48 protein-coding genes and 2 pseudogenes (1 of these 50 running past the window's edge) are annotated in these 57,671 nt (G+C 48.9%); 37 read left to right on the top strand and 13 right to left on the bottom strand.

Going from position 1 to position 57,671, the window contains the following annotated elements; translation table 11 throughout:
* Positions 1–79: 79 nt before the first annotated feature.
* The 11 genes and pseudogenes from AC0L4K_RS07395 to AC0L4K_RS07445 all read left to right on the top strand — a co-directional run bounded on the left by AC0L4K_RS07395 (position 80) and on the right by AC0L4K_RS07445 (position 14,985).
* Positions 80–742 carry a LysE family translocator gene (locus AC0L4K_RS07395; protein WP_473268800.1) on the top strand — a complete coding sequence of 221 codons (663 nt, stop codon included), beginning with the start codon at positions 80–82 and terminating at the stop codon, positions 740–742.
* Positions 743–744: 2 nt separating this feature from the next.
* Positions 745–1,797, top strand: coding sequence for an NAD(P)H-dependent flavin oxidoreductase (locus AC0L4K_RS07400; protein ID WP_473268801.1), 1,053 nt, complete (start codon positions 745–747; stop codon positions 1,795–1,797).
* 117 nt (positions 1,798–1,914) lie between these two features.
* Positions 1,915–2,397 carry an FKBP-type peptidyl-prolyl cis-trans isomerase gene (locus AC0L4K_RS07405; protein ID WP_417225552.1) on the top strand — a complete coding sequence of 161 codons (483 nt, stop codon included), beginning with the start codon at positions 1,915–1,917 and terminating at the stop codon, positions 2,395–2,397.
* A 277-nt stretch (positions 2,398–2,674) separates the two neighbouring features.
* Positions 2,675–3,594, top strand: a pseudogene (locus AC0L4K_RS07410) (AAA family ATPase).
* A 22-nt stretch (positions 3,595–3,616) separates the two neighbouring features.
* Positions 3,617–4,642: a DUF58 domain-containing protein gene (locus AC0L4K_RS07415; protein WP_473268803.1), complete on the top strand. Its 1,026-nt coding sequence runs from the start codon at positions 3,617–3,619 to the stop codon at positions 4,640–4,642.
* Positions 4,639–6,639 (top strand): transglutaminase TgpA family protein, encoded by a 2,001-nt coding sequence (locus tag AC0L4K_RS07420; RefSeq protein ID WP_473268804.1) that lies wholly within the window; start codon positions 4,639–4,641, stop codon positions 6,637–6,639. Before AC0L4K_RS07415 ends, AC0L4K_RS07420 begins: the two co-directional genes overlap by 4 nt.
* Positions 6,640–6,695: 56 nt before the next feature.
* On the top strand, positions 6,696–7,448 hold the full coding sequence (locus tag AC0L4K_RS07425) for a M48 family metallopeptidase (protein ID WP_473268805.1): 753 nt from the start codon (positions 6,696–6,698) through the stop codon (positions 7,446–7,448).
* 204 nt (positions 7,449–7,652) lie between these two features.
* Positions 7,653–9,443, top strand: a complete 1,791-nt coding sequence (locus AC0L4K_RS07430) for a methyl-accepting chemotaxis protein (protein ID WP_417225561.1) — start codon at positions 7,653–7,655, stop codon at positions 9,441–9,443.
* A 444-nt stretch (positions 9,444–9,887) separates the two neighbouring features.
* A complete protein-coding gene (locus AC0L4K_RS07435; RefSeq protein WP_473268806.1) occupies positions 9,888–11,003 on the top strand; it encodes a porin in 1,116 nt (371 codons plus the stop codon).
* A 239-nt stretch (positions 11,004–11,242) separates the two neighbouring features.
* Positions 11,243–12,391 (top strand): nitric oxide-sensing protein NosP, encoded by a 1,149-nt coding sequence (gene nosP / locus AC0L4K_RS07440; protein WP_417225565.1) that lies wholly within the window; start codon positions 11,243–11,245, stop codon positions 12,389–12,391.
* Positions 12,388–14,985 (top strand): hybrid sensor histidine kinase/response regulator, encoded by a 2,598-nt coding sequence (locus AC0L4K_RS07445; protein ID WP_417225566.1) that lies wholly within the window; start codon positions 12,388–12,390, stop codon positions 14,983–14,985. Before nosP ends, AC0L4K_RS07445 begins: the two co-directional genes overlap by 4 nt.
* 132 nt (positions 14,986–15,117) lie before the next feature.
* Here AC0L4K_RS07445 and AC0L4K_RS07450 read toward each other — a convergent pair whose 3' ends face one another.
* Positions 15,118–15,786, bottom strand: coding sequence for a response regulator (locus tag AC0L4K_RS07450; protein ID WP_417225568.1), 669 nt, complete (start codon positions 15,784–15,786; stop codon positions 15,118–15,120).
* 575 nt (positions 15,787–16,361) lie between these two features.
* Here AC0L4K_RS07450 and AC0L4K_RS07455 point away from each other — a divergent pair.
* Complete coding sequence (locus AC0L4K_RS07455; RefSeq protein WP_473268807.1) at positions 16,362–18,494, top strand: sensor domain-containing diguanylate cyclase; 2,133 nt, start codon at positions 16,362–16,364, stop codon at positions 18,492–18,494.
* On the opposite strand, the gene AC0L4K_RS07460 is transcribed toward AC0L4K_RS07455, so the two are convergent.
* The 4 genes from AC0L4K_RS07460 to AC0L4K_RS07475 are packed head-to-tail and all read right to left on the bottom strand — an operon-like array spanning position 18,454 to position 22,208.
* Positions 18,454–19,245, bottom strand: a complete 792-nt coding sequence (locus AC0L4K_RS07460; protein ID WP_417225572.1) for an ABC transporter permease — start codon at positions 19,243–19,245, stop codon at positions 18,454–18,456. The genes AC0L4K_RS07455 and AC0L4K_RS07460 overlap by 41 nt on opposite strands.
* On the bottom strand, positions 19,242–19,967 hold the full coding sequence (locus AC0L4K_RS07465) for an ABC transporter ATP-binding protein (protein ID WP_473268808.1): 726 nt from the start codon (positions 19,965–19,967) through the stop codon (positions 19,242–19,244). Before AC0L4K_RS07465 ends, AC0L4K_RS07460 begins: the two co-directional genes overlap by 4 nt.
* A gap of 12 nt (positions 19,968–19,979) precedes the next feature.
* The gene (locus AC0L4K_RS07470; protein ID WP_417225576.1) at positions 19,980–20,963 is read right to left on the bottom strand and encodes a YVTN family beta-propeller repeat protein; all 984 of its coding nucleotides are present in this window, start codon (positions 20,961–20,963) and stop codon (positions 19,980–19,982) included.
* A gap of 42 nt (positions 20,964–21,005) precedes the next feature.
* The gene (locus AC0L4K_RS07475; RefSeq protein WP_473268809.1) at positions 21,006–22,208 is read right to left on the bottom strand and encodes an ABC transporter substrate-binding protein; all 1,203 of its coding nucleotides are present in this window, start codon (positions 22,206–22,208) and stop codon (positions 21,006–21,008) included.
* Positions 22,209–22,368: 160 nt separating this feature from the next.
* Here AC0L4K_RS07475 and AC0L4K_RS07480 point away from each other — a divergent pair, with 160 nt between their 5' ends.
* The 5 genes from AC0L4K_RS07480 (at position 22,369) to AC0L4K_RS07500 (ending at position 26,963) form a co-directional block, all read left to right on the top strand.
* Positions 22,369–22,809: a cupredoxin domain-containing protein gene (locus AC0L4K_RS07480; RefSeq protein ID WP_473268810.1), complete on the top strand. Its 441-nt coding sequence runs from the start codon at positions 22,369–22,371 to the stop codon at positions 22,807–22,809.
* Positions 22,810–23,260: 451 nt separating this feature from the next.
* A complete protein-coding gene (gene pedF, locus AC0L4K_RS07485) occupies positions 23,261–23,704 on the top strand; it encodes a cytochrome c-550 PedF (RefSeq protein WP_417225582.1) in 444 nt (147 codons plus the stop codon).
* A gap of 12 nt (positions 23,705–23,716) precedes the next feature.
* On the top strand, positions 23,717–24,625 hold the full coding sequence (locus AC0L4K_RS07490; RefSeq protein ID WP_473268811.1) for a substrate-binding periplasmic protein: 909 nt from the start codon (positions 23,717–23,719) through the stop codon (positions 24,623–24,625).
* A 114-nt stretch (positions 24,626–24,739) separates the two neighbouring features.
* Positions 24,740–25,024 carry a hypothetical protein gene (locus AC0L4K_RS07495; protein WP_417225586.1) on the top strand — a complete coding sequence of 95 codons (285 nt, stop codon included), beginning with the start codon at positions 24,740–24,742 and terminating at the stop codon, positions 25,022–25,024.
* Positions 25,025–25,199: 175 nt separating this feature from the next.
* The gene (locus AC0L4K_RS07500; protein ID WP_417225588.1) at positions 25,200–26,963 is read left to right on the top strand and encodes a PQQ-dependent methanol/ethanol family dehydrogenase; all 1,764 of its coding nucleotides are present in this window, start codon (positions 25,200–25,202) and stop codon (positions 26,961–26,963) included.
* A gap of 131 nt (positions 26,964–27,094) precedes the next feature.
* On the opposite strand, the gene AC0L4K_RS07505 is transcribed toward AC0L4K_RS07500, so the two are convergent.
* On the bottom strand, positions 27,095–27,931 hold the full coding sequence (locus AC0L4K_RS07505) for a 23S rRNA (adenine(2030)-N(6))-methyltransferase RlmJ (protein WP_417225590.1): 837 nt from the start codon (positions 27,929–27,931) through the stop codon (positions 27,095–27,097).
* A gap of 358 nt (positions 27,932–28,289) precedes the next feature.
* On the opposite strand from AC0L4K_RS07505, the gene AC0L4K_RS07510 reads away from it, so the two are divergent.
* The gene (locus AC0L4K_RS07510; RefSeq protein ID WP_473268812.1) at positions 28,290–30,680 is read left to right on the top strand and encodes a sensor domain-containing diguanylate cyclase; all 2,391 of its coding nucleotides are present in this window, start codon (positions 28,290–28,292) and stop codon (positions 30,678–30,680) included.
* Here the strand turns inward: AC0L4K_RS07510 and AC0L4K_RS07515 are convergent.
* Positions 30,661–31,569, bottom strand: a complete 909-nt coding sequence (locus tag AC0L4K_RS07515; protein ID WP_473268813.1) for a LysR family transcriptional regulator ArgP — start codon at positions 31,567–31,569, stop codon at positions 30,661–30,663. The genes AC0L4K_RS07510 and AC0L4K_RS07515 overlap by 20 nt on opposite strands.
* Before the next feature lie 152 nt (positions 31,570–31,721).
* Here AC0L4K_RS07515 and AC0L4K_RS07520 point away from each other — a divergent pair, with 152 nt between their 5' ends.
* Positions 31,722–32,348, top strand: coding sequence for a LysE/ArgO family amino acid transporter (locus tag AC0L4K_RS07520; RefSeq protein ID WP_417225596.1), 627 nt, complete (start codon positions 31,722–31,724; stop codon positions 32,346–32,348).
* 4 nt (positions 32,349–32,352) lie between these two features.
* Here the strand turns inward: AC0L4K_RS07520 and AC0L4K_RS07525 are convergent, their stop codons facing one another.
* Positions 32,353–33,921, bottom strand: a complete 1,569-nt coding sequence (locus AC0L4K_RS07525; protein ID WP_473268815.1) for a methyl-accepting chemotaxis protein — start codon at positions 33,919–33,921, stop codon at positions 32,353–32,355.
* A 314-nt stretch (positions 33,922–34,235) separates the two neighbouring features.
* On the opposite strand from AC0L4K_RS07525, the gene exaC reads away from it, so the two are divergent.
* The 3 genes from exaC to arfB all read left to right on the top strand — a co-directional run bounded on the left by exaC (position 34,236) and on the right by arfB (position 38,735).
* Positions 34,236–35,756, top strand: a complete 1,521-nt coding sequence (exaC, locus tag AC0L4K_RS07530; protein ID WP_417225600.1) for an acetaldehyde dehydrogenase ExaC — start codon at positions 34,236–34,238, stop codon at positions 35,754–35,756.
* A gap of 304 nt (positions 35,757–36,060) precedes the next feature.
* Positions 36,061–38,163, top strand: a complete 2,103-nt coding sequence (locus tag AC0L4K_RS07535; protein WP_473268818.1) for a sensor domain-containing diguanylate cyclase — start codon at positions 36,061–36,063, stop codon at positions 38,161–38,163.
* Between the two features lie 158 nt (positions 38,164–38,321).
* Positions 38,322–38,735 carry an alternative ribosome rescue aminoacyl-tRNA hydrolase ArfB gene (gene arfB, locus AC0L4K_RS07540; protein ID WP_417225604.1) on the top strand — a complete coding sequence of 138 codons (414 nt, stop codon included), beginning with the start codon at positions 38,322–38,324 and terminating at the stop codon, positions 38,733–38,735.
* On the opposite strand, the gene AC0L4K_RS07545 is transcribed toward arfB, so the two are convergent.
* Together AC0L4K_RS07545 and AC0L4K_RS07550 are read right to left on the bottom strand one after the other, a co-directional pair.
* Entirely contained in the window at positions 38,704–39,444 is a 741-nt protein-coding gene (locus tag AC0L4K_RS07545; protein WP_417225606.1) for a winged helix-turn-helix domain-containing protein, read from the bottom strand. The two genes, arfB and AC0L4K_RS07545, sit on opposite strands and share 32 nt — an antisense overlap.
* Positions 39,445–39,649: 205 nt before the next feature.
* On the bottom strand, positions 39,650–40,546 hold the full coding sequence (locus AC0L4K_RS07550) for a helix-turn-helix domain-containing protein (RefSeq protein WP_417225608.1): 897 nt from the start codon (positions 40,544–40,546) through the stop codon (positions 39,650–39,652).
* 222 nt (positions 40,547–40,768) lie between these two features.
* Here AC0L4K_RS07550 and AC0L4K_RS07555 point away from each other — a divergent pair, with 222 nt between their 5' ends.
* From AC0L4K_RS07555 to AC0L4K_RS07605, 11 genes and pseudogenes are all read left to right on the top strand, one after another.
* Positions 40,769–41,647 carry a transporter gene (locus AC0L4K_RS07555; protein ID WP_473268822.1) on the top strand — a complete coding sequence of 293 codons (879 nt, stop codon included), beginning with the start codon at positions 40,769–40,771 and terminating at the stop codon, positions 41,645–41,647.
* Between the two features lie 15 nt (positions 41,648–41,662).
* Positions 41,663–43,768 carry a PQQ-dependent dehydrogenase, methanol/ethanol family gene (locus AC0L4K_RS07560; RefSeq protein ID WP_417225612.1) on the top strand — a complete coding sequence of 702 codons (2,106 nt, stop codon included), beginning with the start codon at positions 41,663–41,665 and terminating at the stop codon, positions 43,766–43,768.
* Positions 43,769–44,026: 258 nt separating this feature from the next.
* On the top strand, positions 44,027–44,098 hold the full coding sequence (gene pqqA, locus AC0L4K_RS07565; RefSeq protein ID WP_003243383.1) for a pyrroloquinoline quinone precursor peptide PqqA: 72 nt from the start codon (positions 44,027–44,029) through the stop codon (positions 44,096–44,098).
* An 80-nt stretch (positions 44,099–44,178) separates the two neighbouring features.
* Complete coding sequence (gene pqqB, locus AC0L4K_RS07570) at positions 44,179–45,114, top strand: pyrroloquinoline quinone biosynthesis protein PqqB (protein WP_417225614.1); 936 nt, start codon at positions 44,179–44,181, stop codon at positions 45,112–45,114.
* Between the two features lie 9 nt (positions 45,115–45,123).
* Positions 45,124–45,894: a pyrroloquinoline-quinone synthase PqqC gene (pqqC, locus tag AC0L4K_RS07575; protein WP_473268825.1), complete on the top strand. Its 771-nt coding sequence runs from the start codon at positions 45,124–45,126 to the stop codon at positions 45,892–45,894.
* The gene (gene pqqD / locus AC0L4K_RS07580; protein WP_417225618.1) at positions 45,891–46,172 is read left to right on the top strand and encodes a pyrroloquinoline quinone biosynthesis peptide chaperone PqqD; all 282 of its coding nucleotides are present in this window, start codon (positions 45,891–45,893) and stop codon (positions 46,170–46,172) included. The genes pqqC and pqqD overlap by 4 nt, the downstream gene beginning before the upstream one ends.
* Positions 46,141–47,309: pseudogene (gene pqqE, locus AC0L4K_RS07585) on the top strand (pyrroloquinoline quinone biosynthesis protein PqqE). Before pqqD ends, pqqE begins: the two are co-directional and overlap by 32 nt.
* A 43-nt stretch (positions 47,310–47,352) precedes the next feature.
* Positions 47,353–48,717: a TolB-like translocation protein gene (locus AC0L4K_RS07590; RefSeq protein WP_473268827.1), complete on the top strand. Its 1,365-nt coding sequence runs from the start codon at positions 47,353–47,355 to the stop codon at positions 48,715–48,717.
* A 31-nt stretch (positions 48,718–48,748) separates the two neighbouring features.
* Positions 48,749–49,492, top strand: a complete 744-nt coding sequence (locus AC0L4K_RS07595; RefSeq protein WP_473268829.1) for an alpha/beta hydrolase family protein — start codon at positions 48,749–48,751, stop codon at positions 49,490–49,492.
* A gap of 491 nt (positions 49,493–49,983) precedes the next feature.
* The gene (locus tag AC0L4K_RS07600; protein WP_473268831.1) at positions 49,984–50,799 is read left to right on the top strand and encodes a hypothetical protein; all 816 of its coding nucleotides are present in this window, start codon (positions 49,984–49,986) and stop codon (positions 50,797–50,799) included.
* A 76-nt stretch (positions 50,800–50,875) separates the two neighbouring features.
* Positions 50,876–51,837 (top strand): IS5 family transposase gene (locus AC0L4K_RS07605; RefSeq protein WP_473268833.1). Its coding sequence is split into 2 segments (ribosomal slippage): positions 50,876–51,424 and positions 51,427–51,837, totalling 960 coding nucleotides; the frame shifts between segments, so codons are not numbered across the junction.
* 309 nt (positions 51,838–52,146) lie between these two features.
* Here AC0L4K_RS07605 and AC0L4K_RS07610 read toward each other — a convergent pair.
* Both AC0L4K_RS07610 and AC0L4K_RS07615 read right to left on the bottom strand, forming a co-directional pair.
* Positions 52,147–52,599 carry a hypothetical protein gene (locus AC0L4K_RS07610; protein WP_473268834.1) on the bottom strand — a complete coding sequence of 151 codons (453 nt, stop codon included), beginning with the start codon at positions 52,597–52,599 and terminating at the stop codon, positions 52,147–52,149.
* A 30-nt stretch (positions 52,600–52,629) separates the two neighbouring features.
* Entirely contained in the window at positions 52,630–53,046 is a 417-nt protein-coding gene (locus tag AC0L4K_RS07615; protein WP_473268835.1) for a hypothetical protein, read from the bottom strand.
* A 539-nt stretch (positions 53,047–53,585) separates the two neighbouring features.
* Between AC0L4K_RS07615 and AC0L4K_RS07620 the strand changes: the two genes are divergently transcribed.
* From AC0L4K_RS07620 to AC0L4K_RS07635, 4 genes are all read left to right on the top strand, one after another.
* Positions 53,586–54,164, top strand: a complete 579-nt coding sequence (locus tag AC0L4K_RS07620; RefSeq protein ID WP_417227953.1) for a PhnA domain-containing protein — start codon at positions 53,586–53,588, stop codon at positions 54,162–54,164.
* Positions 54,165–54,705: 541 nt separating this feature from the next.
* Complete coding sequence (locus AC0L4K_RS07625; RefSeq protein WP_473268836.1) at positions 54,706–55,101, top strand: ACT domain-containing protein; 396 nt, start codon at positions 54,706–54,708, stop codon at positions 55,099–55,101.
* A gap of 125 nt (positions 55,102–55,226) precedes the next feature.
* On the top strand, positions 55,227–56,393 hold the full coding sequence (locus tag AC0L4K_RS07630) for a hypothetical protein (RefSeq protein ID WP_473268837.1): 1,167 nt from the start codon (positions 55,227–55,229) through the stop codon (positions 56,391–56,393).
* A gap of 160 nt (positions 56,394–56,553) precedes the next feature.
* Positions 56,554–57,405, top strand: coding sequence for an SDR family oxidoreductase (locus tag AC0L4K_RS07635; protein WP_473268838.1), 852 nt, complete (start codon positions 56,554–56,556; stop codon positions 57,403–57,405).
* Between the two features lie 65 nt (positions 57,406–57,470).
* Here AC0L4K_RS07635 and AC0L4K_RS07640 read toward each other — a convergent pair whose 3' ends face one another.
* A protein-coding gene (locus AC0L4K_RS07640; protein WP_473268839.1) for a sensor histidine kinase crosses the window boundary here: on the bottom strand, positions 57,471–57,671 show its end. Its footprint extends 489 nt past the window's final position; the window shows 201 of its 690 coding nt (coding positions 490–690); the start codon falls outside the window, past its right edge; the stop codon is at positions 57,471–57,473.

Genomic DNA, 57,671 nt, shown 5'->3' on the forward strand with positions numbered 1-57,671 from the left:
CGCGAACAGATAGGCTCGCGGGTTATCAATAATTTGCTATAGGTGACGCGCTAAATACTGCTAAGATGCGGCCCATTATATGATGGCGTTTGCGGAGATTAAACGGATGATGGATGGCCAGTTGTTTATCACATTTTTGATAGCGATCACGCTATTAACGGTGACCCCCGGTGTTGATACCATGGTGACGATTCGCAACAGTGCGCGGGGCGGTTGGCAAGATGGGTTTGCTACCAGTACGGGTATCTGTTTAGGCTTGTTTTTACATGCAACCGTGTCGGCGCTGGGTATTTCTGTGATCCTGCTGCAATCGGCGAATGCCTTTTATGTGTTGAAGCTCATTGGCGCTTGTTATCTCATTTGGTTAGGCCTCAGTAGTTTACGGGGCGTTTTTAAAGGGGTGAGTCTTTTCCGCTTGCCTGAGGGGGGCACAAGGCCTTTTGTCCTGTGGCGTTCTTTACGGGAAGGATTCTTATCCAATGCGTTGAATCCTAAAACGGCGCTGTTCTATATGGCATTCTTGCCACAATTCATTGATCCAGCGGGCTCTGCGGTATTGCAATCATTAATATTGGCGGGCATCCATTTTGTCATTGCTATGGTATGGCAATGTGGTTTGGCGCTGGCGGTGAATAGCGCGCGACAGTGGTTGCAAAATAAACGGGTTAGCCAAAGTTTCAATTCGGTCAGTGGTGCCGTGTTGATCTATCTAGGTGCACGCTTAGCATTAGCAGAGAGATAAACATGGGTATAGAGCAGCTTTTCGGTATTCAGTTACCTTTAATTCAGTCTCCGATGGCCGGTGCTCAGGATGCGGCATTGACCATTGCGGTCAGCAAGGCGGGTGGGTTGGGCTCTTTGCCCTGTGCGATGTTAACGCCAGCACAGTTAAGAGCCGAGATGGCGCGAATCCGCGCCGCTACGGATAAACCGATTAATCTGAATTTCTTCGTTCATCAGCCGCCAACGGTGGATGATGCCCAAGAGCAACAGTGGCGAGCAGCGCTGCGGCCTTATTATCAGACTTATGGTCTCGATCCAGAGGCGGTGCCGCCGGCCCCGGTGCGCAATCCCTTTAACGATGAAATGGCTGATATCGTTGAAGCGTTTCGCCCCGAGGTTGTGAGCTTTCATTTTGGTTTGCCTAGTGATGCGCTACTCGAGCGTGTGCGCCGTGCGGGTTGCAAAGTGCTATCGAGCGCCACCACCGTCGCCGAAGCCCTATGGTTAGAACAGCAGGGAGTCGATGGAATTATCGCTCAAGGGATTGAAGCCGGTGGTCACCGAGGTTTTTTTCTTGATCGAGATCTTAACCGGCAGATAGGTACCATGGCGCTTTTACCACAGATTCTGGCGGTCACCGATCTGCCCGTGATTGCGGCCGGCGGCATTGCCGATCGCGCCGGTATTCGCGGGGCGTTAGCAATGGGGGCTGCAGGCGTACAGTTAGGCACTGCTTTTCTGTTATGTGATGAGTCTCGGGTCAATGCTCTGCATCGACAGGCGTTAGCCGAACCCCATAAACCGACCGCATTGACCAATATTTTTTCCGGTGGTCCGGCGCGCGGCATTATGAACGAAGTAATGCAGGCGCTCGGGCCAATGGCGCCTCTAGCGCCAGCTTTTCCGTTGGCCGGGGCCGCTATAGCGCCGTTGAGGCAGGCGGCAGAAGCGCAACAATCGGCTGACTTTACGCCGTTATGGAGTGGCCAAAACCGGAGTGGCTGCCGCGCGGTTCCGGCGGCGACATTAATCCAACAGTTATTTAATGATCCTGATTCATTGCCGCCACGCTAACTAAAATTGATGGCTAGGGGTTGATATCTTCGGACTCACCCCCAGATTAAAAAAATACACTAATCCGGGCCTCTGTCAGCAGCGCTGTTCATGTCTACACCTATTGAGGTCTGAACGATGCAGATAGCCGACAAAAAGATTGTCCTAATTCACTATACCCTATCTAACCTAGATGATGAGGTCATGGATTCCTCTGTCGGCGCAGAGCCTTTGGCCTACCTGCACGGCACCGGCAATATCGTACCGGGTCTTGAAAAAGCACTGGTTGGCAAAAAAGCTGGCGATAATGTGAAAGTTGAAGTGTCTCCAGAAGAGGGTTACGGCGAACTGAACCCTGAATTGATTCAGGAAGTTGAGCGCGCCGCTTTTGATGGGGTTGATACCATTGAAGTGGGTATGCGTTTTATGGCGCAAACCTCTTGGGGTCAACAGCCTGTTGTTGTCACTGCGGTCACAGAGGAAAACGTCATTGTTGATGGCAACCACCCGTTAGCGGATCAGACGCTTAAGTTTGATGTTGATGTGGTTGAAGTACGTGATGCCACTGAAGAAGAGATGGAGCACGGTCACGCCCATGGCGCTGGCGGTCATCACCATTAATTGATTTTTGATTGAGTGGCTTTTCGGCCGGGCTAAATCGGGCCACACAGACACTCAATAATGATCACTTTAAAGGCGCTTAGCGCCTTTTTTATTGCCTGCGGCTTAGGCTGTTAGCGATGCATAACCGATCTAAATTAAGTAACCGTTATAAGCTTCATCTCAGAGGCTTATTTCTCAGTCTCTTTTTGCTAGTCTAGAAGCAGGAGTCGGTGGTTGAGCCGCTCTTGGATTCAATATTGTTATCAAATGCGTTAACCACGGCTAGGGAGTCCCGATGCGAGATCAGATAGAAGCGGCCATTAATGAAGTATCCCAGGTGCTCTATGGTAAACAGGAAGCGATCAAGCTTGCACTAACCTGTATCTTCAGCGAGGGTCATCTGCTAATAGAAGATCTGCCGGGGATGGGCAAAACTACCTTAGCCCACGGGTTGGCTAAGGTGCTGGGGTTAGATTATCAGCGCCTCCAGTTCACCAGTGATATGTTACCGGCAGATATTCTCGGGGTCAGTATTTTCGACCCGTCCAGTAATGGCTTTCAGTTTCATCCCGGCCCGGTGTTTACCCAGTTGTTGCTTGCCGATGAAGTGAATCGGACGACGCCGAAAACCCAGTCAGCCTTATTGGAAGCGATGGAGGAGGGACGGGTAAGTTTGGACGGCCAGACTCATCGACTACCCACGCCTTTCTTTGTGATTGCAACACAAAACCCGGTGACCCAGCAGGGCACCTTTCCGTTACCTGAATCACAGCTCGATCGGTTTTTGATGCGGATTGAGCTCGGTTATCCCGATAGTCGCGCAGAACGGGAACTGCTGAAGGGGGCGATCCACGACGGCGACTCGAAACCATGGCGACGGTTATCACTCCGCCGCAACTGCAAGCGATAACGGCGGCCTGTGCCGGGGTTAAGGTGTCTGACAGTATTATCGATTATCTACAACGGCTGGTGGCTTATAGCCGTCAAGCGCCTGAGTTTAGTTTTGGTATCTCCCCTCGGGGCGCACTGGCACTGTTACGGGCATGTCGAAGCTGGGCTTATATTCAGGGGCGTGATTATGTTATTCCTGAAGATTTACAGCAGTTGCTGGGGCTAGTCACAGGTCACCGTTTGCGCGCGGCTGAAGATCTGGGTGGATTAGGCGCCAACGGTTTGGTTCAACTGTTATTGAGTCGTGTTGATGTGGTGGCGTGAAGCGCTAGCCTGAGGGGCGACGATGGAATCGATAAAACAGCGTTTAGGCCGTGCGATGCTTAGCTGGAGCCTGCGTCGCAGTCCCCGGTTAAAACAACTGACACTGAGTCAACGGCGTATCTATATTGTGCCGTCACGCAGTGGCGGAGTGTTTTTACTACTGTTGTTAGTGATGTTGGTGCTAGGCATTAACTTTCAGAATAATTTGATGTTTGCGGTCACCTTTCTATTAGGCAGCTTGTTTATCGTGACCATTCTGCATACCTATGCCAACTTGTCGGGTTTGACCATTCAGTTTGTGCGCGGGGATCCCTGTTTTGTCGGCGAGCCAGCAGCTTTCGATTTACAGCTCAGTACGCACAGTGGACGACAGTACGAGAGCATCCAGTTGGCTTTAGCCGGTGCTGAGGGCGGTGCTGTCGATCTATTAGATGATCAGCCCGTGACTTTAACGTTGTATCAGACGCCGTCTCGGCGGGGGCGGTTTCAGCCGGATGCGCTGTTGATCGAAACCTTCTACCCATTGGGTTTGTTTCGGGCTTGGACCTGGGTGCAGGTGGATCTTACCGCGTTGGTATACCCCCGTCCGCTGGCCGGTGGTCAGTTAGCCGATCTGAGTAGGGTCGGCGAGGGCGATCAAACCTTAGCGCATCAGGGAGAGCGTCCCGGTGGTGAAGAGTTTGCTGGACTGGAAACTTATCAGCCCGGTATGTCGTTGAAACGAGTGGCATGGAAAAATTATGCTCGTGGTCAGGGGATGCATGCCAAGCAATACGTTGATTTCAGTGATAACCGGCGCTGGCTCAGTTGGCTGCTTTGGCCAGAGTTGAGCACAGAAGCCCGGCTATCACGGTTAACCTGGTGGGTACTGCAATTGCATCATCGTGGTGAAGAGTATGGTTTGATCCTACCGGAAGTACGGATAAATCCCGATCGGGGCGAGTCCCACCGTATACGGGTGTTAGAAGCGCTGGCCTGCTTTGGTTTGGATGAGCGGTTGGGGCAAGATCAGAGTGTTCAAGGCCGGGTAGAGGAGGGCGGACAATGAAACCGGTCTTTCAGCTTACCCGCAGCAGTATGCTGTGGTTGTTGGTCAGTATTCTGATGGTGATGGCACCCTTTGTTAGCGTTGTCCCCATTTGGTTGTTTTTATTGGCTATGTTGGCCGTCGGTTGGCGGTTGATGGTGCATAAGGGACGTTGGAACTTTCCCCACTGGAGCGTACGGTTGGTCTTGATGTTGCTGGTGTTGGCTGGTTTGCTGGCTGAGCTACGCTCTAGTTCGGTGATGGTGGTGACGGTGAGCTTGTTGATGGCCGCCTTCCTGCTTAAACTGACGGAAATGTATCACCGTCGCGATGCTTTAGTGATGCTCTATGTGGCATTACTGCTAATCGTTTGCAGCTTCCTTTTTTATCAGTCGATTCCGATGGCGTTGTATGGCGTATTATCGCTGATCGTGGTGACCGCCTGCCTTAATACGGTGTACCGTAGCCAGCAAAATAATGATATTTGGCGGCCGTTAAAGCGCTCAGCCGTGTTATACCTACAAGCATTGCCGATGATGGTTATTCTATTTTTAATCTTCCCTCGCATAGGGCCGCTTTGGCAGGTGGATATGAATTCGGGGCAAGCCTTTACCGGACTATCGGATGCCATGTCGCCGGGGGATGTTAGCCGGTTGACGCGATCCGCGGATATCGTCTTTCGTGCGAGTTTTTCCGGGCCATTACCGCCGGAACCTCAGCGTTATTGGCGTGGATTAACCTATGATCAGTTTGATGGTCGACGTTGGCGTCGGTCAGCCCGGTTAGAGGCACAAGCGAGTGCTACTGACACGAATGAACGTCTTACCTATCAGTCAACGGGCGCGCAACGCTATCGCTATCAGGTGGTGATGGAGGCGACAGGGCAGCGTTGGCGTTATGGCCTAGATACGCCGGTGACGTACCCGGCGAACCTGCGGCAAATTGATGATCTGACATTGCAGGCGGCGCAGCCATTAATGCAGCGTAGCCAATATGAGCTAGAATCACTGAGTGGTGCTACCCGGCAACCACTGTCGGCCATCGAATTAAATCATTATCGACAGCTACCGCCCCAGATAAATAACCAAACCCGACAACTGGCACAGCAGTGGGCGGCACAATACCCGACGGTTGAAGCATTTACAGGGCAAATGATGACTTTCTTCGCCAGCAATTTTCGTTACACACTGGAGCCACCTCTGTTGCAACAGCGTGATCCGGTCGATCAATTTCTGTTTCAGAGTCGGCAAGGTTTCTGTGGCCATTTCGCTAGCGCCGGGGTGGTGTTGTTGCGCGCGGCGGGTATTCCTGCCCGGGTGGTCGGCGGCTATTTAGGCGGCGAATTAAACCCTCAAGATGGTGCCTTAACAGTGCGCCAATACGAAGCGCATGCGTGGTTAGAATATTGGAATCAACAGGATGCCAGTTGGCACCGGCTTGATCCAACCTCGGTGGTCGCGCCCTTACGACTAGAGCAGTCGGCCGCGCAACTGTTTAGCAGTGATCCTGCGTTTCTGGCAGATGCTATGTTAATGCGCAATGGCTTTCTGAGTGGTGTGTTTTTAAAGCAGTTAAGGCAGCGTTATGAGGCGATCAACTATGACTGGCATCGCTGGGTACTTAATTTCCACGAGCGTCAGTCCGGCGTTTTACAGCGATTGTTAGGTGACCTTTCGGTGGCTAAACTGCTGTTGCTGATCCTGCTGCCCGGTGCTTTGGTGATGTTGTTTGTGGCCTTTAGTCTATTGCGGCGTCGACAGCAGAAAGATCCGTTATTGCAGGCGCTAGCTCGGTTGGATAGCCGTTTAATCCCGTTTGACCGACAGCGCCGTCAAGGGGAAACCGTGGGACACTTTTTTGCCCGGCTGAGGCGTGAGTTTCCGCCGTTGGCAGGCGAGTTTGATACCTTGGCCGATTATTATGAGCGGATTAGTTATGCCGGTGATGCTAACCCAGCGCTGCAGCAGCAATTCCAGCGTATAGTCGCTCGTTGTTGCCGTTTGCTGGTAAAAAACTGATGGTCAGAGCCAGTATGTTAAACGGAGGTAATCAATGGAGGTAATAAACTGTCACCATGTTAGTCGATAAGTTACCGGAGTATAGCCTACGGCGCAGTGCGCGCCGGCGTACTGTTGAGATTCAAGTTCGGCCCGACAGTGTGCGTGTGTTAGCGCCGACTCGAGTGTCACGTGCCCGTATCGATCGCTTAGTGGCAGAAAAAACCGACTGGATCAACGCCCGTCAGCAAGCACTGCGCCTGCGAGTGCCTGCTGCTGTCACCGTGCGGCCGCTCGATCAAGGTAGTGAGCTGCGGTGGTTGGGAGAGCGCTTGACGCTCGAGTTACTACCTAACCGGCCAGAAACACTGGTAACAGTGAGTGATGATCAGCTGCAGTTAGCGCTATCGGGGCGTATTCGCAAGGCTCGGGAAGAGGCGATAACCGAGCAGATAGAGCGCTGGTATCGGGCTCAAGCATTACAGTATTTTCACACGCGAGTGCTGTTTTGGTCTGAACATATGCGCCTTAAACCCTCAGCGGTGCGGGTGCGCAGCTATCGGCGTAAATGGGGTTGTTGTAATAGCCGAGGGGTGGTGAGCTTTAATTGGTTATTGGTGATGGCGCCGGTGCATATTATTGATTATGTGATTGTTCACGAATTGAGTCATCTGCAACATATGAATCATTCGGCGGCGTTTTGGTCGGTGGTGGCAAACTATTATCCGGATTACCGAGAGGCTAAAGCTTGGTTAGATCATCAAGGGGGGCATCTACATTGGCCTCCAAGTGGCGTTGTGGAGCAGTCGGCTGAGTCGCGCGGTGCTTAACGTAGGGATTTGCTATTGTTTAAGCATGTGTTTGGTCTGTTGGCAGGGTAGGGGTAAGCCATTAAGTGGTTGCCATCGTGGCAATAAATTTTTGTTAAATACATGAAATGGGTAGTCTTTTACTGTTCACGCTGTGTTATTTTATTTAAAACAGTGGCTAGCCAATGTGATTAATAACAATAAAGAATAAAGAAGTGGATGAGTATGGGGCTTTATGACGCAGTAGAACGAAAATTTTTTAATTCACTAACCCGCAAAATTGTCGGGAACTCAGTTTTCCTGTTAATTCCGTCATTACTCTTTATTGGCGTTAACTGGAGTGGCCTCAGCGGGCTTGAACAGATGGTTTCTCAGAGTACGAACGATCCTGAGTTAATCGCGCAGCTCGAACGCTTGCAGATGTTTAACTGGATTATTCTACTGTTTTCCCTATTGGCGACACTGTTTGCCGTGTTCTTTATGCGGCATCTGTTCTTGCTGCCTATCCATATGATGGTTGATGTTCTGAGTAACATCAAAGATAAAGATGGCGATATTTCAGCCACGTTACCGGATTTTACCCATGATGAAATTTCGGTGATGGCCAGCAGCTACAATGGCTTCGCCAGTAGTTTGAAGAAGATGATTGCTGAGTCCCGTAATCACAGTGTGAAGGTTGCCTTGAGTGCAACGCAGTTAACCAAAGTGTTGCAAGAAGTTCATGAGTCGACCAGCGCTCAGGAAGATCAAGCTCAGCAGGTGCTGCTGTCTAGTCAAGAGTCGACTGCCGCGATTCAAGAAGTCGCCGGTAATACCCTGAAAATATCGGAATACACGCGTAACAACCTCGATGAGATTAAGAGTTCTAGCCATGAGCTGGAACAGGTGCTCGGTCAGGTACGTATTATTTCTGAACTGGCCTCAGGCTTTCAAGATACTGTCGAAAAACTCAGTGTGAGTTCTGAGACCATCACTGAAATTTTATCGATGGTTAAAAGGTTCTCTGATCAAACCAACCTGTTGGCGCTAAACGCTTCAATCGAAGCGGCGAGAGCCGGTGAAGCAGGCCGAGGTTTTGCCGTAGTCGCCGATGAGGTGCGCAACCTGTCGCAACAAGTTCAGAACGCGACCTCTGAGATCGATCAGAATATCTCGGTGATGGCTGATTTGGTTGCCGATACACGCAGCAACTCGGCCAATATCCTTGAATATACCCGAAATACCGAAGGCTTTATTAGTGATACTAACGAGCAGTTTATTCGCCTGGTAAGTGACTTTGAGGGTGTGAATAGCCAGCTGACTACTATTAGCTCAACCCTCGATGAATTGACCTATACCAATCAAGAATCCCACTCACATGTGGAACGTATTGCGGGTATTAGTGGCGATATTCGCGATGAGATGGAGCGTTCGCGGCTGTTCTCCGCTGAATTAGAGTCTTCAACCGAGGAGACTCAAGAACTGTTATCGCGCTTTATTATCGGCTATGGCAGCTTTGAAAATATTATTCAAACAGGCCGTGAGTGGACGCGTCAGATTCAGGAAGCATTGGAGCAGATGTACAGTCAGGGTTATGACATCTTTGACCGCAACTATCAACGCACCAATGAGGGGATGCTGCCTGAGAAGTATGATACCAGCTATGCCGATGTTTTTGAGCAACGTCTGCGGCCTATGTATGACGGTTACTTGGTTGAACGGCCCGAGTTTATCTATGCACTAGCCGTGTGTTTAGATGGCTATGCCCCGGCGCACCACTTGAAAGTGTCCGATTCACTGACTGGAGATTTTGAAGTCGATAACGTTAAAAGCCGTCACCGTCGTTTCTTCAAAGGGAATCGTGCAGAGATTCGTCGAACCACTAATACCGCGCCGTTCCTGTTGCAAACTTTTGCGCGGGATACGGGTGAAGTGCTGAATGATTTGACCTTCCCCGTTTATGTGGATGGCCGTCACTGGGGTTGTTTTGCGGTGGGCTTCAACCCGGAATTATTGCTCGATTCTGAAACCCGTTGAGGTTATCGCGACGGGATTGAACAGTGTTATCCTATCGGCCCGCAGCCTACCAGCCTGCGGGCTTTTTTGTGTTGTATAAAAATGTTTACTGGGGCTATTTTAATACTCGTCTCGGTTATCTAGCGGCACTTTCCTCTCCTCTATAGCTTTTCCTTTTTATCCTTGCACTTGCACTGCTTAAGCATCAGAGACTTAAGCAGTATCGACTGATGAAACAAGCACTAAAGCAGCAACGACTTAAGCGGTGGCTGCTATCCCCGTAAGGATGAGCCACTTTCGCGTTATATCGCTATGTTATTTGGGTGTGCCTCGATAGAGAGGTTTAGTCGCGGCGTCTAATTGCTGATCGGATCGGCGCTAAAGTGCTCTATTGCCCGGTAAGTCAAACACGAATAATGACCTGACTTACACAACAAACCTATCGATGAAGAATCAGAGGGCATAATGAATAATAAAAAACTATGGCGCAGCATGCCGTTAGCCTTGGCAGTCGCATTCAGTAACAGTGCAATGGCCGGAATCAGTTTGTACGATCAGGATGGCACTACATTTTCTGTAGATGGCCACTTTAACGCGTTTTATACCTATCAGGATAGTGAAGATAAGGTGGCTAAAACCACCGCCAAGACCTCACGGGTGCGGATGGGTTTTCTACCCAACTATATTGGTTTTAATGTTGCCAAGCAGGTGGATGGTCTGACGGTTGGAGGTCGCTCTTCATTCTGGGTATCGATCAACGATAGTAACCAAGATGGCGATAACACGAAAACAGATTCTATGATCGATGTGCGGCAGTTCTATGCTACCGTCGATGGCGACTTTGGTCAGGTCTTGTTTGGTAAAGATTTTGGCCTCTATGCCCGCAGCAATATTTTTGGTGATGAGCTATTGATGGGCGTCGGGTTTGCCCCGAAAACCACCGCTAATACAACCTTCGGTAATATCACCACCGGTTACCCTTATGCGAACCCAACCGCTCAGATTACCTATCGGACGCCGGTGATGAACGGTTTCCAAGTAGCTGTTGGGGTGTTAGATCCGAATACCACCGGCGGTACCTCTGATGATACCAATTCGGCCCGTTTTGAAACGGAAGCGACCTACAATGCTGATTATGACGGCGTTACCGTAAAAGCTTGGCTGGGTGGTGCGATCGGTGATTCGGCTACCGCTGGGGTTGATGCCAACGGTATCTCCTATGGTGCTCGGGTCGGTGTCGCTGGTTTTGCCCTGAGTGCTTCTGGGTTTAATCAAGAGGGTATTAGCAGTGTCTTCGCCAGCAATACGCTGGTCAACAGTGCTGAATCTGACGGTTATCTGATCCAAGGTTCATATGCCTTTAATGCGAACCGGGTGGTGTTGTCTTATGGACAGACCGAAGATACCGCTGCCGGCAGCTCCGTGACGACTCAGAACAGTCTAACCGGTGCGGCGTTATTCCATAAAATTAATGATAATCTCAGCCTAGTGGCTGAATATACGGTACATAAAACCGATAACGGTACAATTGATACCACTCAAACCGATACCATGGCACTGGGTGCAACCCTGAGCTGGTAATCGCCTAACGGCACTGGCACCCTGACGGACAACCCCTTCCTCTGTTCGCTAGGGTGCCTTTTACTACTTTAGTGCCTATTTCTAAAAACGAATATGTTTTAAAAACAATGTGTTAGTTTTTTTGTCTCGTTTTCTATTATTATTCAGGTACTCAAGTACACTGTTTTCAATAGTGCTTCCCTTTTAGACTTAAAGATCTTTTTAAACTGTCGGGGGTGACGGGTGTGAGGAATGGATCATTGGAAAATATTTGCCAGCCAGAATTACGCACAGCCTTTTCGACGGCGCGAGACGAACAGCAAGCCGTTGATCAATTATATGAACAACTCATCTGGCCCGACCTTCACTTTGTGGTGTTCTTCTGTTCTGCCGAATATCAGCTAGATCGACTCGCGAGTATTTTGCAGCAGCGCTTCGATGGCATACTGGTGGCCGGCTGTACCACGGCAGGTGAGATTACCGCCAAGGGCTATGATCAGGGGAGTATCTCCGCCATTGGTTTCTCCCGTGATGTGTTTGCCGTCAGTGGCCAATTAATTGAAAATCTCGATCAGTTTAATTTCAATGATGCCCAGACCCTTGTCGAGCGACTTTCTGAAAAGTGCCTCGAACAACAGGTTGCCCCCATTAAAGATCACAGCTTTGCCCTGACCCTGTTCGATGGTTTGTCGACGCAAGAGGAGCGGGTGTTGGTTACACTCGACTCGGCCCTTGGCAGTATTCCTCATTTTGGCGGCTCTGCCGGCGATGATATCTGTCTAGCTAACACTCATGTGTATTTTGATGGTGCTTTTTATACCGACGCGGCGGTGATTATTTTAGTCAATACTCGCTGCGACTTTCAGGTTTTCAGTGGTCATCATATGGAAAGCCGTGACAGTAAGCTGGTGGTGACCGAGGCCGATAGTGAACAGCGGCGGGTATTGGAGCTGAATGCGGAGCCCGCAGCACTCGAATATGCCCGGGTGGTTGGAGTGCCACTCGAACAGCTCAACCATGAAGTGTTTGCCCTCAACCCGATCGCGGTACGGATTGGTAAAGAGTACTTTGTCCGTTCGATCCAGAGTGTTAATGCTGATCTCAGTTTGACTTTTTACTGTGCGGTTGAGAACGGTATTGTGTTAACGCTGATGGAGCCGGGGGAGCTGATGTCCCGGCTTGATCAACAGTTGACGCAGATAGAGTCCGCCTTTGGCGCGCATATAGTGACACTCGGGTGTGATTGCTTCTTACGCCGCTTAGAGGCGCAGATACGTGGCCAGAGTGAGCAGGTGTCTGACTTACTGCGCGATCATCGGGTGGTCGGCTTTAATACCTACGGCGAGCAGATCGACGGTATGCATGTAAATCAGAGCTTTACCGGTGTCGCGATCGGGAGAAAAGCATGAACCAAGTCGAGAGCGAATTGCAGTCAGAGTTGGCGCTACGGGTTGAGACGTTAGAGCGCGAGAACCGCAAATTACAGAAGATTAACCGGGTTTTAATCGAGCGGGTCGAGGTGAGTGCCACCACCCGAACCGATCCCTATGCTGCATTTGAACACTCGGTGGTGTTAGCCGAGCAGGTACGTGAGAGAACCGCTGCATTGAATGTTGCCCTTGGGGATATTAAGACCAGCAATATCGCTCTGAGTCAGGCTAAACAGCAAGCGGAAGTGGCGCATCAGCGGTTGATCGATGGTATTGAAAGTATCTCTGATGCCTTCGTGTTATTTGATAGTGAGCGTCGTATCGTCCTTTACAACAGTAAATTTGAATCGGTCTGGGCCGGTACCGGGGTTTCGATTGAAGAGGGGCTGGGGATTCAGGATATTCGTCGTTTGGCCGATCAACATGGTCTGATCGAAGAGGAGTTTCGTGGCGATGAAACCGATAACTCGGTATTTTATCGGCTCAAAAATGGCCGTTGGTTCCAAGTCAGTGAACGGCCCACGCTGGATGGCGGTCTGGTTATCTTGTATACCGATATTACCGAGCTTAAACATAATGAAACCGCCCGCCGTGAGAGGGCCTTGGCGGATAAATCGCGGGTGTTGCAAAATACCGTCGACAACCTTTCACAGGGGGTGGTGCTGATCAATGCCGATGGCTGTTTGGAGGTGTGGAATCAGCGTTTCTTAGAACTCTCCGGCTTGAGCGAAGCGGATCTGAATGCCTTGCCGCCTTTTGAAGACCTGATCGCCCGCTGTGAACTGGTGCTACTCACGCCGTTTAGCCACCAACATCGGTCAGGCGGAACCATCGAGTTGGAGCAGAGCTTAGCGAATGGTCAGGTGATCGAGATTCGCTCTCACCCGATTCAGGAGGGCGGTTTTGTTAATACCTATACCGATATTACCGAACGGCATCAGTACGCCGAGACGCTGCGTGAGAGCGAGCAGTGGATCCGTTTAATCACCGACCATGTGCCGGCGCTGATTGCTTATGTCGGGGGGGATTTACGCTTCCAATTTACCAATAAAGTCTATGAGGATTGGTATGGTTGGTCGCGGGAAGCGCTCACCGGTAAGACTATCGCTATGATTCATGGTAATGATCAATTTGTTAAGCTCAAACCTTATACTGATAGGGCTCTTTCCGGGGAAAGTGTGACCTTTGAAATAGAAGAGAAAGACCCCCAGGGTGGCCCCCGTTACATGCTCAAAGCCTATGTACCGAACCTCGATTCCGAGGGCCGTGCGGTGGGCTTTTTTGTGCTGATTCGAGATATTACGGAACGACGTAAAACCGCCTATGCGCTGCAGGAAGCCTATCAGACCATGGAGCAGCGGGTGATTGAGCGAACCTCTGAGCTGACCAAGCTGAACGATCAGTTATGGCAGGAGATTACCGAGCGTAAGCAGGTGGAAGGCCGGTTACTGGAAGCCAGTAAACATGCTGAGCAAGCTAACCTGTCTAAGACTAAGTTTTTAGCGGCGGTGAGCCATGATCTGTTGCAGCCGCTGAATGCCGCGCGTTTGTTTACCAGTGCGTTACAAGAGAAACCGGCGGTGCAAAGTGAGCGCCATCTGATTGATTCGGTGGGTAGCTCATTAGATGATGTTGAATCGTTGCTCAGCACCCTTGTGGATATTTCCAAGTTGGATGCCGGTGTTATCGAGCCTGATGTCACCGTGTTTCCGGCCAGCGGTTTGCTGAATAATATCGCCAATGAGTTTCAGCAGGTGGCGGGCAGTGAATTACTGAAACTGCGCTATGTGCCCAGTAGTGCGGTGATCTGCTCCGATTCGCAGTTGTTAGCCCGTATTCTGCGTAACTTCCTCACCAATGCGATCCGTTATACCGATACCGGCACGGTGCTGCTCGGCTGTCGACGTAAGCGCAGTAGTTTGGTGATCGAAGTGTGGGATACCGGCTTAGGCATACCGGAAGATAAACTAGGTGATATTTTCCTCGAGTTTAAACGTTTGCATGGCAGCCCAGCGGTGAATGACAAAGGGTTGGGGTTAGGTTTAGCGATCGTCGATAAAATTTCACGGATGTTGGGCCATCAGATCAGTGTCAGCTCGGTACCGGGTAAAGGCTCTATGTTCTCAGTCGAAGTGCCTTTGGCCCGTGCTGATCAGTTCCCGGAAGAAACCAAAGAGGAGCATCAGTTCACCGTTGCGGATCAGTTAGCAGGGGAGTCGATCTGGCTGATTGATAATGATCCGGCAATTTGTCGTGGTATGCGCATCTTACTGGAAGGCTGGGGCTGCCGGGTCGAAACCGTGCAGGGCGAGTCGCAGTTGATGTCACTGTTGGAGCATCATCAGGCACCGAGCATTTTGATTGCGGATTATCATCTGGATAACGATGAAAATGGTTTAGAAGCAGCGATTCACTTTAATAAACGACTCGATTACCCGATTCCGGTGATTATGATCACCGCTAATTACACTAATGAGCTGAAGCAGATCGTGCGTGAGCAGGGCTATTTATTAATCAATAAGCCGGTGAAGCCGATGAAGTTGAAAATGACCCTTAATCATCTACTTGAATAACGCAGAGGCTTGGTCGAGGTGCGAGACCTTGTTAGCTGGGGTTGCCTATTAGACGTGTTACATAACCAAGAGCGAAGCCGCCGGCGTTCAGTACGCCGGTGAGGCTCAGGATATATGATTGCGACGCTAGAGCTAGCGTTTTAGGTATTGGTTAAAATCAATATTACCCGCCGACAGCACCGCTTGAATCCGGTTGTGGACGCCAAGTTTTCTCAAAATAGCACTGACATGTGCTTTCACGGTGGTTTCCGCAATATTTAGGTTATAAGCGATCTGTTTATTGGATTCACCTTCGCTCATGCGTTCAAGTACCAATAATTGCCGCCGGGTCAGCGAGGAGAGCATCTCTGGCGGGATCTGGCTGTCATCGTGGCGACGTTGAATGGTGCTGCGGGGTTTTTCTGAACGGATAATATCCGAGGGCAAATAGACATTCCCATTGAGGATCTGCTGCAGTGCATCGGTCATCTGCTCCCGCGGAGATGATTTGGTAATGAAACCAACGGCACCGTAAGTAATCGCCTGGAGTACAATCTGTTTATCCTGTTCGGCAGAGACAATGACTACTGGGATGGTGGGCGAGTCATTGCGTAGGCTGATTAAACCGTTGAGGCCGTTCATGCCGGGCATATTCAGATCCAACAGAATTAAATCAAGATCATCTTCTTGTGCGGCGATTTTAAGTGCGCTATCTAGGTCTTCGGTTTCGAGGGTTTCACAGCCCGGAAAACCATTGGCTATTACGCCACAGATCGCTTCGCGGAACAGCGGATGGTCGTCGGCAATTAGAATTTTATACACTTCATTCTCCCGTTGGACGGCTGCCGTGTTAGCAGTGTTTAAGTGTCCATTATAATTATTCTGTAATGGGACTGGGTTTCCTACCACAGCGTACTACATTGGCATCCCGGCACCTTGGTGGTGTTCGGTCTGCGCGTTAATGCTATAAAAATCCCTTTTAAACAATGCTTTATGCTGCTTGATTTCATCTTCGCTATGCCAGAGGTGTATTACGACGGCAATCATTATTGAGCGACATTGGCAGCATAGAGGTTGATATCACAGCGCTAGTTGATGTCTGCGCTATCATCAATCCGTATACACTATCTCTGATACCATTACACCTGTAGTCGGGGGGAATGGGTATTGGACTATACGCTCAAAAAACCAGTACTAAAGTACTGCTTTTGTGGTTGCTCTGCAAATATTTACCGGGCCTATCTATGCTATGATTCAAGTCAATAATAGTGATTTAGAATTGATTAAAGCGGTTTTTTTAACTATAAAATCAACCTTTTACTCGATATATTGGAATATTGCACCCAAACTGTAAGAGACAGAGCAAAGTGGCTGGAGTGATGTAATGGATCTGAGGCGTGAACAAAATTAAAGACTCAACTCGGTTGCCCACTCAGCTTTTATGGGGGGCGACCTTTATTATTATCCTGCTGTTGGCGACCCAAACGGTTTATTTTTACTTCAACACGCAGTCACGTTACCAGCATCAGCTGGGGTTGCTGCGTGAGAAAATGATTGAAGAGCAGCATAGCCGCTTAGAATCTGAATTGGCGGATGCCCGCTATATGATCGACCAGATGTTTGCTGAGGCCTCCGAGTTACTTGAACGACAGACCAGCAGTCAGACCCAGCAGGCGCTGACGCTGATGAACACACTCTATCAACGTTATCATCAACAGTTGAGTGAAGCTGAGATGAAGGCCATGTTGATTGAGTCACTTCGGGATATCCGCTTTTTTGATGGGCGTGGGTATTTCTTTATCGATGATATGGATGGCACCTTGCTGCTATTGCCAACAGATCCTCAGCAAGAAGGCACCTCGGCCATGGGTTACCGAGATGATAATCGACACGCCATTATGCAGGGTCTGATTCAAGCGGTTTCTAACCCTCAGCGCGCAGGTTTTTCTCATTACCGTTGGTATGCGCCGGGGAATGATACGGTTATGCGGGATAAAGTGGCCCATGTGCGGGTCTTTGAGCCCTATAACTGGATCGTTGGTACCGGGGATTATTTTTATCGTTTTGAAAACGAACTCAAACCGCAAATTTATAACTTTATTCGCAATATTCATTTTGGCCGTACCGGCTATATTGCGCTACTGCATCGTGATGGCCGGTTACTGGCCAGTGGTGCGACGCCCGACCGGGAAGGGCTTAACTATCTCAAGGACCCAGACCCGTTAATCCGTCAAGGTGCTTTGCAGGTCATTGAAACCGCGCGTGAGGGCGGAGGGCTACTCTCTTACGATTGGTATCAAGCGGGTAAGGAAGGCCCAAGTTTGCGTTTGTCGATGGTTGAGCCTATCCGCAACCGTAGCTGGATTCTGGTTGCGGGTATTTATCATGATGAAATGAATGAGCTGTTTTCATCGCAAGAGCGAGAGCTCAATAATGAGATCCAAAAGGATCGACTGCATCAGATGGTAGCGCTGTCTATTATTGGCTTGCTTGCGTTGCTGATTACTTGGACTTACAGCCGTTGGCTGAAGACCCGCTTTAAGCATTATGAAGATGATATCACTCGGCAAAATAATGAGTTACAGGAAGTTGCGGACTCCTTAAAGCTCAACGCTTTGATTGTGGAATCGGCTTATGAAGGGGTCATTGTGTGTGATGCCGATAACCGTATTGTACAGGTGAACGCGGCCTTCACGCGGATTACCGGTTACCGTTCCGATGAAGTGCTTGGGAAGACTCCGGCGGTGTTATCATCGGGGCGGCATGATGAAAGCTTTTATCGAGAGATGTGGCACCACTTGAATACCGAGGGCGTCTGGCGAGGCGAGGTTTGGAGTAAGCGTAAGGATGGGGTGGTTTATCCTGAGTGGTTATCGATTACTGAGAATAAGTACAGCAATGGTGAGGTACAAAACTATATCGCCACTTTTTATGATATTACCCACCTTAAAGATTTGGAGAATAGATTACGCTACTTGGCTGAAACGGATCCGTTAACAGGCTTGGCAAATCGTCGCACATTAATGGACTGTCTCAATCATGATCTGGCGGCACAAAACCGCTATCAGGCTCTCGGTATTGCCCTGTTTTTTATCGATTTGGATCATTTTAAAGCGATCAATGATTGTTATGGGCACGATATTGGCGACTCTTTGTTGATCGAGGTGGCCAGACGTTTGAATAGTTGTCTGCGGGAATCGGATCTACCCTGTCGAGTCGGCGGCGATGAATTTATTTTGATTGTTAAGTTTGAAACGGGTGGCGAAGGGGCGCAGCAGCTGCTGCCACTGTGTCAGCGCCTACTGAATGAATTAATTAAGCCGTTGCGCCTGACGAGCATCGATATTGATATCAGTTGCAGTATGGGAATCGCCGTGAGTGAACAGGGTGATGATGCCTATAGCTTGATGAAGAATGCGGATCAGGCACTCTATAGGGCGAAGCGAGAGGGGCGCGGATGTGCCTGTTTTCATGATGAAGCCCTCAGCGCTACCGTTTACCCATCCCCTGTTGAGGCTGAAACCCCTTAACGGCCAGCACCGAGGCCACCAGTGTTACCAGCGATACGATCACTAACGCTTGGCTGTTCCCCTGTTGATAGAGGGCGAAGCGGATCAGTTCAACACCGTGACTGAACGGGTTCCAGGCACAGATCCAATACAGCCACTCACTGGCTTCCCGCATCTTCCACAATGGGTAGAGTGCAGAGGAAAGGAAAAACATCGGAAAGATAACGAAGTTCATCACCCCAGCGAAGTTTTCCAATTGCTTGATGCGAGCAGAGATAAATAAGCCAATTGCGCTGAGCATCATGGCCACTAAGAGAAACGCTGGCAGCGCGGTAAAATAACCCCACAGTGGCGCTTCAACTCCCCAGAACCAGGCAATCAGCAGAAATCCATACACCTGTAGCAGCGAGATCAGCGAGGTGGCCATCAGTTTCGCTAGTAAGAGAAAAGGGCGTGGCATCGGGCTGACTAATAAGACCCGCATACTGCCCATTTCACGGTCATAGACCATCGATAGAGAACTCTGCATCCCGTTAAATAAAATAATCATGGCGCATAAACCCGGCACGATATACACCTCATAGGTGATGTAGGTTTCATACGGGGCAATAATAGCGATGCCTAGTGCAGCACGAAAACCCGAGGCAAACACTACGAGCCATAGCAGTGGCCGGACGAGGGCGCTAAAGAAGCGTGAGCGTTGTTGTACAAAGCGCAGCAGTTCCCGTTGCAGTAAACCGTTAAAGCAGATAAACGCATCACGAAAAGTCATTCGTTGGCTCCTGTAAGCGTGCGGAATAGGCTGCTGATATCGGCGCACTGATGCTGTTGACACAATTGCTCGGCGGTATCGCTGGCCAGTACTCGCCCTCGAAAGAGAATGGTAACCGGGTCATCGTGCTGTATCTCTTCCATCAGATGGGTGGCCCAGAGGGCGGTGAGTTGCTGTGTTTGGCACAGCGTCCTGATGTGTTGATTAAGGGATTCCCGGGTGGCGGGATCTAGGCCGACGCTGGGTTCATCCAGTAATAGAATGTCTGGTTTGTGTAATAAAGCCCGGGCGATCTCGACCCGGCGGCGATGGCCACCGTTTAAGCTGCGCACCTTGTCGTGCAATCGTTCAGTCAGATCAAATCGAGCCAGTTCGTCGGTCATTCGCGGTAGCGCCTGGCGTTTAGACAGGCCGTGCAGCGCGGCATGATAGTAAAGGTTTTGCGCCACTGTTAGATCGAGGTCTAGGGTGCTTTGCTGAAATACCACCCCGAGTTTGCGCATCACCTGAGCCGGATGCTGGGCGATGCTATGGCCGGCGATGCGAATGTCACCGCTTTGCAAGGCGTATAGCCGTGTCAGTAGGGCAAACAGAGTGCTTTTGCCTGCCCCGTTAGGACCCAATAGGGCGTTAAAACGCCCATCTTTTAGCGACAGGTTAATCTCCTGTAGTGCATTCAGGGCGCCGTAACTGAAACTGAGATTGCAGATTTCGATACTCATGATGTTTGCGGATCAGGGCTTGATCCGGATTCCCCAAGGGTAACGACCCACTTTAATGGATTTAATAACCTTCATCTTATCGATGTCGATAACGGAAACATCACCACTGATACCGTTGGTGGTTAATAGCAGGTTTTGCTTGCTGTTGAAGTCCATATGCCAGACACGGCGACCAACGAGTAGATAATCGAGTACTTCGTAGGTTTTCGCATCAACGACCGCAACATGGTTGGCAGGCCCGAGGGCAATAAACGCATAGCGGCCATCATCGGTTAGCTTGACCCCCACCGGTTGAATCTTATCCGGGTGAATACCGCGGATTTTAAAGTTGAGCTTACGGCTTATTTGGCGGCTGTCGACATCAATAATCGACACGGTGCCGCCGATTTCAGAAGACACCCAGACGATGCTGCCATCTTTATTAAATTCGACATGACGAGGGCGTTGATCGACCAGCGTATTATCGACTAACTCATGGGTGGCGGTATCGATCCAGTGCACCATGTTGGTGGTTTCGCTGGTGCTTAATGCCCATTTACCATCGGGGCTAACCGCCATACCTTCCGGTTCTACGCCGACATCGATCTGGGTAATGACTGCTTGGCTTTCGGTATCGACCACGGTTACCAGCGCATCATCTTCGTTGGCGATGTAGAGGTGATGGTCATCCGGGTGCAGCGCGAACTGTTCGGGGTCTTCGCCGGAGGGGAGTTGGGCAATAATGCTGTGATCATTCAGATCCATTACCTGTACGGTGTCGGAGTCACTGGCACAGATATATAGCTTGGTGCGGTCATGGTTGAAGGTGATACCGCGGGGGCGTTCACCGACATCGATAGTCTCAATAACGCTCATGCTATCCAGATCAATCACCGACAGAGTGTCATCTTTTTCATTTGAGACATAGGCCGTTTCGGCGCTCACCTGATTACAGAGCAGGGCCGCGCTCAGCAAGCTAAGGGTCAGTGGCGGGAGGAGTTTCGTTAACGGTTTCATAGAACAAGTCCTGTTGTTATTTTTGCTCTGCGGCGAACATAGTTAAAGGAACGATACTTTGCAGTTTGATTCAGGCTGATCAAAACCGAGGGTATCTAAATCAGTCACCGGGTGAAGAAAGCCATCCAGCGGTGGTTGTGCTACCAGCGAACGGGGTTGCACCAGAGGAATGGGTTGGCGCAATTGGCCACTCCATTGGCGGTAATTCAGTTTGCGGCCTTTAAAGGCGGCGAGTTGGAAACGCTCAGAGTTGATAAAGTCGAACAGTGTTTTGGCGTCACTCGATTTCGTTTGGGTGACCGCTTCGCCGAGGGTTCTGACAGCCATCCAGGCGGCGTAATCTTTACTGTTCATCCAACGTTGCGACTGTGCTTGAAAACGGCTTTGTAGTTGTGCAGCGCCCCATTGCTCAACCACACGGTGCCATGCTACTGGGGTGAGTCCTTGAGTGCCCGCCACGGGCCGTGGATACCAGGTGTTGTACATGACATATTCACCAAAATCACCTCGCTCATCGGCGACAACCACCAGATCATATTCATCTGTTTGAGTAAACAGGGGCAGTTCCCGTTGCGCCGTGCGGCGTAGATCGGTATCAAAGTCCCAGGTTTTTTCGGCGACAATCGTGAGGCCAAAACGCTTGGCGCTGCGTTTTAGTGCCTCGGTGTAGGCGAGGTCTTCCGGCTGTGAGCCTTTGATCAGTAACCAGCGTTTTAAGCGTCGGGCGTTGCTCCATTGACTTAGCGCATCCGTCAACATGGCGCGGCTGGGTAGGGTGTGCAGAGTGTTTTTCAGGCAGGCTTGGGTGCGCAGCTGATCATCATAACTACCGGCATTGAGGACGATAGCGTGGTATTTCAGCGCGAGCTGATTAATGGCGAGCAGTTGTGATGTCGGTAGGTCGGTAATCAGTAGGCGAAGCCCCTCTGCAAACCATTGCTGGACAATCTGTTGGGTTTGCTCTGGGCTGTCGGCGAGCTTCGATATCAAGGTGTAGTGCTGTTTGAGAAAGCGGCCGGTGGTGTTGTTATCTTTTAAGCCCAATTCCGCGCCGGCAAAACCCCGGTTGGCAGGCTCGGGTAACAAGTTTGATAGAACCGGGCCTTGGTCGGGATGATAGGCGATAAAGCCTACCCGAATCTCTTGTACGGCTTTTTTATCCGTGGCCGCCAATGCCGAAAGGCTGATGATAGGCCCTAATAATACAGCGGCGATGAAAGCGATAAGTCGTTTGGGTGTACGCATATGAATAACTCTTTTATCTAATACATCCAGCATAGGGGCTAGTGAATCAGGGTTAAATATGTAGAAAGTACCGATCAATTAGTTCTGAAGTACTATTTTGTCAAAACAGGATCCGCTTAGTATGAATAGAAAGAATGGTAACGATCAGAGGAGTAGGGCAATGATGCGAAGGATGATGAGTGCAATGGCGGTGACGGGTGTGGTCGCATCGTTAGCGTTGAGTGGTAACGTGTTAGCGCAAGGCGATTTGACCCGCAAGCCACAAAAATTGCCGGAGCTATTGATGGGCAGTGAAGAAAGCGATTACAGCCTGTCGAACAAAACCTATGCGCTGGAAACCGGTAAAGCCTATCGCTTAGAGATCGTTGCCAGTGGTTTGAAACCCTATGCTTTGCGGGCACCTGAATTTTTCTCCTCGATTTATCTGCGTAAGATTGAAGCCGGTGGTATGGAGATTAAAGCGGCCAGCCTGATTGAACTTGAGTTTGAAGACGAGGGGACTGCGGAAATCTTTTTTGTCCCGATTAAGCCGGGCACCTTTGAGTTTTATATCCAAGGGCTCAGACAGAAAGGGATGGAAGGGGTGTTTGTTGTTAAGTAAGTTCCGTCTATAGCGGGTCTTCTATAGCAACAGCAACAGCAACAGCAATAGCAATAGCAAGTGCCGCTCGCGCAGACATAAGCGCTGCGGTTTTTCTTTGAGGCCTGTTTAGGCCTCACATCGTTTTTACTAAATTTATCGAGACCTTTTGGGGCCTTTTATTCCGCTCAATTAATCACCTAACGTCGCCTGTATGCTGTTGATTGGTATCTAGTGAGTTTTTCTAAGTGATTATTTTTACAGTAAATTTAATCGGCTACACCATACTTATCGGTGCTGATCATCTTAGTACCAAGGTACTAGTTCTTCGACACCAAAGCAGAATTCTTGGTCTTTACTTTCCGTTCTATTATTTCACCCATAGCGATCCCCGTTCTTTCCTGCTGATTAAACAGGCTAAAGCCGGGTGATTCAGAATTTTAAAAAAACTCTAATAAGACTGGTGATGTTAATGAAAATGCCAACTAAAACTCTGGGCGCTGTCGCTGCGGGTACTCTTTCTATGCTGCTATCGGTTCAAGTGATGGCTCACGGTGATGTGACGCCGCAGTCAGTCGATACCCACGAACTTAAATCGTTAGGTGAAGAATGGTTGGATGAAAACCCTTATGGCGAAGATTATGAAAATCATGCGGTCGCCGTTGAGATTGGCTTTTCAGCTTACACTCAAAACTGTGCCCGGTGTCATGGACTCGAAGCTATTTCCGGCGGTATCGCACCAGATCTGCGTTATTTAGAGCCCGGTATTGAAGGTGATGAATGGTTTAAATATCGCGTCATTAACGGTGCTGTACGAGATGGTCGGGTTTATATGCCGAAGATGGCGGATTACCTGAATCAGGAAGCGCTGTGGGCGATTCGTGCTTGGTTAGAAACTGTTGCAACCACTGAATAAAAGGAGCCGCTGATGCGCTTACTTGCCCTGTTAGCTGTATTTGCCCTGAGTTGGACCGGTACGGCTCAGGCGCGGTATTTCGATGATGTGATCGCCAGTGGTGTTATTTACATTGGCGCTTACAAAGATTTTCCGCCGTATTCATTTCTCGATGAACAAGGCGAGCCTGCCGGCGTGGATATCGAGATTGGTCGGCGCATCGCGAAAGCCTTTGATCTGAAAATGGAGGTGCATTGGATTACCCCGGATGAAAATCTGGAAGATGACCTGCGCAATAATGTCTGGAAAGGGCATTACCTCGATAAAGATGATGAAAACCCCTTAGCAATGAAACACTTGGCCGATGTGATGATGCGTGTTCCCTATGATCGGGAGTATGCCTTTAAACGCGACGCTGAAGGGCTACTGATTAATGATCAAGTGGTGTTATTTGGTCCCTATCAGCGCGAGCGTTGGCAGGTTGCCTTTGATAGTGAAAAGCTCAAACGGGTAGCGACCGTTGCGGTATTTCAGTATCACCCGGTGGGGGTTGAAATTGATAGTTTGCCCGATTTTTATCTTACTTCCGCTTTTGGTGGTCGGATGCGTAAGAACACAATCCATTATTTCAATAATAGTGAGGCTTTCGCGGCGATGTTGGCTGGCAAAGTGGATGCCGTGATGGGTATGCGCGGGGAAGTCGAGTGGCAGATCGGTCGACATGCTAATCCCCGTTACCAGCTAGCTGAGAATGGTTTCCCCTCGATGGGTAAGCAGCAGTGGGATATCGGTATGGCGGTGTCACAACGTTATCGACAACTCGGTAATGAGGTCGATGTGGTGGTGGAAAAGCTGATTCGCCAAGGTGAAATTGAAAAAATATATGCCGATTATAAGCTGCGTTATGAGTTACCCGGGTTATACCAGGATGTTGCCCAGTAACTCGTTTAACCGGCTGTCTTGTAGCTGACATTCAGATGACGTCCACCGCTGTGGGCTGTATTGCAGAGGTTAAAGGTGTTTCAGAAAGGTTCATCAGAAGAAGGGAGCTCTGTCATGATTACTGCAATGCCTGAGCTGACGCCGGTGCTAAAGGCGGACTGTCAGCTCTATTTTGACGGCCAACATAATCGCTGGGTGCTTAAAGCGCCGCAACAATTGGTTTTTCCCGACCAGCTGACATTGATAACGCTGCAGGCCTGCGATGGTATTTGCAGTGCCGCTCAGATCGCCCGTTCGCTGGCGAGTTTTTCCGATTTAAATAATGTCTCAGAGTTCGATGTACTCGATGTATTAGAAGAGTTTGAACGGCGCGGTTTTCTCTCGGTGATCAACAGCTGAGTGACTGGACCATCGTGTTAAAGCAGGTATTACTACTAAGTAAGTATAAAACTCATTCTCCCGGTTAATTGTTGGGAAAGGTGCAAATTTACAAAATAGACAGCAAGTCTGGGGCTTATTGCTCAGCCTTGTTGAGAGTCGAAAATAAGAACATCCTTAATTAAGGAGCATTGCAATGAAGAAGTTCAGCGGCAGTTTTGCTGTAACAGCGCTGGTAGCAGCAATGTCGGTATCGGGCCTGAGTCAGGCGACAGTCACCGATAAAGACATTATGCAAGATCAAACGACAGTCGAAGATGTAGTATCCAACGGTTTGGGCCCGCGCGGACAGCGCTATAGTCCGTTGGATATGATCAATACGGATACTGTGAAAGATATGCGTCCGGTTTGGTCTTTCTCTTTTGGTGGAGAGAAGCAGCGGGGGCAAGAATCCCAGCCGATGGTTAAAGATGGTGTGATGTATGTCACCGCGTCTTATTCTCGGGTATTTGCCGTCGACACCAAAACCGGCGATGAGTTGTGGGAATACAATGCCCGTCTACCCGATGGCATCATGCCATGCTGTGACGTCATAAACCGGGGTGTTGCCCTGTATGAAAATCTGGTGATCTTTGGAACACTGGATGCCAAACTGGTGGCGTTAGACGCTAAGACCGGTAAGGTGAAGTGGAAAAAAACCGTCGCCGACTACAAAGAAGGCTACTCGATTACCGCTGCGCCTATGATTGTTAATGGCAAAGTGATCACCGGTGTGTCTGGTGGTGAGTTCGGTATCGTCGGTAAAGCGGAAGCGTACGATGCCAAGACCGGTAAGATTCTCTGGAGCCGTCCGACCGTTGAAGGTCATATGGGCTACATCTGGAAAGATGGTAAGAAAATCGAAAACGGTATTTCCGGTGGTAAAGCGGGTCAAACTTGGCCTGGCGATCTTTGGAAGAGTGGTGGCGCAGCCACATGGCTAGGTGGCACCTACGATCCTGAAACCAACTTGATGTTTATCGGAACGGGTAACCCTGCACCGTGGAACTCACATATGCGTCCAGGTGATAACCTGTTCTCCTCTTCACGTTTGGCGATCGATCCTGATACCGGCAAAATTGTCTGGCATTTCCAGACCACACCTCATGACGGTTGGGATTACGATGGGGTCAACGAACTGATTTCGTTTGACTATAAAGAGGGCGGTAAAACCGTTAAAGCAGCGGCAACCGCTGACCGTAATGGCTTTATGTATGTCTTAAACCGTACCAACGGTGACTTTATTCGTGGCTTCCCCTTTGTTGACGAGATCACTTGGGCTAAAGGGCTCGATCAGAAGGGCCGTCCAGTGTATGACGATAACTATCGTCCGGGTAATCCAACTGCCGATAAAGATGGCAAAAAAGGCTCTGTCGTCCGTGCTGTTCCTGCTTTCTTAGGGGGTAAGAACTGGATGCCGATGGCCTATAGTCAGCAGACAGAGTTGTTCTATGTGCCGTCTAACGAATGGGCAATGGACATCTGGAATGAGCCGACTGCGTATAAGAAAGGCGCGGCCTATTTAGGTGCCGGCTTTACCATTAAACCGTTGAAAGAGTCTCATATCGGTGTACTTCGGGCAATGGATCCGAAAACCGGTAAAGAAGTTTGGCGTTATCAGAACTATGCGCCGCTTTGGGGTGGTGTGCTGACAACGGCGGGTAACTTGGTCTTCATCGGTACGCCAGAAGGCTATCTGAAAGGCTTTGATGCTAAAACAGGGGAGCTGAAATATCAGTTCAACACCGGTTCCGGTATTGTCGGTTCACCGATTACTTGGAAACAGGATGGCGAACAGTTCCTATCTGTTGTCTCTGGCTGGGGTGGTGCAGTACCACTGTGGGGCGGTGAAGTGGCTAAGCGAGTTAAACATCTGAACCAAGGTGGTTCTGTGTGGACCTTCAAGCTACCTAAGTCTTAATCGCAAACGCCTTAACTAAAAAGGCCGATGCTTGCGCATCGGCCTTTTTTTGTTTGTCTTGCCATCGCGTAGGATCGCTGCTGGCGATGCTACGATTTTTTCCATGAGCGTATGCTGCTCAATCGAGCGCTTTATTCGGGGACCAGAATATCGCAGCTAGAAAATGCTCCTTTGCCCTCATCGAGTGCGTCTGCGAGTTCTGGCAGTAACGATTTCATGGATGTGAACAGCGTCCAAGGCGGATTAATCACAATCATGCCTGAAGCGGTCATGCCATGTTCTTGAGAGTCAGGCTCTAGCCCTAACTCAAAGCGTTGAATATTGCGAATACCACTGTTGATAAACAATTTTTCCAGTTTCCGGATGCGGTGACGTTCCACCACCGGATACCAAAGCGCATAAGTACCGGTAGCGAATTTCTTGTGGGCGTGTTTCAGGGTTTTGAACACCTGATCATAATCGCTCTTCATCTCATAAGAGGGATCCATCAGTATCAGCGCCCGGCGTGATGCAGGCGGAAGCAAGGAGAGTAGGCCCGCGAGACTGTCCTGATTTAACACCTTGATACGCCGATTAGCACGGGTATTTTTGCTTAGCAGATTAAAATCGGTGGGATGTAGCTCGTACAGTGTCGCTTTGTCTTGGGGGCGCATAAAATGGCTTGCGATTAATGGCGAGCCGGGATAAAAACGTAACGGCCCATTTGGGTTACAGGCGTTGATTGCAGCAAAGTAAGCGCTAAGGCTAGGCCAATCCGACGCTGTGAGTTTGCCAATTCCGTTGCTGTACTCGCCCAGCTTTTCAGCATGCTCTGATCGCAGGTCATATAATCCCGCCCCTGCATGGGTATCGATATAGTCAAATGGCTTATCTTTTTTTATCAGGTGTTCGAGTATCTCTGTGAGCACAATGTGCTTGAGAAGGTCGGCAAAGTTGCCTGCATGGAAAGAGTGTCGATAACTTAGCAAAACAGCGTCCTGATCAGATGGGAATAATGGGTGCAGACTATCGGTTTATTCAGCGGTGGGGTCAAGGGATAGGGCAAATAATTTAGCCAAGGCGGTCATGATGAGCATGTTGTGTTGTGCATTCCGAGTTGATTGATAACGCGGTGCTGATGAGATTGTCATAGTGCCTTTAAGTTCAGCATTTACTCTGCCTGTTTGATGTGCAAGGTTATGCTATACATCATGGTTTTTGCTTGTTAAAAGTGCATCTCAGTGTCAGGATAAAGTTAAGCGTGGAGAGTGTCGCGCAATCCAAAAATACATGGCGTTAAGTTGCTGTCTGACGTCGCTCATGTGGGCTTAAACTATGTTAGCTGGGATGAAGAAGTTTTTTCTCAATCGAAGCAAATTACTGATGCTGGTCGCAGGCATTATCTGTGCCTTGCTTAGCATCATTACCTACCAATACAGTGCGTCGATTGAGAGTGATGTTTTACAGGCCGAAGTGGTTAGAGCGGGGGTTGAGCAGCGGCTAAAATTACAAAACGATATTAGTCGTACGGTTGAGTTACTTGACACTGTGGGCAATTTTGTTTCCCAAACGAATAACCTTAATCGTGAGTCATTCGCGGTATTGACCCGGCCCATTATTCGCAATCATCCGGAGCTGTGGGCTATTCACTGGGTGCCTTATATTCGCGGCAATGATAGGGCCGCATTCGAACAAACCTTAGCTTATGAAGGCTTTCCTGACGGAATCACTGCGCTGAATGCCGCCGATAATAGTGTCTATCGGGCCCCCTTAGGGGATGAGTATTACCCTATTTTATATTCCGAGCCGCTAGAACGAAGCCACGTCACCATCGGTTTTAACACCTATTCTCGAGATGTTAACGCAGAGGTTATTGATGCCTTGGCCTATAGTCATGAGCGCTACTTAGGGACAGACCCTTTCTATCTGTTTTCAGATCTCTCTAATGTGTTATCGCTGAGTTATTATCGTCCGGTTTACGATGAAGCACCGTTAGCGTCTGGCCGATTGAGAGGTTATGTCCTCGCGCTGATTCAACCACAGGTTTTATTAGAGAACGTATCATCGATCGATTCAGAGGCGATGATGCGGTTGTATGATGTCACCGACGGCGAGCTCGGTGAGGTTGCGACGACGGCACCGTCGAGTGTTGAAACTCCGGCAATTTCCTATCGTTCTGAATTCAGCGTGATGGGGCGTAATTGGTTGTTGGAAGTATGGAATGACCGGCTGCAACCGGAGCATAAGCAGAGCGCGGCGCAATGGGTGCTAATTTTCGGTTTGCTGTTAACCCTGTTACTGGTTTTTATTCTGTTCTGGTTAGCCAAAACACACCGCCAGATTTTACTTGAGCGGGACCGTGCGCAGAGTTATCTCGATACGGTTGAAACCATTATGCTGCTGCTTAACCCTCAGGGTGAAATCCAGATGATTAACCGTAAAGGTAGCGAGGTGTTGGGTATCAATATCGCTAACTTGTTGGGGAAAAACTGGTTCGCTAGTCAGATGCTGGTTGATTATGAGGAGGAGCGCAAGAGTTTTGAGGCGTTGTTTAATCGCGAGTGCCCGATCTCCGGATTCTATAAAAGTGAGAGTAAAGTGCGGGGGCGTGATGGCGAGTTACGGTTGATCACGTGGCGTAACCGGCTGCGCTTTGATGAGGCTGGTCAAGTTGTCGGGGTGTTGTGTGCCGGGGTGGATATAACCGAGCAGCGCCAATCAGAATTACTCGATAGGTTACGTAGTCACGCGATGGAGGCGACCCTACAGGGTGAGTCACTGAGTTATGTGTTGGATCTGTTGGTCAAGGGTATAGAAACCCAAACCCCCGGAGCACTCTGTTCCGTATTGTTGTTGGATGATTCTGGACAATACTTATCTCGCGGTGCCGCACCTTCCTTGCCGGACAGTTATTTTAAGATGATTGATGGACTGCAGATCGGCGAGGGGGTGGGTTCCTGTGGTACGGCGGCCTTCCGGCGTGAGCGGGTGGTGGTCGAAGATATTGAAACACACCCATTTTGGGCTGACTTTAAGCAGGTTGCATTGGAGTGTAATCTTCGTAGCTGCTGGTCGGAGCCGATTTTTGGTCGCAAAAGACGACTGATCGGAATCTTTAGTATCTATCATCAGTTTGTTTCTAAACCATCGCGTGCCGACCTTGAATTGACGGAAAGCATGTCCTCTTTTATCAGTCTTTTGGTCGAGGAGTTTCAGGCGGAAGCGACTCTCAAAAGAATGGCGAATACCGATGAGCTCACCGGTTTAAACAATCGTCGTAAGTTGTTTGATGATCTAGAAACCGAGTTTCAGCGTGCTAAACGCTATGGACGGCCCTTTAGCCTGTGCATGTTGGATCTCGATTTCTTTAAAAAGATTAACGACCAATATGGCCATGATGCCGGTGATCAGGTGCTTAAAGCGGTGGCACAGGCCATTAGCCTATCACTGCGTGAAAATGATATGTGTGGGCGTATCGGTGGCGAAGAGTTTACCATTCTCTTGCCCGATACCGCGCTCGACAGTGCCGCGGTGTTTGCTGAACGGCTACGTCAGCATGTTGAGGCGTTATCGATCTCCCTCGATGATGGTCAACAGGTGACGCTGACCTGTTCTATCGGTGTCGCGGAATATAGTGAGCACTTTCAAAAGGCGACCGAACTGCTCTCCTGTGCTGACCAGCGTTTATATCATGCTAAGGCCAATGGCCGTAACCGTATTAGCATTGAGGCGACGTAAGCGATTGCTGCAGGTGTAATTGGCAGTAACTGATCAGTTGCTCGGTAAGTTGCTGGCTGGTTTGGCTGGCCAAGTTCCAACTGTGCCAGTACAACGGTACTTCGAGAACATTACCTGGGGAAATCTCTGTTACAGCACCGGCGTCTAACAGTGATTGCATCTGTAAATCGGGCACCATGCCCCAAGCAAAACCCCGCTTGATGAGTTCGCTAAAGGCTTCGGAAGAGGGCACCCGGTGACGTTGGTAATCCAAGGTATCCGGGTAATATTGACTGATAAAACGATTCTGCAGAGCATCTTTTTCGTTGTATTCAACCGCCGGAGCTTTTGCTAAGGTTTCGCTGCTGACACCCTCTGCAAAGTACCGCTCAATATAAGCAGGGCTGGCCAATGCGAGATAGCGACTCACCCCTAGCAGCACCGCGCTACTGCCCTGTAGTGGTTTACTGCTGGCGCTGATACAGCCTTGCACATCGCCTTGGCGTAGCAGTAAATGGGTTTGATCCTGATCATCTACTCGCAAGTCCAGCAGGATGGGGCTTTGCTCCATCACCGGTTGCAGGGCATCCATAAACCAGGTCGCAAGAGAATCAGCATTAAGGCCGATGGTCAGCCGGGTAAAGCCATCTTGCTGGGCATTGTGTAGGTTTGCTAATAACTCATTCTGCAATAGGCTGACCTGATGATAATGGCGTTGTAGCTGTTGCCCAGCATCGGTGAGTCGTAATGGTTGGCTTCGCACTAACAAGAGTAATCCGGCGGCCTCTTCCAATTGTTTGATGCGTTGGGAGATTGCGGACTGGGTGAGAAACAGTCGTTTGGCGGCGCGATCAAAGCTTTGCTCTTCAATAACCGTGGCTAGCGCCTGAAGCTGGCGATAATCAAACATAGCATCTCGCATGATTAGGTGAGGATGAGGGCCATATGGCGGCATTAGAAATTCTAATGAAATATAAATATTATTAGTTTTACTTACCTGTGTCGAATGCTTACGCTGTGCCGATCCTTGTTTCGTAAACTTATTTCGGACTGAAAATTGTTATGTTGTTATCCATTCCTGCCCCCTTTATGACCGGTTTAGCGACGAGCGCTGGATTAATTATGGCGATTGGTGCGCAGAATGCATTTGTGCTTAGTCAGGGCGTGCGGCGGGAATATCATTGGCCGATCGCAGGGCTGTGTAGTTTGCTTGATGCGATATTGATAATGGCCGGGATCTCCGGGATGGGGATCTTGATTAGTCAATCGGCGTTGTTGTTACAGTTCATTACCTGGGCGGGTGGGGCATTTCTGTTGTGGTATGGGGCGAATGCATTACGCTCTGCACTGCGCAGTGAGTCGCTCAAGGTGTCGGTGAATCAGTTTGCCAATCTCCGTTCGGCATTGTTGGCGACATTGGCGCTGAGCCTGCTGAACCCCCACGTCTATTTAGATACGGTGGTATTACTGGGCAGTATCGGTGGGCGCTATGTTGAACAGGAACGGTATTGGTTTGGTGCCGGCGCAGCATTGTTCTCCTTTATTTGGTTTTTTGCCCTCAGTTTGGGCGCGCGCTGGCTGGCACCTCTGTTTCGCAAACCCATCAGTTGGCGCATTCTGGATGGCTCGGTGTGCATTATGATGTGGACGCTGGCAGCCTTATTGTTGACAGGCAATCTCAGCGCCTGATTGATTAACGCCGCTGATTCATTTTATGGTTAACGATTTGTGACAGGTCGGAGACCAGTCGGGCTAGGTTATCAATTGTCTCATTGGTATTGGTAATCGACGCTTTATTATTATCGGAAATATCCCGAATAGAGATAATATTGTGGCTAAGGCTCTCGGCTGTATCTTTTTGCTCATCGGCGGCCAGTGCAATCTGTTGGCTTTGATCTGAGATCTGATCCAGTGATTGCGTCAGTTGATCAAACGCCTGTCCTGCGGTTTCAGCTTTGTTAATGCTTTCTTTCACCTGACTATGGGTTTTACTCATGGTTTCTGAGGTGCTGTGAACCTGCATTTGCACCGCTCCGATACTGTGTTTTATCTGCTCGGTCGCTTTCTGTGTGCGAATGGCTAATTCTCGTACTTCATTGGCCACCACCGCAAAACCACGCCCATGATCACCGGCTCTGGCCGCTTCAATCGCAGCATTGAGTGCCAACAGGTTCGTTTGGCTGGTGATATCGTTGATCAGCGTGGTGATATGGCCAATCTCTTCAGTTTGGACATGTAGCTGTTCCGATTGGTTTGAGGCTTGATTGATCTCTTCAGCGAGAACTTCAATGGTTTGCAGCATATCGTTGATGATGGTTCTGCCCGTTTGTGCATCTTGGGCGGCTTGATGGGTGACCTCGGATGTGCGGGAGGTGTTTTCAGCCACATTTTGAGATGAAGATGCCATCTGGGTACTGGCAGAGGCCAGCATATCGCTTTCCATGTTTTGCTTATCAATACCGCAGGTGGTCTGGCTCAAGCTGTCATGGGTGATATCCATCACTTCTCTGAGCGTGAATATCGCATCTTCGACACGACCGGTGACGGTCGACAATTTTGCTTGCAGCAGATCGATAGCAATATTGGCGGCGCCAATTTCATCCATGCTGCCGCTGATTACCTGTTGTGACAGCGGGTTGTCATAGATTGCATTGGACTGTTTAAGAAGCTGTTGGAGTGGTTTAAGTTGCCAGTAGCACAGGCCGGTGATAGCGGCGGTGATAGCACCGGATACCAGTAGCTGTTGGAGCATGCTAAGGGGGACAATGTTTACTAATGATAATGCGGCTAAACCTGAAAATACGGTACCCAGCAGTCGATGACGCAGACTATGGCGCGCGAGGGATAAGCGCTTTGGGTTCGCACGGATCTGACTATAGAGGTTTTGTGCGTGTTGTTTAATATCATCCGGCAGTCGGGTTCGCACCGATTGATAGCCAATTTTAATACCGTCTTGGTCATACAGTGGTGTGACATACGCTAACACCCAGTAAAAATCACCATTTTTACAGCGGTTCTTGATCGCGCCTAACCAGGGCTTATCTGTTTTGAGATTATTCCATAGATCGGCAAACGCAGCGGCGGGCATGTCGGGATGTCGGACAATATTGTGGGGTTTGCCAAACAGTTCATCGCGACTAAAACCCGAGATATCGATAAAGTTCTGGTTGGCATAGGTAATACTACCAGAGAGCGACGTGGTGGAGATTAAACGACAGGCTTCTGGAACATCCCGCTCCCTTTTGCGGTGACTATCATCCATACAAAAAAACCTCTAATCCATTAATGATGATTACAGCCCTCCTCATGCAGCGAATAGCAGTGCTACTTAAGTTAGAACCTAAAATCCATGTTAGTTGTGGGGTTTGCTTACAGGGCGCTAAGTATACACCCTGAAACACGTAAATAAACCCGGCCATAAACTTTGTGCTAGAGGCTTTAAAACTAGTACTAAATAACTAATTTATCAGTCCCAAGGAGGCATAGGTAAAAAACCGCACCCTTAGCTACTATGTATGGGTAGTCAAACGACCCGCAAAGAAAGCGCGGTGTATAACAAAAAGAGAGGCATGGACAATGATTTACGCACAGCCAGGAACCGAGGGTTCTGTTGTTTCCTTTAAAGAACGTTACGAAAACTATATTGGTGGTGAGTGGGTTGCGCCGGTTAATGGGCAATACTTCGACAATGTTTCACCTGTTAACGGTAAGGTGTTTTGTCAGATTCCACGCTCCGATGCTGATGATATTAATCTTGCGCTTGATGCCGCCCATGCCGCTAAGGATGCTTGGGGTACAACATCGGTCGCTGAACGCTCTAATATTCTGCTAAGAATTGCTGACCGTATTGAGCAAAATTTAGAATTACTGGCGGTTGCCGAAACTTGGGATAACGGTAAAGCCGTGCGTGAAACCATGGCTGCCGATGTGCCGCTGTGTGTTGACCACTTCCGTTACTATGCCGGTTGTATCCGGGCCCAGGAAGGCTCTATCGGTGAGATCGATCAGAATACTGTTTCCTATCAATTTCATGAGCCACTGGGTGTTGTCGGTCAGATCATCCCTTGGAACTTCCCGCTGCTGATGGCGGCGTGGAAATTGGCGCCGGCACTGGTGACGGGCAACTGTGTTGTTATGAAGCCAGCAGAACAAACCCCAGCCTCTATCCTTAAACTGATGGAAGTGATCGGTGATCTGTTGCCACCGGGTGTGCTGAACATCGTCAATGGTTACGGTAAAGAAGCAGGCGAAGCGCTAGCCACTAGCACGCGTATCGCTAAGATCGCTTTCACCGGTTCAACGCCGGTTGGTTCTCACATTCTTAAGTGTGCCGCTGAAAATATTATCCCATCGACCGTAGAGCTTGGTGGTAAGTCACCTAACGTCTTCTTCGCTGACGTTATGGATCAGGAAGATGAATTTGTAAATAAAGCGGTTGAGGGGGCGGTGTTGGCCTTCTTTAACCAGGGTGAAGTTTGTACCTGCCCATCACGTTTGCTGGTGCAAGAGAGCATCTATGATGCCTTCATTGCTAAGGTCATTGAGCGTTCTAAGCAGATCAAGCGGGGCAACCCACTGGATACCGAAACCATGGTGGGTGCTCAGGCATCTCAACAGCAGTTTGAGAAAATCCTGTCGTACATGGAAATCGGTAAAGAAGAGGGCGCTGAGTTCCTGATCGGTGGTGATGTTCATGAACACGATGATGAGTTTAACTCGGGTTTCTATGTGCAGCCTACGCTGATGAAAGGCCACAACAAAATGCGCGTCTTCCAAGAAGAGATCTTCGGCCCAGTGGTCGCGGTGACAACCTTTAAAGACGAAGCGGAAGCCTTGGAAATTGCCAATGATACCGAGTTCGGTTTAGGGGCTGGTGTTTGGACCCGCGACATGAATGTGTCTTATCGTATGGGTCGTGGTATTCAGTCTGGTCGAGTATGGACTAACTGTTATCACCTTTACCCTGCCCATGCTGCGTTCGGTGGTTACAAGAAATCCGGTGTAGGTCGTGAGACTCACAAGATGATGTTGGATCATTATCAGCAGACTAAAAACCTGTTGGTTAGCTACGATATCAACCCACTGGGCTTCTTCTGATCTGATCAGGCTAAGCAAACGTAACATAACTTATGTAATCCCCGGGGTGGCTCGCCACCCCGCTTCTCTATCTCCAATCGTGTTTGGAGATTCGCACCGCAACCAGTCATTCTCTACGACTGGATGCACTCCGCTCCGGTATGGCATCTGTATCGGATATGTCGGTGTTTTTTGGCGGCCTCGGCCGCCTTTTTTTCGTTTCTGTCATCTTGAGTACTCCATTTATCGCTCCCATAGGCTCTCTCTGATAAGCTTAAGTACGCTAATTAGTTAGGACATAGTCGTATTAGCTGGCGGGGTGGTAATGGATTTTACTAGAGTATCGGGTCGATCAGGCCTTAACTTATTTTGGCTAGTATCAGTGTTACTGGTATTCCTGCTAGCAGGTTTCTTCGCTTATTTTTTTATTGCCAGCCAACAGTACAACCATACTAACCTCGATAAACTCCAAGCCTCCATTCAACTGCATATCAATCGTCGCCTTCAATACGAGGTGAATGACGCCATTCATTTTATCGATGCCCGTTACAACAGTGCAGAACAAGTCATTATGGCGCAATCGCAAAAGGAGGTATTACAGGCGCTGGAGGTGATGAATAGTTTTTACCAGCAAAATCGCCGGCGCTTATCCGATGTGGCGCTAAAAAAGCAGTTGCTTGAAGTGTTGCGGGGGGTGCGTTTTTTTAATGGCCGTGGTTACCTGTTTGTTGGTGATCAGACCGGCCGTGCGTTACTGGTGCCAGAACAGCCTGACCTGGAAGGCACCTCAATGTTGGATTTTCAGGATGATCAGGGCGTCTACTTCATCCGACGTTTCAAGCAAGTAAGCCGTTCTACCGCCGGAAAAGGCTTTGTGCGTTACCGTTGGTATCCGCCCGGTGAACGGGATCACATGGACAATAAGATCGCCTATATTGCACGTTTTGAACCGTATAACTGGCTTATCGGTGCAGGTGATTATGTGTCGCAGATTCAGCAAGATCTGCAAAAAGAAGTGATCGATCATCTGCAGAGTATTCGCTTTGGCAAGAACGGTTATCTGACGGTCATTGATCGCAGCGGTAAGGTGATTGCGGGTCAGGGCGTGAGTCAGTTTGTGGGTCAACCCTATACTAAACTTGAAAACCCGGCAGACCGTGCCCGTATTGCCAACCTTATTGATAAAGTAAAAAAAGATGGCTTTATCCATAGTGGCTGGTATCAGAGTGATGGTCAGCCCGATGCCGATCAACTGCTCTATGCCCGTGCTTTTCCCGCCTGGAATTGGATTGTTTTAGCCGGGGGGTATGCGGACCCCACGCTTGACCTGTTATTAGAGCAGCGGGCACAGATTAGCGTTAACGATCGGGATAGTAATATTACACTGTTGCTGTTGATTACCGTTTTATTAGCGATCGCGTTCGTGATGATGCGCTATTATGCCCGCGGTTTCCGCGAGTTGTTTAGCCATATTCAGCATGATTTAGACCAGCAGAATATCGCCTTGAGTGAAAATGCGCGGGCCTTGGAAATCAGTAAACGCATTGTCGATGCGGCCCATGAAGGCATTATGATCACCGATGCCAATAATCGCATCATTCGTGTTAATCACTCTTTTACCCGGATTACCGGTTATCTTTACGATGATGTGAAGGGGCGCGATCCGAATATTCTTCGTTCTTCGACCCACGAACCCGAATTTTACCAAGCGATGTGGGAATCACTGAATAATGAAGGTGAATGGCATGGTGAGATTTGGAATCGTCGCAAAAACGGCTCGCTCTATCCGCAGGCGTTGTCGATCACCAGTTATTGTAGTGCTGAGGGTAAGATCGAAAATTATATCGGCACCTTCACTGATATCAGCCAGCGTAAGGCGTTTGAAGAGCAGCTTGAGCATATGGCACAGAGCGATTCGCTTACCGATCTGCCGAATCGCCGCTCGCTGAGCAAGCGTTTACGTCATGAACTCGATGTGATCAAGCGCAACCCGAGCCATCAGTTAGGCTTGATCTTTATGGATCTCGACCTGTTCAAAAATATTAATGATACCTATGGTCACGGGGTTGGCGATCAGGTGTTGATTACTATTGCCCGCCGTTTGAATGAAACGGTGCGGGTGGTTGATATGGTCAGCCGAGTAGGGGGCGATGAATTTATTATTCTGCTGGGTAATCAGTCGGGTGAGATGGATCAGACCGCGATTCAGTTGGCCGAGCGGATCATACAGGCGGTCTCTGAACCGCTGGATATTGTCGGCACAAGATTACAGCTAACCACTAGTTTAGGGGTCGCGTTAGCGCCGTCTCATACTGACGATGCGGCGCAGTTGATGGAGTGTGCCGACTTAGCCCTCTATCGAGCAAAACAGGAGGGCAGCAATAATTACAAACTGTTTTCACCTTCCATGCTTGAGGAAAAAGACTAAGCTGGCTGCGGGGATATAGAGATTGATCAGTGGTGGATGGGGAGCCTGATTCTCTTCGCGGTTACGCGAGTGTTTTTGCCACCCTTGGCATTGGTAAGCCTAATTTATAATGACGGCCTCTGTTACAATACGCCGTAACCTTTTATATGGACTCAATAGTGCTGGTTATCTCTAATAATGTCTCGATCCCCGATGATGAAGTTGTTCTCACAGCGATCCGCGCTCAGGGCAGCGGCGGCCAGAATGTCAATAAAGTCTCATCGGCGATTCATCTGCGGTTTGATATTGCTGCCTCATCGCTGCCCGAGTTTTACAAAGAACGTTTGCTGCAACTGAAGGACTCTCGCATTACCAAAGAGGGGGTCGTGGTGATTAAAGCCCAGCAGTACCGCACTCAGGAAAAAAACCGAGAAGATGCACTGCAGCGATTACAGGCGTTAATTAAAACCGTCACGGTGGTGCAGAAGGCGCGACAAGCAACCAAGCCTAGTCGCTCAGCCAAACGTAAACGGGTTGATAGCAAAACCAAACGAGGTCATGTTAAGGCGTTACGGGGACGGGTGTCGGATTAGGCGCCACATCGGTTTGAGCCGCAAAAATATAACCTACCCCATATACCGTGTTAATCAATGCGGTTTCTTTCTGATAGTCATTGAGTTTTTTACGTAATTTACCGATCAGCATATCGATGGTGCGATCCGAAGGGTGCCATTCCCGATGATAGAGTGCGTTGAGTAGCGCTTCCCGCGTCATCAGTTGATTCCGGTTATTGAGTAAGGTCGTTAGAAGGGTGAACTCATTTTTGGGCAATTTTGTTAGCTGCCCCGTGGGTGATTTGAGCACCTGCCGCACTAGATCCAATTGCCAACCGCCAAAGTGACTGATTTGCGAGTCTGTTTGAGCGTTTGTGTTGTCTGGACCTTCGAGGCTCATTCTTGACCAGCGGCCGAGATTGCGAATTCTCGCGGAAAGCTCGCGGTAATTGACCGGTTGCGCAAGGTATTCATCGGCCCCCATCTCCAATGCCACAATCAGATCATCAGGGTTATTTTTTTTGCCGATGAGGATAATACCGCTGCGACTATGACTACGCAGTTTCCGGGTCAGAGAGAAGTCTGGATGTCGTGCAGTGGAGCAGTCGATAATAAATACATCGGTTTGTTCGGTATTATCCGGCGAGGGTAGATCGAATAAGGTATTAATATGAAAGCCGAAGCCATTCTCTTTATGGAAATTAGATAGATGATTACTCGAATTTTTATCGATAACAGTAATATTCATGCACATATTATTATTCTTTTATTATTAAATAGAGTGATGGACTATTTATATCGATTCAATAATAGTGTTTGAGAGACAACGGAGTCTGGTAAAAAATTGCGCAATCTTAGTAAAAAAAGAAGCAGTGCGTGGTAATAAAAACCCTAGCATTATGGCATTAGTGATACTTGGTATAACATCATCAGAAGTAGCGATATGGGCGGGTTTAAGCGCGGATCTGTGTCGCGGTCATGTTGAACTCCCGCCGTAACTGCTTATTCATATGGCTTTGATCACTAAAGCCTGTCTGTTGGGCGATTTGTGCCGGCGTTTGCTGACTGCTGATAAGTAGTTGTCGGGCGGCATAGGTGCGCCGCAGTATGACAAACTGATGCGGTGTATAGCCACTGCTGAGTTTAAACGCTCGACAGAAATGGTAGCTGCTCATATGCAGTTGACTAGCCATCTGGTCGAGGGTGATTTTTTGGCTTAGATGCTCGTCAATAAAGCGAATCAGTAGCTGTAACCCCTGAGGACTAATCTTTCCGCTGTGTGCATGACGTTGAATGGTTTTATTGGAATAACTATGCAAAAGGTGCACGATAGCGGCGTTTGCGAGGCTCTCCATATACAGATTGCCGCTTTTAAACTGATCCTGCATCTCGCGAAACATCAGTTCTGAAAGGCTCTGGAGGACAGGGCTTTGGGCATCGAAGAGTGATTGTAGTTCTAGTGTATCAGGGTCGAGGTCAAAGCTTTCTTGTATCACTTTACTAACCGCAGTATAGGGGAACAGTATGTGCAAGGTGCTCGAATTGGATTCAGGAATAAGCCACTGGTTATCTTGAAACGCGGGAATGAGAGCCACCGCTTGGCGCTGCCAGATGCCGTTATAGTGCTGTCCACCACAGTGATAGTGCACCGCTGCACTCGGCGGATTGTAGTTATAGATCATTACATGGTGATCCATGCCGGGAAGATTGAGATCGACATAGGGTAGCCGGGCATAGTTTTCCAGCCGGATATTGGTGAAGCTGTGATCGCCGCTGGTTTCACTGGCTTCAAATGGGATGGTGCTGAGTCGCTGCTCAGGGGTGATCAGACGCGATTTTGTATCAGGCATAGAAAACAGTTTCTCTTTTTTTATTATTAAACAGTAATGCTTGATCCCTGCATCATAAAAACTATTACTGAATAAAACAAGATTTGAGTTTTGTTAGGATATTAATTAATTTGTCTTTGGCTTGTTACTTTCTGTTACATAATGTCGTCAATCTTATCAAGATTTTCGTCTGCCTCTATTGGTATCGTCAGCCTGTAGTCATACTGTAGCAGAGGAAAAAACGTGAAAAACAATAACTATAAGGCTTTGTCAGTGTCCGCTTTGCTGTGCGGAAGTTTGTTGTCGGGCCAGGCTTTTGCCATCGCTGAAACGGTCCACCCTCGGGATTATATTCCCGCGCCGAAAGGCGTTAACTTGTCGGTCACTTATCTGCAAAGTGTCTCCGGTGATGATTTCAATGTCGATGGTGACACGGTGTCCAATGATGCTGATCTGCAGGTCAATGCTGTCATCCAGCGTTTTATTCATTACACCGAACTGTTTGGCATGCCTGCCGATCCGCAAATTATCATTCCGGTAGTTGATCAGGATGTGGGTATTCAGGGCGAACAAAGTTCGGGTATCGGGGATATTTTTATCGGCTCAACATTGTGGCCTATCGCTAACAACGACAATAAAGAGTGGTTAGGACTATCTTCGTTCGTCTACCTGCCTACCGGTGAGTATGAAAGTGATAAAGCGGTCAATGTGGGAGCCAACCGCTGGACGCTGGTGTTTCAGGGCGGTTATACCAAGGGGCTGAGCGACGGCCTATATATGGAGCTTATCGGTGAGGTTGAAATCTACGGCGACAATAATGACCTGGCGGCGGGTGATAGTCTTGGGCGTGACAATATGTACCGTATGAGCGCTATCGTTTCTCAAGATGTGACCCAAGGAGGCTATATTTGGGGACGTTACAGTAAGCAGAAAGGGGGCGAGGTGGATATCGATGGGGTTGATCAGGCGAATAGCGATGTCGATACCGACACCCTGACGTTAGGGTACAGCCAATGGATCGGCAAACGTTTTCAGTTGCAGGGTGAATATAGCCAAGACCTAAGCGTGAAAAACGGTATTGAAACCGATGGTATAACCCTACGGGTAGCGATTCCGTTTTAAGCGAGGAGGTAAAAGATGCAATTAAATAAACAACTGATGCCGCTATTACTCGGTGCGGCGCTGGTGCTACCCGGAGTGACCCAGTTACAGGCTGCGGCGGCAGTGGATGGCAACCGGTTAATCAATGCAGATCAAGAGCCGGGCAGCTGGCTCGCCCATGGTCGTGATTATACCGAGCAGCGGTTTAGCCCGTTGACGCAAATTAATAAGCAAACCGTGGCTGACCTAGGTTTGAGTTGGTCCTATGGCTTTGATTCCACCCGGGGTCTTGAGTCTACGCCATTAGTGATCGATGGCATGTTGTATGTCACAGGTAGTTGGAATGTGGTGTATGCCTTTGATGCGGTGACAGGTGAACTTAAATGGCAGTTTGATCCCCAGGTGGATCGGGGTGTAGTTGGTCCAAAGCTCTGTTGTGATGCGGTTAACCGAGGCGTTGCAGCATGGCAAGGTAAGCTCTATACCGGCACCTTGGATGGTCGCTTGATTGCTCTGGATGCTGAAACCGGGCAGCAGCTTTGGTCTTCACAAACTACCGATAACGATCAGGCTTATTCTATTACTGGCGCGCCGCGTATTGTTAAGGGTAAGGTGATGATCGGTAACGGCGGCGCTGAGTTTGGCGTGCGCGGATATTTTTCTGCCTATGATGCCGATAGCGGCGAGATGTTATGGCGTTTTTATACCGTGCCCGATGACCCGGCAAAAGAGACTAATCCAACGCTGATTGAAGCGAGTAAAACCTGGTCCGGTGAATGGTGGACGCTCGGCGGTGGTGGCACCGCCTGGGATTCAATGGCCTATGACCCTGAGCTGGATTTGCTCTATGTCGGTATCGGTAACGGCTCCCCTTGGAACCGCGAGATACGGAGTAATGGCGAGGGAGATAATCTGTTTCTGTCGTCCATTGTGGCGGTGCGGCCGGACACCGGCGAATATGTTTGGCATTACCAAACAACTCCCGGTGAGGAGTGGGATTACACCGCGACTCAGCATATGATTTTGGCCGATCTTGAGGTCAAGGGTAAGCTGCGTAAAGTGTTAATGCAGGCACCTAAAAACGGCTTCTTCTATGTACTGGATCGGGTGACCGGCGAGTTTATTTCAGCCGAAAACTATGTCGCGGTGAACTGGGCCGATGGTGTGGACCCCGCCACAGGCCGACCGAATATCAAGCCTGAAGCCCGTTATAGCACCGCCGGTAAACCGTTTTTGGCTCAGCCATCACCCTTCGGTGGGCATAACTGGCAGCCAATGAGCTTTAACCCGGATACGGGGTTAGTGTACTTGCCGACTCGGGAGATGGCGTTCCCCTATATTCCCGATGATGACTATCAGGTTAAATCTCTTACCGTCAATTTAGGGGTGAGTCTATTGGCGGCCACCATGCCGGAAGACCCAGCGGTGCGTAAAGCGATCAAGGCGGCGACCAAAGGTCGTTTGGTGGCTTGGGACCCGGTCGCTCAGCAAGAAGCTTGGGGTATCGATATGCCTGTGCCGTGGAATGGCGGCACCTTGAGTACTGCCGGTGGCTTGGTGTTCCAAGGCAATGGTAAGGGCAATCTGGTGGCTTATGACGCCGCGAATGGTAAGTCGTTATGGTCTTATCATAGTCAGACAGGCATGGTGGCTCCGCCGATTAGTTACCGTGTAAATGGTGAGCAGTATGTCGCCATTATGGCGGGCTGGGGTGGGGCCGTACCACTGGTGGTCGGGCCATTGGTGAGTGAGGCGCTAACCACCAATACTAACCGTTTACTGGTGTTCAAACTCGGGGGTAAGGCAACGTTGCCTGAACTCAAGGTTACAGCTAAAGCGTTGAATCCACCGTCAGCTAACGCATCGGCAGAAACCGTAGCCGAGGGTAAAGCGATTTATCACACTTACTGTAGTTCTTGTCATGGTGATGGCGCGGTGAGTGGCGGGGTGTTGCCAGATCTGCGCTATGCCAGCCAACATACCTTTGATTACTGGGAAGCGATCGTCGTCAATGGCTTGAAAAAAGCCAATGGCATGGCGGCCTTTGGCAGTGTGATGAGTGTGGCGCAGGCCGATGCAGTAAAAGCCTATGTGATCAAGCGAGCCAACGATGAGTTGACGGCTCAGCAAGCGACACCGTAACGGTGTTAATCAGTCCTCCGTGTGGGGTTGCCGCGAGGCGCGTGATCTCTCTGGATTTGAGGTGGCTCCAGTGGCCATCTCTTTTTTAACTCCAAGATTCAGTCTGATCGAGGCTAAAACAGTACTTTTACCGCCGAATTACGACTAAAAAGCACTGTAGATTAGTTCCAAAGTACCATATGGAATTAAGCCCTCGGTTTCTATGATTAAAGACAGTCATAAGACTGGAACAACCTAATAACAAAAGAGGTAATACATATGTGGACTAAACCAGCTTATACAGATCTGCGTATCGGATTCGAAGTCACCATGTACTTCGCAAACCGCTAAGCACTATACCAAGCTCCACCTACGGGTGGAGTTTTTAGTTTGTCCCTCGAACACACCGACAATACGACAAGATAATAATAATGAAAATACAAATTCTTGGCTCAGCCGCCGGCGGTGGTTTTCCGCAGTGGAACTGTAATTGCCGCAACTGTGCTGGTTATCGCGCCGGCACATTGAATGCTAAATCTCGCACCCAGTCGTCCATTGCGATCAGCGCGAATGGCGAAGACTGGATACTGTTTAATACCTCACCGGATATTCGTCAGCAACTGGCTGATTTTGCGCCGATGCAACCCAATCGCCAGATTCGTGATACCGGTATCGCCGCGATTGTCTATATGGACAGTCAGATCGACCATACCACCGGTTTGTTAATGTTGCGCGAAGGCTGTCCCCATGAGGTTTGGTGTACCGATATGGTGTATCAAGACCTCACCACCGGTTTCCCCGTGTTTAAGATGTTAGAGCATTGGAATGGTGGCATTACCCGTAACCGGATTTCGGTTGCAGCGGGCGAGAACAGCTTTGTGATTCCTCAGGTACCCGAATTTAAACTGACCGCCGTAACCCTGCTCAGCAGTGCGCCGCCTTATTCGCCACATCGTAATGACCCGCATCCGGGGGACAATATTGGCATTCTGATTGAAGATACCCGCAGTGGTAAAACGCTGTTTTACGCGCCGGGTCTTGGTCAGATCGAACCGCATCTGAAGCCGATTATGCAAGATGCCGATTGTTTGCTGGTGGATGGCACCATCTGGCGCGACGATGAGATGATCACGTCGGGAGTTGGCGATAAGTTAGGCGTTACGATGGGGCACCTTGCACAGATGCCCAATGAAGCTACTGGCGAGGCGGGCATGTTAGCGTTTCTCGATACCCTTGAGAAACCGCGCAAAGTATTAATTCACATCAATAATACCAATCCGATTTTAGATGAAGACTCTCCTGAACGGGCCGAAGTGGTGGCTCGTGGGATCGAAGTTTCCTATGACGGCATGAGTATTGAGCTTTAAGGGGGCGTTATGAATGCACCACTGAAACAGACCTTGCCGGCGCTGAGCCGGGACGAATTTGAACAGGCGCTGCGGGCTAAAGGGGCGTTTTATCATACCGAACACCCTTACCATGTGGCGATGTATAACGGCGACTGTAGTAAAGAGCAGATCCAGGGCTGGGTGGCCAACCGTTTCTATTATCAAATTTCAATACCGTTGAAAGATGCCGCTATTATGGCCAACTGCCCGGACCGTGATGTACGCCGTCATTGGGTGCAGCGGGTGTTGGATCACGATGGCTATGATGGCGCCGTGGGTGGCATCGAAGCCTGGTTGCGGTTGGGCGAAGCAGTGGGTTTGCGCCGTGAAGAGATTCTGTCGCAAGAACATGTATTGCCCGGTGTCCGCTTTGCCGTCGATGCCTATGTTAATTTTGCTCGCCGTGCGACTTGGCAAGAAGCCGCCAGTTCATCACTGACCGAACTATTTGCCCCGACTATTCATCAGAATCGCTTGGATACTTGGCCGACTCACTATCCTTGGATCAAAGAGGAGGGCTATCAGTACTTCCGTGGCCGTTTGACAGAAGCCCGCCGCGATGTAGCTCATGGGTTGGATATTACGCTAGAGCACTACACCACCCGCGAACAACAAGATCGGATGTTGAATATTTTACAGTTCAAATTGGATGTGCTCTGGAGCATGTTAGATGCCATGACCATGGCCTATGAACTCAAGCGTCCGCCGTATCACACGGTGACCGACGAGAAGATCTATCACCAAGGTCTATTCGCATGAGCGGCGCAGAGATCACCCCGGATCAGACCCCGGTATTGAATCGGATGTTTCGTTTTCAATGGGAGAAAGCACAGGATAGTTATGTGCTGCTCTATCCCGAAGGGATGGTTAAACTCAATGGCCCCGCCGGTGAAGTCTTAGCCCTGGTGGATGGTCAGCGTACTGCAGCGGATATAATCCAGACACTGCAGGCAAAATTCCCCGATGCCGATGGGATCGAGCGGGATATTCTGGATTTCTTAGGAGATGCCCGTGAGCAACGCTGGATCAGCCTGTAACGGACAGCCATCACTGAATGCGGTGCCGACCCATGGTCAGCCGCTGTGGTTGCTCGCCGAACTCACTTATAAGTGCCCACTGCAGTGCCCTTACTGCGCTAACCCAACCAATTTCGCCAGTAAAACCGATGAGCTAACCACCGCCGAGTGGGTCGATGTGTTTACCCAAGCCCGTGAACTAGGTGCGGCACAGTTGGGCTTTTCCGGTGGCGAACCGCTGGTACGGCAAGACTTAGTAGAACTGATTAGCGAAGCGCGACAATTGGGTTATTACACCAACCTGATTACCTCTGGAGTGGGCCTAAACGAGCATAAAATAGCGGACTTTCGCACTGCTGGTTTGGATCATATTCAGGTTAGTTTTCAGGCCGCCGACCCCGAAGTAAACAACCTGCTCGCGGGATCAAAAAAGCCTTTGCGCAAAAACTAAAGATGGCTCGGGAAGTGAAAGCCCAGGGGTATCCGATGGTGCTCAACTTTGTTACCCATCGGCATAATATCGATCAGATCGACCGTATTATCGAGCTTTGTGTCGAACTCGAAGCCGATTATGTCGAGTTGGCTACCTGTCAGTATTATGGCTGGGCCTATGAAAACCGTAATAACCTGTTGCCTACGCGGGCGCAGTTAGAGCGGGCCGAGCGCATCACTAACGAATACCGTGATCGCCTTGCGGCGGCGGGTAATCCGATCAAAATCATCTTTGTTACGCCGGATTATTACGAAGAGCGCCCGAAAGGCTGTATGAATGGTTGGGGGCAGGTGTTTCTAACGGTCACGCCGGATGGTACGGCCCTGCCTTGCCATAGTGCGCGGATGCTGCCGGTGGAGTTTCCCAATGTGAAGGAACAGAGCATCGAGCAGATTTGGAATCGCTCCAACGGCTTCAACCACTTCCGGGGTTATGAGTGGATGAAAGAGCCTTGTGTCTCCTGTGATGAAAAAGAGAAGGACTTTGGCGGCTGCCGCTGTCAGGCTTTTATGCTCACCGGCGATGCCAATAATGCTGATCCTGTTTGCAGTAAATCCCCCCATCATGATCTGATTGTGCAGGCACGCGAAGCCGCGGAGCTGCCCGTGCATGACGAGCCTATCTACCGTAATGAGCGCAACTCCAGAGTGTTCTGCAAGGGCTGATATGTTAGCCTGAGCCTCTGCACTGACTAAACGGTAGCTAACGATGACCCAATATGGTTTTTTTGCATCCTCCCTGTCCGCTGCTGAGGCGGTGGCCGGGGGGCTTGAATATGGTCAACTCTATGCCGGTGATCAGGGCGTTTTCTGGGTTGAATACCAACCGGAAAATGGCCGTAACTTGCTTTACCGGCGTGATTGGAACGGGGTCGTTAGCTGCTTAACCCCGGCCGGTTTTAGCGTCCGCAGCGGTGTCTATGAATATGGTGGTAAAAGCTGGTGCCCCGTAGATCACCGCTTGGCGTTTGTGAATGCCACCGACCAACAGATCTGGCTACAGCAGGGCGGTCAAACGCCTTTGCCGCTTACCCAAACCTCGGGTTGCCGTTATGGCGATCTAATCTATGATCAACCCCGTCAACGACTGCTAGCGGTGCAGGAACAACCCAGTGATGATCCTACTCAACCGCTACATCGCTTAGTGGCGGTGGATATTGATAGTGGTGCGGTCACCGTGATGGTTAGCGGCGATGATTTCTATGCTGCACCGGTGCTGAGCCCCGACGGTCAACAGCTGGCTTGGATTAGTTGGAACCACCCACACATGCCTTGGGTCAGCACTCAGCTTAATCTCGCCCACCTTAGGCCACCCAACACGCAACCGGCTGATGCGGACAAAGGAAAACAAGGAACCGGAGAACAAGGGACAGGCACTGCTAGCGCAAGCGAGCATAATGACACCGGCAAGCATCATATCAACCCGGCCAGTGGTTTAACCGGACATCGAATCGTCGCCGGCCAGACGACTCAAGAATCCTTGCAGCAACCACGCTTCTTAAGTGATAACAGCTTAGTCGCGATCAGTGATATTTCTGGTTGGTGGAATTTATACCGTTATCTATTTGATGATGCAAATAATAAACCACAAAACCACTCCGTAGAGACTGCAGCACCTACACTCGAAACACCCAAAATATCAGCATCGAACAACCCGTTAACAGGGCGCGGGGCAGATGGCGTTCGAGCCGAGCTGCTGTGGTCTCGAACAAATGACTTTGGCTTGCCGCAGTGGCAGTTGGGCGTCTCGACCTGGGATCAATTGGATGACGATCATTGGATCGCCTGTTATATGGTGCAGGGGGAAGGGCGCTTAGCGATGGTGTCTGCGCTGGGCCAAGAACGTCGGCTTACCGACCAGTTCAGTCTATTTCGCCATCTGTGCTGTTATCGCGGGCGGATCTACTGCATAGCCGCCGCGCAAGATCGGGCGATGGCGATTATTGAGCTAGCCCCGAACGGAGGCATGCACCCCGTTGATGAGCTGTTAAATGACAATGAATTGCCGGTTGATAGCATTAATTATCACGGCACCGAGGTGCGGGTTTTGGCGGGGGGAGAAACCGGCGGGTAATATCACTCTGCCACAACCGGTGAGTTATCCGGTGGCAGATGAAACCGCCTATGGTTTTCTCTATCTGCCACGCCTAAGCACTGACCTGAGCCAGCGCCCGCCCTTGATCGTGTTCACCCATGGCGGGCCAACGGCGGCGACTTACCCACTGTATAATCCCAAAATTCAGTTCTGGACCAGCCGGGGCTTTGCTGTGATAGATCTTAATTATCGCGGCAGCACCGGTTATGGCCGGGCCTATCGTTTGCGCTTAGCCGGGGAGTGGGGGCAAACCGATTGGCAAGATGCCGAAGCAGCGGTTGATTATCTCGCCAGTGAGGGGCTTATCGACTCGGCGAATGTGTTTATTCGCGGTGGCAGTGCCGGCGGCTATACCACCCTTTGTGCATTGGCGTTCAGTGATCGATTTAAAGGCGGGGCCAGTTATTACGGCGTCAGTGATCCGATAGCACTCACCCGCGATACCCATAAATTTGAAAGCCATTACTTAGATTGGTTGATCGGTGATCCTCAACAGGATGCTGCGCTGTATCAGCAACGCAGTCCACTCCTGCATGCCGATCAAATTAACTGCCCAATGATCTTCTTTCAAGGCGGCCAAGATAGGGTCGTGGTGCCGCAGCAAACCGATGTGATGGTCAATGCCTTAAAACAGCGCGGTATTGCGGTGGAATACCATCTGTACCCAGATGAACAGCACGGCTTTCGTCAAGCCGGTAACCAAGTGCACAGTCTCGAAGCGGAGCTGCAGTTTTATCAGCGTCTGTTGATTTGATGCGCTAATTTTCTGCTACAGTGCGCGGCACCGTGGCATGAATCATCAGCGGAGCAATCACGCGTACTGCACAAGCATGCTGGGAGCGCAGCGAATCTAAAGGTGGGCACGTATGGGGAGACGCAATCGATCGATGAAAAGGGAACTCATCGTATACATCCTTGAACTGTCTTTCTGCAGTATGATTTGAGTTTTTCAAGGAAAGGGGACACACTGAGTTTTCGTGCTTGCCCGTTTATTCGGTTGGTGATATTTTGATCATCAATAAAATCAATGGGTTATTGATTTACACGTTTATAGGCCAGTCACGTTTATATGCCACTCGTCACCGAAATAGTGTGCACGCACGCTTTTCTGGAAAGGAATAGTCAACCTATGGAAGGTTTCAGAATGAAATCAGTTGGTTACAAGCAGAAGCCCGGTGAGTTCTCGCCAGTATATCAGGCACGCACAGGAATAAGCTGTTAGGCATCATATTTAGGAATTCGAAATTGTTTATATTTACTGTGATTATTTTTATTGGATCTTTAGGTTGGGTATACTTTGAACCTGGTTGGGAGCCTTCATTATTTTCAATAGCTAGCTTTGCAGCAGTGGTATCATCCGAAAACCATGTAAAAAGGTGGATTAAAAATAAGATCAATGATTTTCGTACAAAGAAGATTACTATTGAAAATGGTCTTATCTCTGACTCAGACGAAGACATATTAAAAATTATTAGGCCATTATGTTTGGGTGAAAATGTATTGTTTACGTGTACTAATGTAGATGCAATTAAGCTTAAAAAAGATTTTACCAATCAATCAGCTAGTGATAGCGAAAGGTTTTATAAGAAATCAAAATCTGATAGTTTACTAGCGAAGTCTAAATTAGTTGAATCTGCAGTTATGATTTTATCAGAATTGAATAAGTGTCATTTAGTTAATATTGAAATATCAGCTCTTCCGAAAGTGCTTAGAAACTTTGTTCAAATTACGTATCCTAAACCCAATGGAAAACCTAGTTTTTTTGTTGATGGAAAAACAGTTTCTTTTGATATTTATTCAAATTCTATTGATGAAGAAGTACTTTCATTTGTTGCGGATTTCCCTCCTGAAATTGTGGAAAAAATTCTTGCTAAACTGAACCTTAAGAATACAAATGAACTTGCTGTTCCTTATCATTATTCGGCTTTACAGTTGCCAGAAGAAGCATTTAATGAATATGTATTGCCCGCTCATATTTATTCAGCTCTAAGTAGATATAAGCAATATAAAGAGAATGATAACTTCTGGGTAGCACACAATTGGGCTTTTGGTCCGCATTAAAATACCTAACAAGCTAAGGAAGATGCGAATAAGCCCTTCTCATGAGACAATTAATTTTTAACCTTCGAGCTTGACCATGTCACATCAACTTACTTTTGCCGACAGTGAATTCAACAATAAGCGTCGTAAAACACGCAAAGAAATTTTCTTGACTCGAATGGACGAACTGATGCCGTGGGATCAGCTTGAAGCCGTTATTGAACCCTTCTATCCCAAAGCAGGGAAAGGAAAAAGACCGTATCCGCTGTCTACTATGTTTCGTATTCACTGCATGCAGAATTGGTACAACATGAGCGACCCCGGGGAAGATGCACTTTATGAAATCTCTTCAATGCGTTTGTTTGCCAGGTTGTCATTGGACAGTGCAATTCCTGACCATGCTACCATTATGAATTTTAGGCACTTATTGGACAAGCATAAGCTCTCCCGTCAGCTGTTCAAGGAAGTAAATAAATGGTTATCCAATGCAGGAATTTATTTAAAAGAAGGGACGATCGTTGATGCCACTACTATTGAAGCGGCTAGCTCAACGAAAAATAAGACGAATACACGCGACCCTGAAATGCATCAGACTCAGAAAGGAAAACAGTGGGTTTTCGGGTTAAAAGCTCATATTGGCGTCGATGCCAGAACAGCAGTTTAAGCACGACAGCCGCCAAAGTACACGACATCACAGAAACAGAAAAGCTGCTTCACGGGGAGGGAACCTTTATCTCGGCGGATTCAGGTTATCGAGGCGCACAAAAACGAGAGGAACTAAAAGATATCGAGGCGGATTGGCTGATTGCAGAAATGCCAAGCAAGGCGCGAATTCTCAAGAAACACCCGAGAATAAACAAGCAACCCATCCGAACGGAATACCTCAAAGCCAGTATCCGAGCAAAAGTAGAGCATCCGTTTCGGATCATAAAGCGTCAGTTTGGTTTTAGGAAAGCCATCTATCGAGGACTGGCTAAAAACGATAACAAGTTGGCGATGCTGTTTGCCTTAGCCAATGTGTTTAGGGTTGACCAGATGATACGGGCGGCAAGGGGTTAATCCGTTTAAAGCCCACTAAATAAGGCTAATTCGGCTTATTTAGTAGCGAAAAATACTAAAATAAGTGGCATCTTGTGCTTTTTTGCTCGAATGAAAGAAGTTTAGTGCATTGTGACTTCTTGATCGCAGCTTCCCTAGTAAGCCTGTCGCTGTAGCTCACAAAATCGTGAATAAAAAAACAGCAAAACCGGGACACCCATAATTTAATCCTACCAAAATCAGCCGTCTGACAATTATTAGCCAAGGCTTACGGGGAAGAAATTTTAGATAATAAAAAAATCGTGCAGGGTCCTTTTGTATGAGCATGTACTACTTGCATGCTTTGTGAACATCTTCGTTGAACTGCTCTCTACTTAGGCTTAGAAGGGCATCTAGTAGCTCTTTATTGCTTGCCCTTGCTGCCTCAGGGTTTAATGTCCTCACTTTACCAAGGTATGCAGTACAGTCATCTTTGTTGTGCTTTGCTGTCATTTCATTGCAGGCATAGCGAATATATGAAGCACCTCTTTCTGAGTTAGCTCTGCCAATATACTCTGACATGCACTCATCAAAATCATCTGGAAAAAAATATGGATGACTTGTTCCTGATAGCGATATTGGTCTGTACTTTTTGCACACTGAAGCTAGAGCTGCAGCAGATCTGTTAGTTTTTGCATCCTCCATTCTATCAAGCAGGCATTCTTCATAGCTTCCTGGTTCGATAATCCCAGCAAAGACCGAAAAAGGTAATAGCACTGCTGCAATTACAAAAAACCTATTCACGACCAATATCCTTATCTATTCGTTAAAGATTTATTCACCCATTACTGCTTTGCGCATTGCCTCTGCTCTGGACTGTCCTTCAGTATAAGCCTGAATAGCCTCGCTACCCAGAATATCGCAAGCTTTTAGCAAATCATTCTGGTGCTGAGAAGATAGCTGTTTGGCAATAATGTTATTACTAGTCTCAATGACCGTGCTTTTTCCGTGGATATAGAATTTCTCGAACGGGCCTCCAATATAGATACGATCCCATGATTCCTGGAGGCTTTTGTAAGCCTTTAATTCGGCTTCGTTTGATGGGCAGATATCGCTTATCTTTATATATAATCCGGCTGCTCTTCCTGTTGTAATAGCGCCGTCCTGCTCCTGAGTTGTTGGCGATGGTTGCTCTTTTACCTGACAGCCAGAGATAGCAATAGCCGCTGCAATCATGATAATACGGTTCATTATATCAGTCCTTTAGTTGTTAAAGCTTGCCCATTAGCACCCTTACAGTGCGTCTGTAGTGGTCAACTAAAACTGGCCACCGCTTTAGTTGACCACTACATTACTCCACTTCCCCATGGGATATCCAGCTAGCAGGTACAACTCTTACTATCAGAGAAGCGCATAGAAAAATTCTTCTAATTAAAGGGATCAAAGCCCTTTTCTGCAGCGCGTTTATCTTCGTTTTTCTGTTTTTATTGATCAAAGCGAGCAGGGAGAGGTGCACCTATAAATACCTTGATGCCGCCATAGATCGGCGCAATGGTGAATGCCTTAAAGCGTTCACGTCTTGTGGTGGAATACCATCTTTACCCTGATAAACCACTCGGTTTTCGCTAAATACGCAACCAAAACATCGCTTTGATACCGAACTTCAGCTTTTTTGTAGGCAACTGGCCTGATCCTGAGGCAATCTTCTGGTACAATGCGCGACTTTGAAATTCCGTCACTATCCTGCGGCTCTGGGATAGAGGCATTGTGACCAATTTACAGGAGTGAACATGAGTACAGAACAAGCCCTTCGGGACCGCAGCGAATCAAAATGTGAGTTATGCAGCGCAACCGATAATCTGAGTGTTTATGAAGTACCGCCGAATTCACTTGGTGGTGTTGATGACTCTGTTCTGCTGTGCAGCACTTGTAAAGGTCAGATCGAAAACCCAGAAACCACCGATGCAAACCACTGGCGTTGCCTGAATGACAGCATGTGGAGCCAGGTGCCTGCAGTGCAAGTCGTTGCTTGGCGCATGCTGAACCGTCTGCGTGGCGAAGGCTGGCCGCAAGATCTGCTGGATATGCTCTATCTGGATGATGAAACTGCACTCTGGGCAAAAGCGACTGGCGATCATCTAGACGATTCTGAGAAAGTTATTCACCGCGACAGTAACGGTGCAATCTTGACTGCTGGCGATAACGTTGTATTGATCAAAGATCTGGATGTTAAGGGCGCTGGTTTCACCGCTAAGCGCGGTACTGCTGTACGTGGTATCTCTCTGGTGCAAGAAAACGAAGAACACATTGAAGGTCGCGTTAACGGTACGCGCATCGTTATTCTGACTAAATTCGTTAAGAAATCTTAATCCGCATCTGAATGCTAAAAACGCGCCTACTTGGCGCGTTTTTTGGTTTTAGTAAGTAGAGTAAGTAGGGACAGGTTAAGTAAGGGACAGGCACTCATCACTTGATTTAGGTGGTGATTGTCGTGGTTCAATCAACATTGTCTAGGGACAGCCATCTCTTGCCAGGGGTATCACATAGATCAGGGGTAAGATTCAAGACGACAAATGGCATCGACAGTAGGTAGGGACAGGCACTCATCATTTGATCTAGGTGGTGATTGTCGTGGTTCAATCAACATTGTCTAGGGACAGCCATCTCTTGCTATCAGGGGTATCACAGAGATCAGGGGTAGATTCAAGAGGACAAATGGCATCAACTGGCAGCGTTTTCGGATGATGTTTGGACCCCGATGATTGCCTGCACCGCTTCCTACTTTTTTAATATTCCGTGTTCTAAAGCACGTTGTTCTGTGTGATTATTGTGCTACAAAAGAGACGCCAATATTGTTTTTTTCTAAATGTCTTGTCGTCTATTGAACCGTTAGCGATAAAGGAGAGTCCTGTGGTGGGAGAAACGAATTTAACTAAGTTGCTAGAGTCGATGTCACCAAAACTAATGTCGGGCGAATATGTCTTTTGCTCAGTACAGGGTGAGTATCAAGATTTTCATCAGTTGGCTCCGTTAGCCTCCTATCGCGAGGAGGAAGGTTTAACCTTGTTGCTCACTAAGGAAGCCGCTATGGCCAATAATCTGCCATTTGAATCGGTGTTTAGAGGTATCACGCTAATGGTTCATTCAAGCCTCGATGCCGTTGGTTTAACGGCGGCGGTTTCGACTAAGCTGGCCGAAAAAGGCATCAGTGCCAATGTCATCGCAGCCTATTACCATGATCATATCTTTGTTCAAACCGATAAAGCGGCATTAGCTATGGATGCATTAGGTGAGTTTCGTCGTTAACAACCGTTTTTGTGGGGCATCAACAAGGACGATGCGCATCAACTGGTTGACGTTATAAATTGATCAGTGAATCGATATGGTTCATATCAGCGGACCAGTTAAGGTTCGATGCTGGCGGGGTAGTAATGAAAGGGATCCTTAGCTTTATTTTAGTCGTGATACTTACATCGGTGTCTCATTTTTCTGCCGCGACAGAGGCTGAGGTTGAGCCCCTCGCAGAGCTCATGGCGTCACTGGAAAAAGTCTATGGGCGCTATATCGATCGGCAAAGAGATCCGATATCTATACCGTCGAACATCACTCGCCGATACGAATCTCTGTTGAGTTTACAAGGTGCAACGGCTGAAGGTAGCGCAAGATTTATCAATGAGATGCAACAAAATATCGCCAATTTTGACAAGGCCCAAGCCATCAGTTTCGAGTCAAACGAGATTTATGATTGGTATAAAACGCAGTTGTTACTGCTCGGTTTGAAAGCAGACACCTCTGCCAACATGAAAGCAATAGATAGAACTTACGTTGATATAGTTGAAAGCGAGCACTTTACGGGGGCCGATATTCTCGACTTTGAACAACGTTATCAAGTGGCGCTAAACAACCATACTGACGATGCCATTGCAGTATTTGAGCCGCTCAGAGCGTTGCAGGAAATAGCCTATAAGATAGCTTTATATTCGCGCGAGTTAACCGATGATGAAAAAGCCGCGCTAGCGGCCGAGATTAACCAATTTTCCATTGTGTTCGATGAAGTTGAAGCATTGGTAACGCAACAAAAATGGACCAAGGTTAGTCACAAGATTCCACCGGGCACCTCACTTGGCAGTCAACTGACGACAAAGATGCAAGCGACCTTAGATAACCGTGAGAACATTAGGGCGGATCAGATTGTGCGATACCGTGCTTTAGATACAGAGCTCAGTGGGTTAAAAGAAGAGATTGAGCAACTGGATGATAAACTTGAAGGATATAAAGAGGAGCTTCGCGAGCCATGTCAATCGGTACGGGTCGATTATTCCTGTGCTAGTCGGTGCCCTGATAAGCGTGTGCGAGATATAGTGTTGGGTTATTACAAAAATGTCCCTGATTATAAATGTTTATCGCATTGTGATAGGGCAGAACGCCAGAAACAGGCGAGTTATGATGAGGATGAGGCTTACTGTACCGAAGAAAAAGAAGACCTAAAAGCACGTTATCTCCGATATGGTAATGACAGGAACCGCCTAGTTCATAAGTTCAACGGGCGTTTACAAGAGTTTAGAGGCCTTCATGAGACATTAAACGAAGGATTATAGTGTCTCTGTTTAATGCTCGGGTCCGTTAAGTTATAGGGTTGAGTGCGTTACTTTTCTTCGGGGCGTATGCTCGTGTTAACCCGATGGCGCATGGCTAAATCAGCACTTAAGCCAAGCGCTTCCATCAGAGCTAAATCAGCTCTTAGATAAGGTGAAAACCATGAAAATTGCTATAACCGCCGCCAGCGGTCATTTAGGCGGCGAAATTGTTAAAGCGACGGTTGGGTTGTTATCAGCAGAGCAGGTCATCGGTTTAGCGCGAACACCGGCAAAAGCCAGTCACCTCGGCGTTGAAATACGCCCCGGTGACTATGATGACAAATACGGCTTAGAAACCTCGTTAAAAGGGATCGATACGTTGTTGCTGGTGTCCGGGATGGATGCACCAGAAAAACGTATCGTGCAGCACCGTAATGTCATTCAAGCCGCAAAAAATAGCGGGGTGAAAAAGATTGTTTATACCAGTGTTCAAGGGGCCGAAGAGAATACGGCTTTTTCGCCGGTGATACAAAGCAACCGTCAGACAGAAACGGATATTATTCATAGTGGTTTAGAGTGGGTGATCGGTCGCAATGGGATCTATATCGAACCCGACATCGACTATATCGACAGCTATAAACGCCTCGGCGGTATTACTAACTGTGCAGGGGATGGTAAATGTGGCTATACCACCCGAGCAGAACTGGCTTATGCCTATGCCCGTATGCTAACTGAGACCCAGCACAATGGGCATACCTATAATCTCCATGGCGACGCCATTAGCCAATATCAACTGGCGGAATATCTGAATCAAGCGTTCGGTACGGATTTAGTTTATACGCCGATGTCGGTGGAGGCCTATCGTCAAGATCGTGTGGCGGAATTAGGTGAGTTTATCGGTACGGTTATTTCCGGTATCTATCAGGGTATTCGGGAAGGTAAGTCGGATAATCCAAGTGATTATCAACGAGCGGCAGGCAGAGAGCATCAATCTTGGATGGATTATTTTGCGGCGCTCAAGGCACATCAGTAATCGCGCTTTATCGTATCGAGTTGCACAAGGCTTGGGTTGTCGATTAGCTAAAGGCCGCAGTTAGGTTAGTGTTTCTGTGTGAAGGCAAAATCAACAGTAACCTGGTATTGGCCCTTCACATCTGCGATTTCATAAAACCATCCGTGACGTTTGATGATTTTTTCACTCAGTTGCAGCCCTAAGCCGTAGCCTAATGCTACTTGATTGGCTGGGGCTGCTTGTCGCGGTGTGGCGGAGTCAGTATTGTCATTACGGTTAATGATGGT

This window comes from Amphritea sp. GJ51-11 (assembly GCF_055808735.1).

Bases quoted from the DNA above. Each gene is read 5' to 3' on its own strand.
- AC0L4K_RS07395 (WP_473268800.1), top strand. From the start codon at position 80: ATGATGGCGTTTGCGGAGATTAAACGGATGATGGATGGCCAGTTGTTT.
- AC0L4K_RS07400 (WP_473268801.1), top strand. From the start codon at position 745: ATGGGTATAGAGCAGCTTTTCGGTATTCAGTTACCTTTAATTCAGTCT.
- AC0L4K_RS07405 (WP_417225552.1), top strand. From the start codon at position 1,915: ATGCAGATAGCCGACAAAAAGATTGTCCTAATTCACTATACCCTATCT.
- AC0L4K_RS07415 (WP_473268803.1), top strand. From the start codon at position 3,617: ATGGAATCGATAAAACAGCGTTTAGGCCGTGCGATGCTTAGCTGGAGC.
- AC0L4K_RS07420 (WP_473268804.1), top strand. From the start codon at position 4,639: ATGAAACCGGTCTTTCAGCTTACCCGCAGCAGTATGCTGTGGTTGTTG.
- AC0L4K_RS07425 (WP_473268805.1), top strand. From the start codon at position 6,696: ATGTTAGTCGATAAGTTACCGGAGTATAGCCTACGGCGCAGTGCGCGC.
- AC0L4K_RS07430 (WP_417225561.1), top strand. From the start codon at position 7,653: ATGGGGCTTTATGACGCAGTAGAACGAAAATTTTTTAATTCACTAACC.
- AC0L4K_RS07435 (WP_473268806.1), top strand. From the start codon at position 9,888: ATGAATAATAAAAAACTATGGCGCAGCATGCCGTTAGCCTTGGCAGTC.
- AC0L4K_RS07445 (WP_417225566.1), top strand. From the start codon at position 12,388: ATGAACCAAGTCGAGAGCGAATTGCAGTCAGAGTTGGCGCTACGGGTT.
- AC0L4K_RS07460 (WP_417225572.1), bottom strand. From the start codon at position 19,245: ATGACTTTTCGTGATGCGTTTATCTGCTTTAACGGTTTACTGCAACGG.
- AC0L4K_RS07465 (WP_473268808.1), bottom strand. From the start codon at position 19,967: ATGAGTATCGAAATCTGCAATCTCAGTTTCAGTTACGGCGCCCTGAAT.
- AC0L4K_RS07470 (WP_417225576.1), bottom strand. From the start codon at position 20,963: ATGAAACCGTTAACGAAACTCCTCCCGCCACTGACCCTTAGCTTGCTG.
- AC0L4K_RS07475 (WP_473268809.1), bottom strand. From the start codon at position 22,208: ATGCGTACACCCAAACGACTTATCGCTTTCATCGCCGCTGTATTATTA.
- AC0L4K_RS07480 (WP_473268810.1), top strand. From the start codon at position 22,369: ATGATGCGAAGGATGATGAGTGCAATGGCGGTGACGGGTGTGGTCGCA.
- pedF (WP_417225582.1), top strand. From the start codon at position 23,261: ATGAAAATGCCAACTAAAACTCTGGGCGCTGTCGCTGCGGGTACTCTT.
- AC0L4K_RS07490 (WP_473268811.1), top strand. From the start codon at position 23,717: ATGCGCTTACTTGCCCTGTTAGCTGTATTTGCCCTGAGTTGGACCGGT.
- AC0L4K_RS07495 (WP_417225586.1), top strand. From the start codon at position 24,740: ATGATTACTGCAATGCCTGAGCTGACGCCGGTGCTAAAGGCGGACTGT.
- AC0L4K_RS07500 (WP_417225588.1), top strand. From the start codon at position 25,200: ATGAAGAAGTTCAGCGGCAGTTTTGCTGTAACAGCGCTGGTAGCAGCA.
- AC0L4K_RS07510 (WP_473268812.1), top strand. From the start codon at position 28,290: ATGAAGAAGTTTTTTCTCAATCGAAGCAAATTACTGATGCTGGTCGCA.
- AC0L4K_RS07515 (WP_473268813.1), bottom strand. From the start codon at position 31,569: ATGTTTGATTATCGCCAGCTTCAGGCGCTAGCCACGGTTATTGAAGAG.
- AC0L4K_RS07520 (WP_417225596.1), top strand. From the start codon at position 31,722: ATGTTGTTATCCATTCCTGCCCCCTTTATGACCGGTTTAGCGACGAGC.
- AC0L4K_RS07525 (WP_473268815.1), bottom strand. From the start codon at position 33,921: ATGGATGATAGTCACCGCAAAAGGGAGCGGGATGTTCCAGAAGCCTGT.
- exaC (WP_417225600.1), top strand. From the start codon at position 34,236: ATGATTTACGCACAGCCAGGAACCGAGGGTTCTGTTGTTTCCTTTAAA.
- AC0L4K_RS07535 (WP_473268818.1), top strand. From the start codon at position 36,061: ATGGATTTTACTAGAGTATCGGGTCGATCAGGCCTTAACTTATTTTGG.
- AC0L4K_RS07545 (WP_417225606.1), bottom strand. From the start codon at position 39,444: ATGAATATTACTGTTATCGATAAAAATTCGAGTAATCATCTATCTAAT.
- AC0L4K_RS07550 (WP_417225608.1), bottom strand. From the start codon at position 40,546: ATGCCTGATACAAAATCGCGTCTGATCACCCCTGAGCAGCGACTCAGC.
- AC0L4K_RS07560 (WP_417225612.1), top strand. From the start codon at position 41,663: ATGCAATTAAATAAACAACTGATGCCGCTATTACTCGGTGCGGCGCTG.
- pqqB (WP_417225614.1), top strand. From the start codon at position 44,179: ATGAAAATACAAATTCTTGGCTCAGCCGCCGGCGGTGGTTTTCCGCAG.
- pqqC (WP_473268825.1), top strand. From the start codon at position 45,124: ATGAATGCACCACTGAAACAGACCTTGCCGGCGCTGAGCCGGGACGAA.
- pqqD (WP_417225618.1), top strand. From the start codon at position 45,891: ATGAGCGGCGCAGAGATCACCCCGGATCAGACCCCGGTATTGAATCGG.
- AC0L4K_RS07590 (WP_473268827.1), top strand. From the start codon at position 47,353: ATGACCCAATATGGTTTTTTTGCATCCTCCCTGTCCGCTGCTGAGGCG.
- AC0L4K_RS07615 (WP_473268835.1), bottom strand. From the start codon at position 53,046: ATGAACCGTATTATCATGATTGCAGCGGCTATTGCTATCTCTGGCTGT.
- AC0L4K_RS07620 (WP_417227953.1), top strand. From the start codon at position 53,586: ATGAGTACAGAACAAGCCCTTCGGGACCGCAGCGAATCAAAATGTGAG.
- AC0L4K_RS07630 (WP_473268837.1), top strand. From the start codon at position 55,227: ATGAAAGGGATCCTTAGCTTTATTTTAGTCGTGATACTTACATCGGTG.
- AC0L4K_RS07635 (WP_473268838.1), top strand. From the start codon at position 56,554: ATGAAAATTGCTATAACCGCCGCCAGCGGTCATTTAGGCGGCGAAATT.